We start from the raw sequence: 57671 nt of genomic DNA on the forward strand, positions 1-57671 counted from the left end.
ACAATAGTCTGTTCAGGATGTAATTCTTCAGTTAATATAGTCTCTACATAGGTTGTAAATATTTCTTTATTACAATTTCCTTCAAATATTACTGGCTCTATAATTTGATTATTACGAAGCCCCGCTATCATACTGATCCTGGATTTATGTTGATACACTTTGTTTCCATAACATCTAGTACCTTTTATACTCCATCCATATTCTCTACAAGCATTATCTTCTATTCCTGACTCATCAATGAATACTAGAGTTTCTTTAGAAATTTGCTGTATCTTTTCTATAAATTCATTCCTTAAACCAATATCCCTTTTGGGATGAAGATGACTTTTTTTATAAGTGTAGCCTAGTAGTTTTCTATAGTAATTTATTCTAGTTCTTTGTAATCTAACCGGTAATGCAAAAACAGCATTCTCTTGGTAATAAAAATCATAATTTATCGTACTAGTTTTACTGAAAAGATGATCAATGGATGATAATTAGAACAAGCATAACAATAAATATATTAAAAATAATAATTGCTCTGTTGTTAATCAATCACTGGTCTAAGCAATCATTTGCCGGTACTATAACATCAGATATAAACAATGTACATAAGATGACAGAAGTAAACTTAAATAACAATATATGGCAGCAACCACAAGGTTTTTTATGGTATAATGATCAGCAAGTGGAAGAAACTAATAAATTGCCGTCTCATGACGCATCATCATTATTACATCTGAAACAAGAATCATACAACGAACCATACGATCAAAGGATAAAGGATTTAAAGCAAAAATTTAATAGAGCTCAGCGTCAAGCTCTGGATAATCCAACACTTACAAATGTCATTATTGCTCAAAGGTTACATAAGCAAATCTTAGATAAATCACATCAATTTGCTACTATGTGGCATCTTGCAAGCTTGCTTGACTATAGGCTCACAAACATACATGAGCCGGCAAATTCTTTGCATAAAAGATTATATGAAATAAGACAAGATACGGAAAACAGCGAAAAACTAAGATTTTTAGCTAAAAATTGGGGATTAATTCTACAAGTAAATCAAGATTGTAATTATTGTCATGCATTTAGCCCTATTGTGAGAGAATTTGCTGATAAATATGGATTTCAGTTGTTACTGGTGTCAAATAATGGAGAAAATTTTACAAATCTCAGGACCATAAAAGATACTGGACTTCTTAATAAGCTCAATCCGGCACATTTTATCCCGGTTTTATATTTAGTAGCAAGTAGAGGCACGCAAATATATCCAGTTGCACGAGGTATTATTAGTGAAGATAAAATCTCTGAAAATATTTTAGCAGTAGTGCGGCTCTACAGTAGTGCGATACATGATTGATTAAAGGTTAATGATTATGAGCAATGACTATCAGTTCAGAAACACTAAGTTTTACATAAAGCAGGTTATGCATATTGTAATGATAGTTTTACTTCTGCAACCACCTATTTCTTACGCATGGGACTTACAGGATGTATTTGAAGGAATGAGCGTAAATGTCACTAAGCCTGGAGCGTATCAATCACAAGCTGCTGGTTATTATGCAGCAGGCGGATTATCTCTTTGAACTAACAAAACAGCCTTTAATCCTATTTCTATTACTCCGCCATCTTTAAATATGAGTTGTAGCGGTATTGATAGCTATCTTGGTAGTTTTTCTATAATCTCGGGAGAAGAACTAGTACAGCTAATGAAAAATATTGGCTCGCAGGCCAAAGCTTATGCATTTTCTCTAGGATTAAAGACATTTGCTCCTCAAATAGAAAATGCTTTAAAAGATTTACGTAATCTTGCCATGGAGATGAATCAATTTGCAAAATCTGATTGTGAGATGAGTAAAGCTATCTTTGCATCTATTTTACCCAAAGACTCATCAATGAGAGAATCAGTTATGTAGAGATTTACAATCAAGCTCTGGATTTGATTATTTTGCTGCTGGCAAAAGATGTAAAAACTATCTAGAACAAAAACAAGCTTTAGCTAGAGCCCAAGACAAAGATCCAGAATTAATGCTAGATAATTATAATATTTTTACTAAAGCAGCAAATAAAGTAGGCATTCCTGAAAATATGAGAAGTAGCATTATGTCAATGACTGGTACTATTATAGTTAGAGATAATAATGTGCATTTCTTTGAGTCACTTGCTCAAAATGAAAAAAGCTGGATTACGCATTTAAAAGGTGGAGAATCTGCCTCAATTTATGCTTGTGATAATAGTAGTTGTTTAAATCCCTCTTTAAGACGCAATATTGTTATTTCGCCAGATCAATCATATCAAGGCAAGGCTAAAACAAAGCTTGATGACTTAAAAAGTAAACTTGCAAGCAACAATGAATTCAGTAATGCCGATATTGCTTTTTTATCCTCTATAGGGGAATCGTTTCCAATATATGATTATATTACTTTAGAAGCGATATCTGGAGTTACTATTTTAGATAGCTCGTCAGAATTAGTGGCTAGCTACAGCTTGTTGCAGCATTTAAAGGAAGTAGTATCTGAGGTAAGAAAAGCAGTAACTATGCTACAATCTAAGCAGGTAGCACATCATCATTTAACTGCTTATTTAAAAGCCCTAAATAAAGTACAAGCTTTTGCTCAAGAGAAATGGAGTAATATGTTAACTAGTAGTGATCAGATTGATAGAAGAGCAAGATTAATAGAACAACACTTAATCGCAAAAGAGCGAACTTAAATATCGCAAGAGAGAAGTTTAAAAAAAAGTAATTATAAATTAATAATTTGATACCTAAAAAATAAATAATAATCAGCTAAAATAACAATCGACTGTTAGAAACAGTAAGCAAAAAAATATAAAAAATATGACAGATTATATAATACATACATTTGGTGGAGGAGATATATTATGGCAGGTTTTTAATGGTATAGCTAGAGTATTTAGCTCAAATAGCGAGTATTTTACTCCAGTAGGACAATTCGCTTTGACAATTGGTGGTATTTGGGCAGCAACAAGGGCTATTTTTAGAGGTAATATTGGTATTTTTGCCATGGAATGGTTCTTCCCATCTTTATTTATTTTTATCTTTTTATTTGCTCCAAAAGCAAATGTATGGCTGAAAGATGAAATATCAATCAATAGGCATTGCTTTATTTGCATCAGTATCATCTAAAATAAGTTACGCAGTATCTGAAATGCTAGAAAAACATTTACTCCCGCCTGATGACGGTTTATCAAGCAGGAAGAATGGGATTATGTTTGGAGCAAAAGCAATTGGTAAAATCAAAGACATTCAAATAGAAGATCCAGTAACCTTAAGCAATACAAAAGAATATTTAAGGCAATGCTTTATGAAGCCTTACATTATTGGCAATATTTTAGGCAAGAAAGCAGCAGCACAAAGAGCAAGTGATATAATATCGTTTATAGAACAAAATATGCCGAATAATTTTGGTATTTATTATAAAGACCCAACTAGCTCAGTTATTTCCTTTAAAACCTGCAGGCAAATCACACCTTTAATTAAAACCGCTATTAATAAAGAATTAAATGATGGATTACTTACTCAATTTGCAAGTAGTATAGGTATAAGTTCAGGCACACAAGAGATATTAGCAACTAGATTAAAATATGACTTCTGATACTTTAAAATATCTTAAAAAAGAGCAAACAGATATTCATCAGTGGATGAAACAAGCCATGCTACTTAATGCTAATCGTGAGGCTTATGATGATTTAAGAGAGAAGTTTTCGCTATCTAGAATATATCCTCAGCTAGTTACTATGAATGCTACTCTTGGGTTATTTCAGCAATCATTTTCGTATCTTATTGCAGGAGAAATGGCAGCAAATTTAATGCCTATATTACAGTCAGTATTTTTTGCCTTGGTAATTTGCCTGATTTTTGTGGTATTTCCAATGTCAATGCTGCCCGGTGGTTATACTATTTTTAAAACCTGGATCACCTTAATTATTTGGGTAACTAGCTGGCCAGTATTTTTTACTGTAATTCATTGTTTAGGGATGATGAGCCTTGCTGGTAAATCAGGCACAAATCATTTTACTGGTTTAAATATCTTATCACAAGGAAGTTTTGCAGAAAATGTTTTACATTGTTATGCAACGTTTCAGATGTTATCTGCTTCAGTTCCTATGTTATCCTGGGCGGTATTAAAGGCTTGTGCTCATGCAACAACTACTTTAGCTAATCAATTTTCTCCGGTACCAGTTGCAAGCAGTATCGGGGCAAGTATTGCTGATAATAATCTTGCTATGGATAATTATAGTATCGGTAACAGATCTATTGCTCAGCAGAATCTTGCCCCAACATTGCAAATGGCTGGAGGAATGATTGATGATGGAGGTATGAGAGTGACTAGTACTTCCAGCGGTAGGCAGGTACTTACCAAGCAGCTGACTCGCTGGTTAATAATTACCGCTCTTCTAAATTATTGCAGGATAGTTATCAATCTCAGTTTATGAGCTCACAAAGTTATCTTGACTCATTAAATGATCGATATAACGATTTAACTACTACCGGCAATTTTCTAGCAACTGAAATAGGAAAAAGATTAAGCTATGAAGAAGCAAAGTCTATAGGTATTACTGATAGCCAGTATTTAGCTCTACAGCAAATGAATTCAGATAGCACAGCTGCTACTGATCATACCGGTAGTAGTAATAGAAGTGGTACTAGTGCTGAGCTAGGGATAGGAGGAGGTGTTGGATTTATAGCTAAAACCGTAGTTGCATCAGCTAATCATCGTGAACAAGATCAAGGAAAATCAGTTAACCAACAACAATCATATAATGAAGCATTATCTAAAATTAAAAGTGCTACTAAAGATGGTAGATTAAGTAATGCAAATAGTAGCATGCAATCACTTAGCAATAATCTGAATAGTAATTTCTCTGAACAACAATCTGTGGGACAAGAAATAGCCAAAACTAAACAAAATATGGAGCAATTAAGCTATAATATGAATTATATATCACAAAACTCTGCTACTATTGATCGTAATTTAAACGAACCAGTATTAAATGCAATAGTGGCTAAAAATATCCCTGGAGTCAGCAGTAAAGAGCAAGCAGCCATGTGGGCAAGTACTCACCAACAAGAAGCTGAACAAATAGCTTTAGATGTAGCTACAATTAATAACACTATACCGCAACGCTTAAATTCTGTAAGTAGCGTGAATATTCCACCGAAAGAAGGCTTGAGAACAAGTTTTGATAAACATCAAAAACAATTAAATGATCAAGCTACTATTAGTAATATTAATAACAAAACAAATGATATTATTGATAAAAATATAGAACACATGCTGATTCAGAGGGTAGATAGTACTGAATTAGAAAAATTAAAGACTCTAGATCAGTTATCTGCTAAAGTAGACGATAAGAAAGCACAGATGCAAGATGAATTTGATAAAACTCCTGAATCCACAATTGTAAGAACTGGTAAGCAAGTAGCAGATAATATTGGCATAAGTGATGAGGCAATCAAGAAAAGAAATATTAAATTATCTGGTTATAAAAATGAAAATAAGTTAGAATAAATTGATGCAAAATATTAAAAAATTACTAGTTTTATTTATTTTGCCATTAATATTTTTTAGCAGTGCTTTTGCAGAAAATGATAGTAATCATGTTGAGATGAAAAAACAAATAGATCAACATAGTCAAATTCAAGATCCACATATTTTAGCTGAAGAATATGTCAATATCGGTAAATCTTTTTATAAATTAGGTAAATATCAAGAAGCAATCAAAAATTATGATTTATCAATTAAATATAAACCAAATTATGCAGATGCTTATAATCATAAAGGCATATCTTTAATGTATCTAGGACAATATCAAGAGGCAATAAAAAACTACGATACCGCTCTAAAATACAAACCAAATTACATAGAAGCATATATTAATAAGTCAATATCTTTAAACCTTTTGGGCAAATATCAGCAAGCGATAGAAATTTGTGATATGGCTCTTCGCTATAAAAGCGATGATATGGCATCTTACCATAATAAGGGTATTGCCTCTGAAAAACTAGGCAATTACCAAGAAGCCATTAAAAATTATAACCTAGCTATTCAGTATCAATCTGATTATGCAGAAAATTATTTAGCAAAGGGCATTGCATTATTACGCTTAGAAAATAATAAAGAAGCTAAAAAGAATTTTAATTTAGTACTTAAATATAGACCTAACATTATAGGGGAATATGAAAAAATAATTAAAAGTTTAAGAAAATTAGGTAATAGCCGTATGGCTGATTATTTGGAAGAAAAATTACAAATACTCAAAAATAATTTATAAATTTAGGTAAGTGAAGATTATTTGTGTTAGTGCCGGCAACAATTTACACTATAGTTAATTACTCATGAGTTACCAAAATCAAAATGATTTTACTCAGGGTTCTCAGATTTTTGCTCATCAGATGAGAATACTCGGGCAAGGCAGTATTAATGCTTTAATCTCTTAGGGTTTAATTCCCCGAAGCTTTGCTTCGTGATATGATGTATGGATGGAAGAGAGTAGGTACATACATAAGAGCCATAATGTTACAGTACTTATTTATCATTTAGTAACGCCTGCAAAATATCGTAGAGCAATTTTTGATAAGAAGTTAGATAATTATTTATGCAAAATATGTTTAGAAATTGAAGAAAGATACGAGATAAGATTTTTAGAAATTGGAGTAGATAAAGATCATGTGCATTTTCTAATTCAGTCTGTGCCTAGTTATAGTCCTACTAAAGTAGCTAGGATAGTGAAAAGTATAACAGCTAAGAAAATGTTTGAGAAATTTCCTGACTTAAAAAATAAATTATGGGGTACCGAATTTTGGACTAATGGATATTTTATGAGTACGGTTGGAAAACATGGAGATGAGAAAAAATTACGCAACTATGTAAAGAATCAAGAGGCGGATCGACCATCATATAAAGCTTTTCATCAGAAGCAACTAAAACTTTTTTAGATACCTCGCAGCTCTGCTGCGAGGAGTATCATTGATTGGCTTGGTATCTGTTTTAGCGTGGTTGATGTTGCGTATATTTCAGAAATTATCTTTACTGAGTTTATATTATTTTATCATAGAGCGATATGTACAATTAAAACTTGCTATAGGGCAGCATTTTTATCCATTAGAGCAAATAGGAATCAAATTTTATTATTTAGAGCAAAAAGTTTGGGTATATCGTCATGCTAAAGAATTTATTCATAAATTTTGGCATGTTACACCCTATGGGCGTCATATTAATCAATTTGGAAAATTTTTATTGTATTCAGCCTTGCAAGAAATAATTATTGTTTTTACTATAAGTACAATCATCTCTATCCTCTTTTTTGCTCGTAAAGGCAGTAAAGCTGTGATAAAAGATAAGCTTAGGGGAGCAGATTTTATAGAAGCTAAAGCTTTAGCAAAAATGCTTTATAAAAACAAACAAGCTTCTAACATTTGTTTTTCTGGGTTGCCATTAGTGCAAAATAGTGAAAGAAAACACATTCTTATTACTGGTACTACTGGTAGCGGTAAAACCAATATGCTAAATGAGCTATTACCTCAGATTAGGAAAGAGTGTGGTAGAGCGATTATTGTTGATTTAACAGGTAGCTTTCATAAGTTTTTTGATCCTAATTTTGATAAACTGCTTAATCCATTTGCAACAGGGAGTGAGCACTGGCTACCATGGAATGATTGCAACGAGATTTCTGATTTTGATGATATAGCAAGTAGTTTTAGTAGTTATAATCCTAAATTAGATGACTTCTTTGCTAAAACTGCTGAATTAGTGTTAGCTGAAGGATTGAAAATATATCAAGATAGCAAAGATATTAAAAAGTTAATTAATGCTATAACTTACTCAAGTAATAAAGAATTTGCTAGGATTTTTAAGGCGACTGCTGTATCAGGTATTATAAGCAGTAGTGCTCCTGAAACATCTGCCAGTATTCAGGCAACTATTAGCAAGAATATTGCCTCATTAAAACATTTGGAGCCTAATGGTAGTTTTAGTATTAGAAAATGGTTTAGTGAAGAAACGGGCTGGCTATTTATTACAGCTGCTCCTAATCAAAGAGTCACGCTAAGACCACTTATTGCTGTATGGATTAGTATAGCGATAAAAGCATTAATGGATAGAAATATCAATAATACCAATCAAAAAGATATCTGCACTGCCTATAGCTTTAGCTGAAAGCAGGAAATATGGTGGTTGTTTTGTTGCTGGTGTGCAGAATATTTATCAATTAGAAGAAATATATGGTTTTGCGGGAAGTAATTCAATGCTTGATCTATTTGGTAGCAAATTTATCTTCCGAGTAAGTGACCAGAAAACGGCTCAAAGATCTGCTTTAATGCTTGGTGAGCAAGAAATTATTGAAACTCAAGAAAACCTCTCATACGGAGCCCACTCCATGCGTGATGGAGTAAACATGCATCACGTCGAGCGAAGAAAATTATTAGTCATGCCATCTGAAATCATGAATTTAGAAGATCTTACTTGTTATGTAAAACTTGCTGGTAATTTTCCTATTACGAAATTACAAATGAATTTACAAACTTGATTTGAATGTAAAAACCATTTTAATAGCATTTTTAAACGATTTTAATTATTTGATATGGAAACCTAAACACAAAAAATCTTATTATAACACCCCTTAAAATCGCTAATTTACCATTATGAACTTTGTTACTAAGGCGGTATTAAAAAATTTTATCGATTTAAAATAAACTATTAATAAAGCAAACACTATCAATAATATTTTATGATAAAGAACGAATAAAATCTTCTTCAAGACCAGTAACACTAGAAATTAAAGAAAAATTACAACCTTGAGATAGCATTTTTCTTGCTATTTCTACTCTTTCCTCAGCTTTTCCTTTCATTTCACCAATTTGAATCCCCTCAGCTTTTCCTTCAGCTTTTCCTTCAGCTTTTCCTTTTTCAATACCTTTTTCAATGCCTTGAATTATACCATGCTGAATACCCTCATCTATGTATTTTTGTGCTATTGTTCTCATAATATTATCTTTTTCTTCTGTTGATAAATGCTTAACTATTATTTGTTCTAATTCTTGCTGCTTCTCTTCAGAGATCTTAGCATCAGTATACCATAAAAACGATCTTAAGTAAATATATCCTGATTCCTTATCCATTATTAAACTTGGTTTAAATCTAGTTAAAAACTCATCCCATAGTTTTAGCATATCCCTTTGGTATATATGCTTTAAAAAATACTCCATCATCCCAAGATGTTTCTTCTTCGCTATCTCATCATCAGACTGATTTTGCAAATCTACTAGTTGATAATCCTGAACCATTAGTTTCTTTGCTTGCTCTGGTTTTGTAAATAATTCCCAGAAATTTCTTGGTGCACTATATACTTCATAACCATTATATATTAACAATGGACAAATTAATGGTAACTTCTCTTTATTTGTCATATGACGTTCACATAGAAGCAGCATATATTTCCATAATCTTAATGCTATCCAATAATCACAACTAGATTGAGCCTCTATCAGTACATAAACAAATGCTTTTTCTTGATCTTTAGTTTTGACTGAATAAATTATATCACTATATTTTCTTTTTAAATCATCTTCGACAAATGACTCTTTTTCTACTGTTATTGCTTTTAAATCTATTAACTCCTTAAAATCTGAGGGCAAATAATGTGCTAAAAATTCCTGTGCTGCTATCTTCTCAGTTAGAATCTTCTTTACTAAAGCATCATGTTTTAATTTTTTTGCCATATAACTTATTTATTATTTGATTCGTATAGCCACACTGCTTGTTGTATCTCAAAGTCTGATGCCTTGATTTAGCTTGATCTCAGAACAGTTCTTTATCTCAGTTTTTATTACTTTACCTATTTCTGAAGCTTGATTTATATACTGCATGACTTGTTTATCTCTGCCTATGGCCTTTAAGTAACCTTCAGCGACAAGATGACTTTTACCTTGAAAATCATATACTACTATATCACAAAATCTTTTATCACCAAGATTATAATTAGGATCAAATTTATTCTTCATAATTTGTAAATCTTTTTGTATCTTCTGCTCTATTACCGACTCACAAATCTTATTACTAAAAATACAAGAATCTATGCCTTTTTCTCTGTAGATTTGTAAGGCAGTATTGATATTTTCTTCTGTGCCAAACTTGACTAGAGCTTTGATTTGATGTTGTTGCACATTACTTAGTTCACTATTATCGTTATTTACCATTTTTGAAAATAGTAATTCTATAGACTTAATTTGTGATTTTCTATTATCATTTGCTTTCAATGATGATTTAAGTTCAGATACATTGCTAGCTGTTGTTAATTTTGCTATTTCAGGCTCTATAAGCTTTTTAACGGATGCTGCTCCTTTGCTAATTAATTCGTCCTGAGCCTTAATTATTGTATGAACTGATACTGCTTCTTTACCATCATTATCGGCAGCAATTATTATTTTCTCTCCTTTGATGGGCTCATAGTTCCTGATGTTACTTACACCTAAACTACAAAGAATTTTGCCTTTAATACCAGCTTCCGCAATGCTTAAAGCCGTTTCTAACCCTTCGGCTATAATCGTTACATTATTTGTTGAATTGCTACCATCTTTACTAATTTGTACGTTCCTGCTTTGTACGTGCTGCTGTTCGTTATTTTTATTAATCTCGACAAAAGAACCTTTTATTCTACCAAATGAACGTTTATTAACATCAATATCAGCTTTATTATTTGTGTCTTTGTTTAAATAAATTGATTGTCCACCGGTAATATTACCATCTTTATTTCTAGCAAAAGCAATTAAGGCAGGATAATATTGTTTGCTAAGACTGTCCCACATCATATTGGTTCTAAGAGCATCACTTAGTTGATATCTTGTTAATACTGCTTTAATGCCACGATGTTCTGATAAATATCTTTTGACTACATGATTTGGCATGACATATTTTAAAGCATCTGATTTTTCATATAATATTTCTGCTTTCTTAATTTTTACTATTTCATCATCTTGCTTTGTTGGGGTTTTAATTGGTTGATTTTTATTTGCTGCTAAATTTACTGCTATATCTTTACTTTCATTGGTTGACATAGCAACCATATCTTGTAAATATTTCTTAGCTTCTACAAAATCACAATTTTTTTCTCTTTGTACTAAGGTAAATAAATCTCCTCCATCTCCTGTACTAAAATCATGCCATATGCCAGCTTTATTACCGTTGATCTTCATTGCTATTTTACCATCTTTCTCCCAGCGGAGTAACTGGCTATTTGATAAATGCTTATTTGGACTTCCTAGTAAGTTTACACCTATTTCTGCAGCTTTAAATGATAATTTTTGCTTTAATTCTAGTGCTTCTTGTTTGTTAATAGCATGATAATCTATTTTATTCTTAGCCATAACCTCCTCTTGTAATTTAACACCTATTGTTGTATCTTGCTTATTACAATTCTTGAGATTATCAGCAGAATTATCAGCAGAGCTTTTTTGCTCCTCTTGACTTTGATGGCTTGTTGCAGGATTTACACTGGTGTTTCTAACAATTGCTGCTACTGTTTCAGGCGGCTCTGACTTTGCTCTTAAGCGGTAATAGTTATCATTACTATGTAATCTATCCTGAATATCTTCTATTACCCCTTTAAACCAATTACCTACTTTATTTATAATATTATGACTCTTATTTTCTTGACCTTGAATCGCTACCAATTCTTCTAAAGTTTTAAAATTAATACTTGATAGGTTATTATCTGATTTACTTAGCTGAGATATTAAACTTCCTATATTTCTTGTATTGTCCATATTATAGTAGAGTTTTACCTCTTCTATGTGCCTTGTCATGGCTACATATGAATTTCTACTATTACCTGCTATATTATGTAACACATACACATCTTTAATTGATGATCCTTGAGCCTTATATACTGTAGATGCATATCCATGTTTAAAGTTTACCTCGTGAGGATTAAATGCTACCTCCTTGCCATTATCTGTTTTAGCGATAAATCTATCGTTACTTATTGTAGTGATTGTTGCAAATTCACCATTTTCTATTTGTAAATCTTTGTTAGTTGTCTTAAATAAAATACGATCTCCTGCCATATAATCTTCATGCTTTTTAGATTTGATATATAGCATCTATATTCTTTGCCAGTAAGAAGACCTTGAGCTTTTAATAACTCTCTAATTCCTTGATTAAGACTATCTACTTCAGCATTACGCATGGTAATTATCTAATATGCGGACTATAAGAATCATGACTATCAAATATCTTACCTCCTTTATCTAGACTTGCTAAATCAGTAACAGGGATTATTAATCTAGATGTTGTATCATCTAATCTTAATCCTGCTAAATGCTGTTCTAATATTTCCTTTAATGGTCCTTGACTATGCTTATGCGTAAATATTTGTTTTATTCCATCGTACCAATAATGGTCAAATATCTTCGGTGCTGCGTCTATAAATATATCTAAAGCTTCCTTTGCACTGTATTTAGGTATGTTTGATCCAGGCTCTTTTGGAATAGTTAGCAATGCTCCAATGAGACCACCAACACTAGTGCCGGTAATAATAGGGAACAATTCTGATATAGATTTGCCTGTACGCTCTTCTATCTCAGCAAGTACCACTAGCTCTGCTATCCCCTTCACTCCACCACCGGATAATGATAATATCCGGTTACTCTTTATAGATTCTGATGTACTATCATTCTCTGCAGCGGTATTTTTAATATTATCCTCGACTTCTTGTTTGATATGTTCAAATGTTTGTTGTGTGTGTATTTCTGTTGCCATATTTTACCTTCTTCTATCCTAAATCTAAATCATTATAATATTTTGTGATAATCTTATGGTTAGTGTTGGTGTGCTTAAAGCCGTTACCTTAATTGTCTTTATGCGGTTTGGATACTTGTCAGCTAATGTTCTAAAACCATTATGAATCTTCTTGTAATAATCTAAGTCTTTAATATCAAATCTATTATTTCTCAAATTACTGCTACTATAGTTATTACCATTACGGACTCTAACTCTCTCCATCGCTAATGCTGGCTCTACATCAATAAAAAACGTAATGTCCGGCATTATAGGTGGCATGAGCTGCTGATGCAAGCTGTATACTAAATCCATACCTCCATCAATCTCTAAACCTTGATAACATGCCGTTGAGTCAATGAATCTATCGCATATCACCGTATAGCCCGCTTCTATTGTGGGAAGAATCTTTTTTACAATATGATCATAGCGTGCTGCCATAACTTGTAATAACTCCGACATCGGCAGTAAATCTCTATGTACCAAGATACTTCGCATCTCTTCAGCAATTTCTGTGCCTCCAGGCTCCCTAGTTGACATAACAGGAATATTCCGAGATATGCAATATTCCTTTAACATGCGGCATTGTGTGGATTTACCACTGCCATCTACACCTTCTAATGTTATAAATCTGCCACGTTTAACTCTATTGGTGCTATTCATGATTATTACCGCTATTTAAATACAATCTATCTGATCTCACTTTTCTTCAAACTGCTTAAATATTCTAAAACATTTAGATAACCGCTACCTGCTGCAAGTGACAAGGCAGTATCTCCTTGATGATCCCTAAAATATATATCAGCACCACGAAGCACAAGCTTTTGTACTGCCTCTATATCTCCTGTAGCTGCAGCTCTCATTAATTCTTGATTAAGCTTCTGTCTTTCTACCTGTTTCATACTCACCACCTGTGATAAAAAACTTAAATATTTGTGTTTTAAACCTATGAAGATAGTGTGGTAGCTATATGCACTACCACACAGGCATTGGTTCTTAATACTCACCTAATAAATCTGTCTTAGTTACATCATCAGTCACAGCTTCATCATTTTCTGTATTAATCAGCAACACTGAATTATCAACACTCACAAATCCCGCCCTATCCTGTACTTTTTGCATAAACTCTTTAATCACTAATACGTGCTTGTCCATCAGTTCTTCTACTGCTTCCTTTAAACCTAACTCACCAGCGTAACGCGATATATGTCCTGATACCACTAGCTCTTTCATACGCTGGCTTAAGCTTTTGCCGCTTCCATTATCACTGATGTTTCTTTCTTCAATATTTTCAGATTGTTGAGATGAGTTATGGTTTATAATTGCACTTCTCAGATCCTTAAAATTATATCCCTGTCTCTTTAGTGCATTAAACTCGTCTGCAATATTGTAAGTAGCAACAGCATCATCTGCATACTCTTTCATCTCATGACTCCTAGTATCTACAACATTCTTTGGCTTAGCTGCTATCTCATCTGCAAATCTTGCATATATTAGTTTTCTAATCTCTGCTGAATCTAGTAATTGCGTAGACTTTAGATTTTCTAAATTCTGAAGATTTGGAGTGACAATACTGAATTTGTCTTGCATTAAAGCTGTGTTTGACTGACTCGATAATGTCTTTAAAAAGCTAAATTCTTCACTTGCATCCTCTACATATCCTTTGCTTTGTGTACTATACTTGAACACACTGTTAATACTTGCAGATGCCACCTGCTGTATATTTCTTGCCGCATTATATATTTGTTTTACTGTTCTTGCTATTTTAAACATCACGTTTCTCCTTTTTGCTGTTTGTTAATTTTTTATTTGCTGTGCCTTGCGTGTTCTTCAAACTTAATCCTTAAGTATTCTGCTCTTGAAACTAAAAGTATATGAGAGGGGCTATGCTAGCCCCCTCACACTCCCCCGCTATATCTGTAAAAGAAAAAAGAGAATGGGATGGAATAAGATGAAACATCAATAATATTGCCTCTGTCCAAATATTTGGCATGTATACTTATCTCATAAAGCCAAAGCTATAATTATCCCCTACTTTTAATCCTGCATATTGCCTATGATGACTACATAGCTTTATTGCTTTGTGAGTCACGACATTCAATTGCATCCCTTGATTCCCGCTTTCTTCCCTCTTAAAGCCCGCAAGCATATTATGTTTGTGGTATATTCCTTCTGAACTCCCGTAAGCAGATACCGCTTTCTGTAAAGCCTCAAGTCCTTCAGTCCCATTTCCAAAAGCATAATAACTACTAGCAAGGCCATAGTAATATGCTCCCTCCCATGGCTTGAACCCTATTGCTACCTTAAAACTTTCTAATGCTTCCTCGTATCTCTTAAGCTTATGAAGTGTATTTCCTTTGTAATAATGAAGACTTGCATTTTTTGACTCTCCCATCAAAAGCACCCCAAATATCTTCAAAGCTTCTTCATACTTACCTTGATCTAAATAATTAATGCCTTTCTTAAAACATGTTTTTTGCTCCTCTTCGCTCAATCTCATACTGCTTCTTTGGATATAATTCTTATTTTTCATATATTACTCTCACTTTGTTCAATAATACTTTTGCTATTAATGAAAACGGGCTTTTGTTAGCTTCATGCACTCTCGCTTCCTTAATGTTACCGCATAGTCAAAATCATCCTTCTCAAAACAATATAAAATACATTCCTTCATAGTAGGTTCTAACGCTATTGCCTCATCTATCATTGCTATAGCCTCCTCATCTCGCCCTAATTCTTTTAATATTTGAGCGGCAAAAAAATAATAAATATTGTCTTTGGGACTTAGCTCAATTGCTTTCTTATACGCTTGCAAGGCTTCCTCATCTTTTTGATTTAATTCTTGTAAGAGAACCCAACCTTTGCTTGCATACAATTCTTCACCACACTGATTTTTCTTTATACCTATGTTAAAGCATTCTACCGCTTCCTCCAATCTCAGTTAAACACCATCCTTTGTCTAAATATACGTCCTGAAAATCAGGATTAAGTTCTATGACCTTATCATAGGCTTTGATTGCTTCTTCATATTGCTGAGATATGTGTAATATTATTTTTGCTTTTAGAGCGTAAGCTGCCGCAAAATCAGGTTTTAGCTCTATTGCCTTGTCACAAGCTTCAAGTGCTTCTTCTGTTCTAAGTATCTCTTTTAATACAATCGCTTTCTCAAAATATCCTTCTGCGTCACTATATGTCGATTCCAACAAATACTCAAAAACTGGAGATGCATATTTTAGTTCTCCAGCTCTAGAATAACTCCTGTACAATGCCAATAGTTGTCGACTTGTTAAGAGTTGGTATGCTTCTTGTTCATTTCTTTTTTTCATTGTCACTCCCTCCTCTATAATTGATTTCATAATTAAACTTACTGCTTATTTAAACCTTAGGTGGTTCACTGGTAATCTTCACTATATCCACTAAATCCTTTTCTATTCCAAATGCTCTAAATATATGTTCTTTCATATTCTGATACGCTATATCTTTAGGCGATAAGGCAATAGCCTTATCTATCATCTCTATTGCTTCTTGTGATTCTTCCAAATCCGTATAAACTTGCGATGCCATATAATAATAAAACCCCTCTTCAGGTCTTAATGATATTGCTCTTTTGTATGCCTCTAAGCTCTCATGGTATCTACCCTGCTTTTGCAGTATCATTCCCACATAATAATTTGCTTGTTCATTCTTAGGGTTTAGCTGTAAACATCTTCTAAAATACATGAGTGACTTATGATCACCCTGCTCTCTTCCAAACCAATACATCCCTAGTTCAAAATATTTGCTCCAAGTCTCGTCTGCCTGCTCTTGTTCTTTAGCCATACTATTACCTACTGCTCCTTCTATTTTGCATCTTTGAAGCTTGTTGATGATTGCCATCTCTAACTTGTCTAGATTTTTATTAAATATTGAATTTCTGATTTACACCCTCACATCCTGTAGCAAGCCTAATACCTTCCGTAATGCTTAACACCTCCGATAATGTATGCAGCAAAGCAGTAATTGTTTCTGTATTCTTACGAATACTAGACAAAAACATCCTGATTGCTTCCGCGTACCTTCCAAGAAGACACAATGTTATGCCGCTAAAATAATATGCTACGTAATTATCGGGATGAGCTTTGATTGATGATTTAAAGCAACATAATGCAGATTTATAGAATTTTTGTTTGTTTGGAGATTTTTTCAGTAACAATAATTGCTTGCCTAGCTTTAGCCACGCATCATCTTTACCGAGTTTTAAAAAACTTATTAATACTGTGATTGTTCTAGAGGTAAATGATTCTGATGAGGATTGGGTATTATAGTCATGAGATATACTAATTAATCTTGCTGCTTTAGATTCAGTTTTAGTTTTAGCTTTAGTTTTATATTTTGTACTTTTTTGTGAATGAGGTTTTTGTGGTGACTCGCAAGAGCTGCTAGCGTTCCGAGAGGTAGTACGAGCTAAAGTTTTGTAGGGGCTAGCAAAAGAAGTAGGTACTACCCTACTATTATTGCCAACACAGTGATGATGTGATATATTCATAAATGACCTCATATTTATTTATGGGTTATTGCATTTACCAGTAAACACAAACCGTCCAAAGTTTTCAGTGTTTACTGGTTTTTCTTTTTATAAGGTAGTTTCTACTTTATTATCAGCTATCTCTGCTACCTCATACTTCTACTTTATTAAATATATTTTAGTGTGTCAAGAAAAATTACCTTGGGCATGGTATTTTTTAATTAAAACTGAGTCTGATTTATGAAATTGTCAATTCCTATACAAAAATTCTTAAAGAAAAATTTAATTAAACTTGGATTGAAAAGAAAAGACTTTGCACAAAAAATTAATATGACGTATCCAACAGTGACTAGGCTTATTAATGCTTCTAGAAATAATCCTGAATTTATGACAATTATTACTCTAGCTGATTTTTTTCATTGCTCTATTGATGAAGTTATAGGACGAAAACAATATATATTGTGTAATGCACAGCAACAACAATTTTTACAATTACCTTTACACAAAGTGCAAAAAAACCTTATCTCATTTATTAAGAATAAGTTAGTCTTAGAAAAGATAACCGCTTATCAACTAGCCAAAAAATTAAAACTTGGCGAAACTGTTATTCATGATTTTATAAAAGATGGTAGTAATATAAATATCCTAAGTAGTCCTGTCATTATAAAATTAGCCAATTATTACTGTATTTCTTTGGATATTATGATTAACAGAACTCTAGTATCTAATGAATCTTAACATATTATTATATAATAGTTATACATGATATATATAATAGATAAATAATCGTTATACATTACTTTGTTTTTTATCAATATATTCTGAAACTATTCTTACCATAAAACTAGATCTATTTCCTTCAGTTGGATTGCTCTTTAAGTAATTATTAAGTTTTAAGTAAAATGAATCTGACATAGAGATCATTCTTCCTTTATATGTATCTTTTTTTTCTTGATATTGTGGGATTTGTGGGTCACTACTTTGAATAAAATCAAATTCTAGTTTTGAAATAGCATTAGGATTTGGTATACTTTTTATTTTTTTCATATTTAAAATATATTATTCAATAATCATTATATAATAACATTATAATTATTATATATCTATTGTATAAAATTGTTTTAGTTTATCTTGTATTTCTTGACTAATATTCTCTATTTCTCGTACCGCTTTTTGATCTTGTGGAGTCTGTTCCACCACTCCTCTACCACTTTTTATAGAATGTTTAAATGCTACTCTTTCGCACCTCGTAATAATAGTCTTTAGAGTGATTAGCTTTGTGCTCGGAAAGTAGTTTAATTAATCCTAAAGGCTCGTCTCTAACCACTTTGTAGGTTATAATTAAATCTAAATTTAAATCAGATATGAAAGCTCTGTTTGGTTGTAACTTAAAGAAAATTGCTCCACCTCCTAAAAATGGCTCATAGTAATCTTTAAAATTAGTTGGCATGCGAACACTTATTGCCTTTCTTAAACTTCTTTTGCCTCCAACCCATTTAACAAAAGGTCTTGGTATTTCTTTATCTATTTCCTCAAGGGGTTTTAATTTTAATGATGGGTGGTATAGGTGCGGAGTGGCAATACATTCTACATTTTTCCCAACTACCTCTGTATTGCTAGCATACTCAAACAGAGTGCTTGCTTTCTTTGTAATATCACATATACCCGTACTCCACCCTCTTAACCCCACATCCTTCGCTAAGTCTGCGTATCACATGCGAGTAATTATTTCTGATCCAATCCGCCATAAACCTTGTTGGCATTGTTAGCGTTAGTGTGCCAGTTTCCCTGCATTCTTTAGTCTCTGCTTTAGAAAACCAAACCCCGTCTATCACCGCCCCTAATTCCTCAATCAGTCCTTTCCTGATTTGATGCCATGCTGTGTTTTCTTCTATTATATCTAATCCCTTACCAATATCTAAAATTCCAATATCTTGGCTATTAGAAATAATATCAGGTTCTTTGATTTTAGAATATTGCTTTTCTATCGCTTCTTTTCTTTCCCCTTTTCCCCTGCCACCTTCAGAAGATCCTTCATCTCCAATCACAGTCACATAATAACCGTTAATACCATACACTGCTTCTATTTGCTCGCTTAAAGTTGCTATTTGTCGCTCACTTAAATCTAGTCGGTTTGGGATTAACGCAGTAATAAAACTATTATCATGATTTGTTTTAAACTCAACTTGTGTCAGTATCTCATATGCCACATTAGTACTAAATCTTCCTGATATCTTCTTCCTTACCTGCATTTCTTTGCTGGTATCCAAGGAATTCTCTATTTGGCTTAGGTATTTCTCATATTCTAGTAAGTTTTGCTCTTCCGAATTAATGTTACAGCTGAACCTAAATGTTGTATGATTTACAAGCGGTCCTTGATGCTTCTCATTCTTTAGAATCTTTGCCATATAGCTTAAGAATATAAATTTGTTCTTAAATCTCTTCTCAGGATATTTGATGTAGAGCTTCAGTAATAACTGATTCACAAAATTATTGCTGAATTCTCTACCAGCTCTAAAGTTAAGCGTATCTACATCTTGTTCTGAGAGTGGATAGAAATGCCTTAATTCCTTATATTCAGATATATCTTCGATGATTCTTGCAGCAGACTCAGAGGTAGTATTAGAACAAGATGGTTTAGCCTTAATAGAACTTTCAAAAGAATTGTTATAAGATTCAGATGGAAACGAGCAAAGCTCGTTTCCCAAAAACTCTTTTTTAGCATCTATATAATCTATATTTTTAATAATACTATTCTTTAATACAAAGTCTTTATTATATAATTGACCAGAATCAGTGCAAGCAGGGTCATATTTAGTGCATTCCCATTCCTTAGAGGATTCCAAGGTTTTATTGTTATTGTATTCTTCTTCATTTTGATCGCTAATTACTGATTCTTGATTGTGATTATTAATTACTGCTTGCTGTTGACCTATATGTTCTTCTTGGTTATTCTGTTCTGCCTGGTTATTTTGTTCATGCTGATTATGGTGCTTGGTGATGAGAGAAACATTAAGCACTGATATCTTCCATAAAGATTTATCAGCTCTGCTGTTATGATCTTCTGTATCTTTTATGAAAAATCTCTGTTTAGAGATAAAATTATGATCTTCTAAGTCTTTCAATGCTTTAGCCAAGCTATTTCTATGCAATTTAAGTTCTTTCTGTAATTCTTGATAAGAAGTAACAATAGAGTATGACTTATAGGTTAAGGCACTATCAGAATCGTCATAATTGTACTTATTAGCAGAAGATTTATAAATCTTAGTAAAAAGATATAATAATATGATCTTAGATATTGCAGAAATGCTACAATTAGAATTTAATTGCTTTAAGAACTGATAAGATACTCTTATAAACATCTTAGTTTTTTCAAGATGTTGTCTTTTTCCTTCTATGGTAGGTATAAAGGTTTTATCTATAAGGTCTAAACTCTTAGAGTTATTTTGGTGTACTGCTTCATCATTTATGTCACAAAGAGCAAATCTATCAGGCTCATATTTAAGATCCTTAAAAACCTTATCAGATATTGTTGTGGTAATAATGTTACGATTATTCTGTCCTTTTTCATTCTTATCTCTATGGATAAGAAAATATCCTTTATCCTCTAAAGATTTTTGTAGAACAAATACTTCAGCTTTAGAACAAGATAGCCTAGAAGACCAGCTTTTAGCAGGTAGCGATATAGATCTATTACGTCCTTTAGAGGAGTTAATATAAGAAAGAGAATCAGCTAAGATATAGTACATCTTCTCAAGTGAAGATAACCTAGAGCATGATAATATGTGAGATAATAAACACCCAGTTATTGGGATGTATGATTGATTCTTTGTGGTATCAAGGTATTTATGTATACCTATATTCTCACTTGACCTAGCAAGTGGGTAAAATAATTGCATTTTATGCTCCTTTTATGGAGCTAAGTACCTAAAAACCTTGACTTTTTATTATTATTTATGTAATATCTTTTTATAAGAGATCCGGGCAAAGATTATCTTATCAATAAATAAGGAGCGAAGGTTGTATACTTAACTCCTTATTTATTCCTTGTTATTTTCATTAATTTCATTAAGTAATACCTTTTCTTGAGCTAGTTTTTCCTTTGCGGCTTCTAAAATCCACCTACTTCTATCTGTAAGTGCAAAATTTTGTAAATGAGCATCTAAATCTTTCAGAAAAGATTTTGGCATAGATATCATTACTCTTTTTACATCATGTTTTAATATAGCCATAAACGTCAAAATTATATTTTATATTCATAATAATATTAAACATAATGTAATGTCAAGTATCATAATACAATATATTACACTTTTAAAGTGTAATATATGTATATGTTAAATTAAACAATACATAAAAATTAAGTTGATTATATTATTACAAGGTGTTATTAATTAATTATTATATAATAGATATATAATAATTAATTAATCCAAATATAATCCATATAACATTATGTATATCATCACAATTGCCAGCACAAAGGGTGGAGTAGGAAAATCAACATTCAGTCTAAATTTAGCTACTGCTTTATTAAATCAAGGAAAAAAGGTTGCATTATTAGATGCTGATGCTCAAGGTACTGTCACAAAGTGGTCTAAGGTTCGAGATTATATGATTGAAGCTGGTGAAAAAATTAATAAGCTTTTTGTAGCTGGAGTACGAGGTGAGGCTTTATTAGAAATTGCAGAAGATAAAAAAAAACAAGGTTGTATCGTTTTGATTGATAGCCCAGGAGTTGATGACTCAAATATGAGAAGTTCATTATTGAGAAGTGATGCCGTGATTACTACTTGTTCTCCATCACCAGTAGAATTGTGGGAGGTAGAATCATTGATAACTATTATGAAAAAATTACAGTTAGTTCAAAATAGAAAAATCCCACTATTTTTATTATATAATAAGGTACCTACAATATACTCTGATACTGCGATAGCAGAAGCATCGTTGTTTTTTGAACAAAATAATATTATGCCTCATTATATTCTGCAATCTTATATTAAAGAAAGAGTAGCATTTAAACATTCTATAAAAAGTGGTAGAGGAGTGGTGGAACAGACTCCACAAGATCAAAAAGCGGTACGAGAAATAGAGAATATTAGTCAAGAAATACAAGATAAACTAAAACAATTTTATACAATAGATATATAATAATTATAATGTTATTATATAATGATTATTGAATAATATATTTTAAATATGAAAAAAATAAAAAGTATACCAAATCCTAATGCTATTTCAAAACTAGAATTTGATTTTATTCAAAGTAGTGACCCACAAATCCCACAATATCAAGAAAAAAAAGATACATATAAAGGAAGAATGATCTCTATGTCAGATTCATTTTACTTAAAACTTAATAATTACTTAAAGAGCAATCCAACTGAAGGAAATAGATCTAGTTTTATGGTAAGAATAGTTTCAGAATATATTGATAAAAAACAAAGTAATGTATAACGATTATTTATCTATTATATATATCATGTATAACTATTATATAATAATATGTTAAGATTCATTAGATACTAGAGTTCTGTTAATCATAATATCCAAAGAAATACAGTAATAATTGGCTAATTTTATAATGACAGGACTACTTAGGATATTTATATTACTACCATCTTTTATAAAATCATGAATAACAGTTTCGCCAAGTTTTAATTTTTTGGCTAGTTGATAAGCGGTTATCTTTTCTAAGACTAACTTATTCTTAATAAATGAGATAAGGTTTTTTTGCACTTTGTGTAAAGGTAATTGTAAAAATTGTTGTTGCTGTGCATTACACAATATATATTGTTTTCGTCCTATAACTTCATCAATAGAGCAATGAAAAAAATCAGCTAGAGTAATAATTGTCATAAATTCAGGATTATTTCTAGAAGCATTAATAAGCCTAGTCACTGTTGGATACGTCATATTAATTTTTTGTGCAAAGTCTTTTCTTTTCAATCCAAGTTTAATTAAATTTTTCTTTAAGAATTTTTGTATAGGAATTGACAATTTCATAAATCAGACTCAGTTTTAATTAAAAAATACCATGCCCAAGGTAATTTTTCTTGACACACTAAAATATATTTAATAAAGTAGAAGTATGAGGTAGCAGAGATAGCTGATAATAAAGTAGAAACTACCTTATAAAAAGAAAAACCAGTAAACACTGAAAACTTTGGACGGTTTGTGTTTACTGGTAAATGCAATAACCCATAAATAAATATGAGGTCATTTATGAATATATCACATCATCACTGTGTTGGCAATAGCACTAAGCTATTAGCAGATCATGGAACAAATCAATCAAAATATCTAGATCCTGACTACTTTTTACCAGCTAGTCAAAGAATAAGCTACTATAGCAAAAAGTACGGCAGATCAATAGGCAGAATATCACGAATAGTATCCGTAAGTCTTTTATCGGCAATGATGCTTACAGTAACATTAGATGCCAAAGCACAACCAGCTATAGAACCAAATCAAAGTTTTCTATTTGGTAAGGACTCTGCAGGAATTAGCACTAACGTGTCTTCACCACCAATCATGCCGCAATCTCCACCACCAGCTCCTCCAATTCCGCCTGTGCTACCTGCTATACCTAATTTAGTCAGTGACACAAGTATAGGAGGAAAATCAGAAAATAGGTCAGCATTGTTTGAATCGATAAGGAATTTTGGCAAAAACATACTAAAAAAGGTAAAGAAAGAGCCAAAGCCTAAGGTATTAACTAGCGACGGCGGGGATTTAATGAGTCAACTGTATGATACGCTTGAGAGAAGAAGAAATGGTATAGCTGGAGGGAAGAATGGTGCCAAGTCAAAGAAAGTGGTAAAGCAAACTCCTAAATTAACATCTGAGGAGCAAGCACGGAAGAAAGCGGAGAATTTAGCAAGAGCAGCAACAATTCGGGAGCAGAACAAAAAGAAATGGGAGGAAGCGGCTAAGAAGAATGAGGAGATAGCAAGAGAAAGACGCCGAGCTGAAGCTGAAGCAGTTAAAGCAAGGATAGAGCAAAAAGCAAAGGAAAGAGGCGAGAGTAGGGAAGGTGTAGTTAATGGTATAGATCCGGCACTACATCACAACATAGTATCAGATTTAAGATCTGAGATAGCAATCTTAAGAGAGAAGCTAAAAAATCAAGGTATCAATAATTTAGCAGGGACACTAGGCGGTGGAGCAGAAGAGCCTATATACAGCAAGCCTATAGATACTATTAGTATGGCAAGTAGCGTTACGGAATACTCTGAACCTTGGCAAGATCCTGATACTGAGATAGGTGAAGCATTTGAAACTGAATTTAGTACACCAAATACACAAAAGCAATTTGAGCCATCAGCACCTCCTCTATCATCATTTAGCAGTTCAGAAGACTTACATATTTCAGAAGCCGATTCATTAGGTGAGGAAGAAGCGAAAGTAATAAAAATGCTAGATGAGGCAATAGAAGATAGCGGCTATAGCGGATCTAGTTGTTCCAGCGTTGGTGATTGGAGTGAAGAGGATAGTATTTTAGATACAGACGGCTACGATACCGTATACACAAGTAGCAGCAGTAAAAATTCTAACGATGACAACTCAGAATGGGAAACGGACTTTTCTGACGATAGCAGCGACGAGGACGGGATACCATTTTCGCCACCTGCGACTGAAGAGAAGAAAGCGGAGCTTGACATCATAAGAGAGTTTCAAGTATCGGAGCTATCTTCAGCTGTTGCAAGTAACGATAGCATTAATGAAGCCAATATTGCAGCAGACAGCAACGAATCAGAGGAAGCATCGCAAGAAAAAAGTACCACAGCAAGCGTCCTTGAGATACTAGATGAGGTGGACGAAGAAGATAGTTTATCTAAAGACATATCTACTAACTTAGATAGTACTGCAAGCACTGAGCCACAAGAAGAATCGACTGCTAAAGACAAAGAAGATCTACTTAAAAAAGCAACGATGGTAGCAGCATCACATAACCAGGCACGGAAGATAAGCAAAATATCTAGTAAACAGATCAGACACCGCATCTTTGCTAAAGATATAGTAACTGCTGCTGTAGCTGCAGGTGATGAAGATGATAACGTAACTGACAAAATCTCCGGTTATAGCATATGGAGTAGTGGCACGCTTGGCAGTAACAAACAAAAATCTAAAGCAGACTCGAATGGCTATAGTAGTAAAATAGCCGGAGGCACTATTGGAGCAGACATTAATCTTGAAAAGGATCTGCTGCTCGGTGCTAGTTTAGCAAGTTTAGTAGCCGTGTTAAATATCAAGATCAAGGCGGGTCAAGTGATTTACGAAGCAGCACCGCGAGTACAAGAGCTAAATATGATACTCATATATTTAGTCTATATGGCTCACGTCCAGTAAGCCCTAATATGAGCATTTCGGTAATAGGTTCAGCAGGCTATAGCAAAGGTAAAAAAGTAAGATCAAAACTATTTAGTCTTGAGCCGCACTTGAACTACAAGATAGGACTACCGCAAGATATTACGCTAATACCTCACATTGGATTGAGGTATGAATATGAGAAAGTAAGTCGCCACAAAGAGCAAATAGCAAGTAGTCTGTCTATAGAGCGTTCTAAAAAGAGTTACCAAGCCATAAGCGGTGAGATAGGCAGCAGAGTAATATTTGCTCCTATTAAGCTAAAGGGTAGTACTCCATCAACATCAACAATATCAATAACTCCAACGGCTCATTTTTCGGTAGAGAGAAGAATAGGCAGCAGGGGCAAAAGCCATCCCTTCACTTTAACGTACCACGAGTCCCAGCAAACTATCGGAACTGGTATTGTATCAGTTAATGCTCAAAATGAAAGGACAAGCCTTAATGCTGGCATCGGATTAATAGCAAGCCGTAAGAACATTAAGCTAGAGTTATTGTATGACCAGCAGAGGCAAAAGCGATTTAAGAGCCATCAAGGGGTTTTAAAGCTGAAGGTTAGTATCTAAAGACAAAACGAATAAAAAACCCTTAAAAAAAATAACAAAAATAAAAGTCGTAAAGCAAAGAGGCGGGTAGTACCTGCCTTAACATTGCCAATAAAGACATGAAGAATTAATCTCAAATTAATACTTAGAAAATAGGTGTTGTATGAAAAATATAGAATATCAAGAGAATTTAGCCGAAGTGGGAGAAGTAAAGATACGTCATAAAAATATGAAGCGTTATGCATTAGCACTTGAACTATGTAATAAAGTCATGAAAACAGCTGGCATTGATAATATACCTAGTGAAGATCATACCAATCTCTTTAACCTCAAAGTATATAAAAATGGCATAGTGGCACTGAGCGAGTTATTAGCACGGACTATAGATGAAAAAACAAAAATTAAAGATAAGGAGTTAATAGAAGGGTACGAACCAATAATCAACTTACTTGAGAAATTCATTAGACCTAAAAATGATGCAGAACATTATTTTAGGCAAGGTCAGAGGTCGTATGGGAATGGGGAATATAAAGAAGCATTAATATCTTTCGAGGAAGCAAGTAATATTATTACCCGTTCTATTTATTACCATCATAAAGGAAAAGCACTTTTAAAGTTAGAGCGGGCAGAAGAGGCAATTAAAGCCATCAATAAGGCAATAGAGCTAAAACCTGATTATGCCAAAGCTTATAATGAAAAAGGGTATGCTTTAGCCAGTTTAGCAAAACATAACGAAGCTATTAGCTGCTACAATAAGGCGGTAGCACTAAGGCCTGATTATGCAGATGCTTATTACAACAAAGGGCTTATTATAATAAAGGATTATTATTATCTAAGGCAGGTAGGCTTTGTGAAGCTCATAACAGCTATGAGCGAGCAATAGAGTTAGAGCCAAATGACCCAAAGCTTTATTGTGAGTGGGGCAGGAGCATGAGCATGAGCTTTATGCATCAAGGCATTAAAGAAAGTATTAAGGCATATGATAAGGCGATAGGATTAGATCCTAAGCACGCCACTGCATATTGTTATAAAGGGTATGCACTAAATATATTAGAGAAATATGATGAGGCGATTGCAGCATACGACAAGGCGATAGAGCTAAAGCCTGATTATGCAGATGCCTATGCCGGAAAAGGATGTCAGTATAATTTTTTAGAACAGTACGATGAAGCAATTAAGTGTTGTAATAAAGCAATAGAATTAGATTCAAAATGCCCCTCTGCGTATAACAATAAAGGTTATGCATTGTACGAACTTAAGCAATATATTGAGGCAGTTAAAGCTTTCGATAAGGCGATAGAATTAGATCCTAAATATGACGCAGCACTAGAGAATAAACAAGCGGCACTAGACGCCATGGCATGCCAAGCTCTAGATAAAGCATTTGAAGTATTATTAACTAATACACCGTTATCACCCGGAGCACGAAAAGTAGCAATGCAAAAAATAGCAAATCTTAAAAAGATGCAAGGCAGTAATAATAACGATAGAAGCTACACAGAAAAATATCTCAACTATCTTTTCAGACTTCCATGGGGCAAGTATGACGAAGCATCTATCGATATTATAGAGGCTGAGAAGGTACTAAACGAAAATCACTATGGTCTTAGCAGTGTTAAACAGAAGATTATAGAAGCCTTAGCATTTATGGCAAACTCTCAGAATGCTAAACCCCCAATATTATGTTTAGTTGGTGCTCCTGGAGTCGGAAAAACATCAATCGCTAAAATAATATCAAAAGCACTAAACCGTAAAAGCGTAACATTATCACTTGCTGGAGCAAGAGATGAGGGCTTGATCAGGGGGTGTATGGATTTCTATATGGGTGCAAGACCTGGTAAAGTACCGTCACTCCTTTCTGAAGCAGGAAGTAGCAATCCTGTCATGATCTTAGATGAAATAGACAAAATCAGTCAAGAAAGAGGTGCTGCACTTGAAGGAGCATTACTACAGTTAATAGACCCATCACAAAATGATAGCTTTACTGATGATTACTTTGATTTTGGCTATGACATGTCAAAAGTATTTTTCATCGCCACAGCAAACTCAATTGATAATATATCATATCCACTATTACACCGTATGGAGGTCATAGATATTAGTGGTTATACCGATAATGAAAAAGTAAAGATCACGCAAGATTACATAATACCAAAGCTAATGAAAGAGGTAGATTCACCCGATAATAAGTTTCAGATCTCAGAAGAGTTAACGAGGTATATAATCGAGAACTATACTAGAGAATCAGGCGTAAGAGACGTAGAGCGAAAAATAAGAGAGTTATTACAAAAATCTCTCTTAGCAGAAGCAAGAAAGGAACAAATCGCCTTAACTAAAGAAACTATATTTCAAGCACTCTAAATACATTAAACAAAAACTTCAAGATGATGAAGTTACTATTGGTATGATCAACGGTCTTGCTCATACAGCAAGAGGAGGCGATTTAATTAAATAGAAGCTTCAAAATACAAGGGTGACGGCAAGATTAAAGCCACAGGCAAACTAGGAGAAGTATTAAAAGAATCAATAGATGCTGCAATGACCTGTTTAAAATCAAGCATAGATTCTAAAACCAAAGAAATCAGTGATGAAGTCTTAAAGACTCATGACATACATATACATTTACCAGCAGGAGCAACGCCTAAAGACGGACCATCTGCAGGGATAACTATATATACAGCTCTATATTCCTTACTTAGTAACAAAAAGATAAGACAAGATATAGCAATGACTGGTGAGATTACACTAAAGGGTAGGGTGCTTGAGATTGGAGGGCTTAAAGAAAAGCTAACTGCTGCAGTAAGAGAAGGTATTAAGGAAGTCATGATCCCTAAGGATAACGAGCGGGATTTATCTGAGATACCTGAGGAAATCAAGACAGCACTAGTAATACATCCTGTAACACATGCAAGTGAGATACTAGACATAGTATTTAAAACTCAAATATCTAATAAAAATACTAAACAAAAAACACAAAAGGGAAATATGGGTAAAGTATTGCAATTTCCTAAACGTAAGAAAGATATAAAGAATTGACAAAGTTACCCTGTACAATTAACGTTTTTGTGTAGATAAAGTTAAGTAATAAAGAAGTAATAAAGAAGTAGTAAAGCATTTTAGCAACAAAAAAATAAAATATAAAGGAGGTGCTATGAGTAAAGATGGACAAGATGATAAAAATGTAAATAACGACGAGATAAGCACACAATTATATAGTGGTGCACAAGTAAAAAATGTAATTAACAAAATAATATGTCGTATTAACGCTTTTAATCCAACAGAAATACAGCAATTAAAATCTAGTGCCGCATCTATATCAACTGAAGGGGTCGACCCCGAGATTGCAAAAGAGCTAAAAGCTTTAATTGCATCCATTGTCGAAAAAGAAAAAGAGGAAAAAAATGTCTAATAGCTAACATCTTGTCTGAAAATCAACGCATTGTTGATGAAGCTGCTCAAGTACAAGCTTGGAAAGAAGAAATGTTAAGGTTTATGGAAACGCAAGCTGTGTATAGTAGTTTTGATGCGATAAGTACAGAATATTTAAAACAACAGGAGAATCGTAATACAAATTTAGATACAGCATTAGAGGATACTAAATCGGGCAGAGAGCTTAGTCAAGAATTAAGGCAACAATTAGCTCGTACACCCAAAGATATAGAGGAAGAAAAGGAGAAATGGGCAAAAATTCATAATGCTAGAATTGTTGCCCACAATGAGCATAGACACCATTCAACTGAAATAGAAAACATAGATAAAGAGATACAAAATGTTAATCATTCAACACACGCTGAAAAAATTATATTTTTAAAGCAGAAAAAAGATTTCCACATAGCACAACAAGAAGTAGCAAACAATAAAATTAAAGAAACAGCAAAACATTATGATGAGAGAAAAAAGGAAGCGATAAAAATTGGACAGGGTTTGGAATTAGCCAAAAATCCAGATATAAAAAGTTTTTGAGTTGACCAAGCAAAAGTTTTTGAAAATATACATGAAGTGCATCCTGAAAAGGCTAAACTCTCAATTGAGGTTTCAGAGAAAGTTGATAAAATCAGATCGTGGTCTGATATAACGAAACAAGATATAGGCTCAAGCGATACAAAAAACAAAACAAAGATTACAAAAGAAGCTGCAACAAAGACACAGAACAAAGCTAAGGAAAACGGTAATAACAAAGGTTTAGGTAAAACAGATAAAAATACTAAACAATGGAGTATTTAAATTTATTAAATTATGGAAGGATAATAATATGTTTAAGAATATATTTAAGAAGAAAAATAACGCTGATACAAATACTACGGCAGAGTACTGGTACAAACTTGCAGAAAATTATTATAATGATAGACAAACATTAATTGATAATAATGAATCCCAAACAAAAATTGATGGTGCAGGAGTGCTAGCAGCTAAAGATTTTTGGATTGCTTTGTGCTTAGGACATGAAAAAGCCCCATTCTCCTTATATGCATGTTTTGGGCAAGGTATTGGTGTAAAACAAGATAATGATATAGCAAGCTTTATGTTTTCACTAGCTCAAGAATTAAAAGATGTTAGAGTTGCCAATAAAGAATGTGCGTTTTCTTTGCCTATTACTTTTAAGAATAAAGTACATGAAATCTCGGTCTTAATAAAACATGTTAAAATACCTAAATCAGGGATTGATATGCAGCATGTTAATAAACAGATGGATGATTTTAGTAAAGTAATGATATTACCAGATGGTAGGGAGATTTTTAAACTAATAACAGATGGATATAATACGTCTGATTCTAATACAGAAATATTAGGCGAACAGGCTCACCATAGCGATTTTTAATACTCAACGACTTCTACCTTCATCTTTTTGTTTATTAAAAGATTTGGTAGAGGTAGTTTTCTTAAGGTTTTGATTTTGAGGAGTGGAAGATTTAACAGAATGTTTAATATCAGAAAGCTTCTCAAAATCCTGCTTAGAAAATGAGGATAGTTGTTTTGGAATATCTTGCTTTTGTTCTTGCGTGCGTGATGGAGGCCTTCGACCGATCATATCATCTATGGAGGTGTCAAGGAAGTTTGCAAGGGCAAGAGTGGTCGCAGCACCTGGCACTGACTTTGCCCCCCTTTCTAGAAATTTTACAAGAGTGTTTGTGCTGACATAAATTCTATTTGATAATTGTGCGGCACTGATATTAAGATCAGTCATAGTATTTTGTACTACTGATAATAAGTTTTCTGCAATTATACCTGAATCTGTATGTTGGAAATTTTTAGTCTTATTTTTGTAGTACCGAGGATCTCTACCTAGTATTTCATCAATAGACGTATTACAAAAATTTGCGAGTTTTGTAAGGGTGGTAAGTTTAGGATTAGAAAATCTCCCTTGCATCATTTTATTAAAAATGGGCTGAGTAAGACCACATTTCATGATAAAATCTTTTTTCTTAATTTTCATGTTTTCGATTTGTTGTGTCAAAAATTCTTGTATTTTTTTGCCTAAAGACATGTGCCTAATAAAAATATTGAATGTTGCTTTTTTTTTTGACAGGCAAGATGAAAGATGGCTAAGCTTTAATTAGCACTAAAAAAATTGTGTGGAATTTCTTGAAAGATTTGAGAAAGGATTTTTTACTCTCAGTAAGTATACAGTCGGCAAACTTGATTACTTACTGAGATGAACTTTTAATTTAATTAAACAACCGTAAACGGCTTTTTAACTAATTAACCTATTCAAAGGTATTCTTATGTTATTACGAGATTTCAGAAATATCAAGTTTTTTCAAGACAAAAATTCCAAAAACATAACAAAAAATATAAAAAAAGTCACAAAAGAAACAAATAGTGGTTATTTAGCGACGTTATATTCAACCGGTAGTGCAGCAATAGACAACTATATCCAACTTGTTACGTATTTTGTGTAATTAATTTAACTAATCATCAGTAATCAATTAATCAAAAAGGAGCAAAGCTAATATGATGCCTAAAAAAGCAATTAATATAATTAAAAAACAATCTGACAAACTAAAATATGCAGCAATAATTGGTACTGTATTATTGATAGCCGTAGATGCGAACGCAGCATGGGACTTAAGTAAGCAAGTTGGGGATGCGATAATATCGCCCGTAGTTAAGTTATTTAAGGATTATGTTTCATTGATTATTGGTGTAGCCGCAGGAGGAGGTTTAGCACTCGGCACGCAAGGTGATTTAAGAGAGAGATCAAAAGTAGCTGGTGTTGGATTTTTAGGAGGATACGGAGTGATTGAGGTTATTAAAGTTATGACTGGTATTTAAAGATTAAGAATAAGTATTAAGAGTAAAAAACTATGACCAAAGTAAGATTCAATGAATGTTTAAACAAAGAGACGCGATTTTTTAATATATCGATTGGAGTAATTCTTGGTAGTTGCGTGACTGGCGTAACTGTTTGGGCTTTAAAGAACTTACTTTTTGGCGTAGCAGCAAGCGTTGTTGGTGCAGTACTCGGAAGTTATTTGATGAAGGAGTATAGGCTTGGCAATATTCAAAAGAATTTTTACTGGCGATGGCTTGGTTCAAATGTTTTGCTTGGCAAGCATATACCTTCATCATACCAGCGGAGAATATTTTAAAAAAACTTAAGAGCTAAAAGCTAAGAGTAAATAACAAGAATATTAGCAGTAAAATTAATAAGCATAATAAAAAAACAAATAAAAACCATGCAGGAAAAAATATTAAGTGATCAAGCAAAGATGCTAGCAAAGAGGTTTATTTTTAATTTTAACCTTGATGCTTAGTTTTATCTGCTGCGGCTTAACATTAAAGTTAATCACTACGCGGGATAAAACGATATTAGTACCTGGTCTTGCTCAAGAAGTATGGCTAGGTCAAGGTAAGGTATCAGAAGGGTACATAGAAGAGGTAAGCTTAATGTATTTATCGATGCTTCTTGATTTGAACAAAGACGTAGTAGGTTATAAGGAAGCATTAATCAGCAAATATATAAGCCATAGTAGCACCAAATATATGAAAGAGATCAGGCAATACTTCTCTCATGTTAAAGAGCAGTATAAGCAGTTTGGCTTATCTACATATTTTGCTGTTAAATCTTTGGAGGTCAATTCATCAGATAATAGCGTGATTGCCAAAGGAGTGCTAACTACGAAATTTGGGGATCACGGGATTGACGTTAAAGAGACTTCATATTTCTTAAGCTATGATTACGCTGGAAGTACCCTTAGATTAAAGGAGTTTCATCATATTGAAAGCGAAGAAGAGCTGAAGAAAAAAGAGGCACTACTAAAAGAGGAAGAGGAAAATATGCAGAAGATAGAAAAAGCAGTGGATAAGAGAGGTATGCATCATGATCAGTAGAGTTAGATCGTTAATACTTAGCATTGCCTTTATCATTTTAACAACAGGAACTGCATTAGCACAGCAAACATATTGTTATAAGCAAGGCAGCAGAATTAAGGCGGTAATCAGCAAAGATCATTTAAATAGAATATGGTTTTCGGGCAAACATATTATTGAAGTAATAGGCGATGGCACAAAATACAAGATATTGCAAGATGCCGTCGGTAAGAACTTATTTATAACGCCTCATGCAGCAATTGGTGAAGATATAGAGATGTCAGCAATTGAGGCAGGAGGTCGCACAATTGATCTTAGTTTAAGAGTGGCAGGCAGCAAAGGACAGGTAATTTTTATAGAAGAGAAGCAAAACTGTCATTCATCAAAAGATACAGATAATCAGGAAATAGCAAGATTAATGCGATATATGCATTCAAATAAACCTGATCAATACATTGTAGATACAAGTAAGAGACATATTCATAAATTAGAGTCGCAAGGACTTAAAATAAGACAAGATATGTCATATAGATATGGTCCTTATGTAGGTGCAAAGCTCACTATTACTAACATTTCATCGGGTGTTTTTAAAAAAGGTAAAGATATAGAACTTACTGATTGTCTGTTAAAGCAGATATTTGAAGGTGAGTATGCAATGATTGGGAAGAGCTGTAGCATATTACGTCCTGGGCGTAATTGCGTTGTGCTGATAGCCTTGAAGGAGGTGGAGAGTGATTAATTTAAAAGAAATATTTAAAAATATCAGAAATAAAAGATCAAATTTAACATCATCTGAAAGTGAGTCCATAGAAAATACAAGCGTTAGCACGTTTCGTAAAGCACAGGAGCGAAGATGGTTGTATGTATGTTTGCTAATTTTAGGTGTTGAAGTTACAAGTCGGCAGTAGCAGTAAGATTAAGCATGAGGAAAAAAGAGCGGATGAAGGACGTAATATTGACACCTCGTACGAGGCGATGGACGGCAACAAAATATGGCAAAACCACTTTGAGGATAAACTAAGAAGTAGTCAGCATGAGCTACAAGAGAAAGTAGAAAGCTTAATGCGTGATATGCGTGCTAAAGAAGAAGAGGAGCGTAAGCATCGGGAGCAGGAGCTGCAAAAAATGGCTGAGCAGCTAAAATTTGCTCAAGATGAATTAAAAAGTGCAGCACTTGAGCTAAAAAGAGTCAGTGATATTGCTGAGAGTAACAAATATGAACAAGAAGCGGTAATTAGAGGCGGGGAGGTCAGCTCAATTAAGTTTGGTAGTAACGTGCAATGGGACAAGCCAAAAGACATACGTGATTACATACCTGAGACTAGTTTTGTAAGTGGTTATACTTTAGGCGGGATTGTAACTTCTACTGGGATTAATACGGCAAGCGAGAATGCAACTCCGGTGGTAATAAGACTCAGTAACAGAGGCAATTTACCAAAAAACATTAATGTAGATATTAGTAAATGCAGAATTCAAGGCAGCAGCTACGGGGATCTCTCTAGTGAGAGAGTGATTATTAGAGCTGAGAAATTAATCTGCATCGATCCTAAAACGGAGCTAGTAACTACAAGTGACGTGATAGGTGTAGTACATGGTGATGATGGTATGAATGGTATTAAGGGCAAGGTAATTGCCACAAGTAACAGACATATTAAAAATGCTTTCATTGGCTCAATGTTAAGCGGTCTTGCCTCAAGCAGTAAAGGAGTAGAAGGTTTAACTCTAACATCACTTGGAGCGGTCAATACAAAACGCCAAGGATTTAAAGATTTAGCTGGTCAAGGACTTTTAAACGGCGGAAGTAACGCGGGTGAGAAGATAGCTGATTATTATTTAAGGCTTGCTGAGCAGATGTCACCGGTACTTACCGTGCCGGGCGGCGTTAAGGTGGATGTTATATTTACCAAAGGTTTTTTCTTAGGAGAAGTTGGTATGCAGCAAAAAATTGCCAAAGCCCGCAAGATTAATAAGCAAGTACAAGCGGAGGAGTATGATGAATATTAAGAAACTAGTGCAGAACATCAAGCTAGGATCAATGTTATTGGTCGCTGTAAGTATAAGCGGCTGCTCTACATATAGTAGTCATTTTGGTTGTCCAGACGCAAGGGGGCTGAATTGCGCGCCAGTAAGCATAGTGAACGCACAAATAGATAGTGGCAGGATTGAAAGCGTCACAAATCAAAAGAAGAGATGCAAGGGCGGTAAATGCTATACGCAGAATCAAAATGATATAAAGCCGGAATTAAAATTAGAGGATTTAAGATAAGATGGTACTTGGAAGGTTAATAGAGAAAGTAGAAGATTATTGCGGTTTTGCTTCAAATGAGATGCAGGAAACTTCCAATAAGTGCTTAAATGCTCATCTTGAGCGTAATTTTTTAGGAGCAGTACCACTAAAAAGTTACCTGCCCTATAAAAGCTATGTACCTGGCATTGGTATATTTTTTAATGATGACGGTATTGCTGGTTTTTTGACAGAAATCTCAATGAGAGTAGGTAGTAATGAGGCACTTGAAAAGAACCTAAATCTTTTTTTCAATAATGAGATTCCCGAAGGGATTTACATGCAGTTTTTAGTAGTAGGAAGCAATAATATTGAAGATAAGTTAAGTTTATGGAGAAGCGAAAGAACAGCTCATAATGATCCTATGTTAGATAGAATTACAAAATATCGCGAGGCTTTTTTAAGAGAAAAGGCAAGAGATATCGGTAATAGTGACGGCCGTATAGGGCGAGATTGGAAAACTTATGTTAGTTGTAGCATGAGAGGTGTTGATGGCAATAACAATAAATTAGAGTTACTCGTTAAGTTTAAAGAAAAGCTACTGAGGAAATTTGCGTCAATTAAGCTAAATACTCGTAGCTGCGATGTTGTTGATTTAAAATATCTTGTTAATGATTTGGTTAATATGCAGCTTACGCCTTTATCTTCGCAAGGACAAGTGGGTACAAAAAGCTTTGATAGTAGCAGTCATACAAAAAGTAATTCTAATAAGCATAATTTACTTGAGCGTATATCGGATCAGATATTTGAAGGGCTTCATGAGGCAAGTATTACTGAAGAAGAGATTAAGCATTTAAACACTGATTTAGTGACAAGAGGATATACACTCAAGAAATTACCCGAGAGTTTTGGGATTAATGATATGGTGTCACTTCTTGGACCTGATCTTGAAGGGGGTTTCCCTGCAAGATTAATAATAAGTTACACCATATCAAATAATATCAATAAGGCAGATGAGGGAAAAATAATTGCAGAAGGGCTGCGTAGCATTCATGCATCCGAGAAATGGTACACAAGACATGACATTAGTTTACAGAATGAAGCGAAGTGGTGGAAAGTATTAATTGATCGCAATAAGAATGGTGAGAGATTTTTAACTGAGAATTTGCAAATATTTATCACAACTACAAAAAATGGGGTGGAAATAGCAGAAGAGAAACTGCTTAGCCATTATAATAGTTTAGATTTTCAACTAGCTAGAAACGATAAATTACATCTTATTGGTTTGTTATCAATACTGCCAATGCAGCAAGCAGTTTTTTGGAAATCTTTAAAATTCTTTCAATTAGTAAAAAACGTTCCTGCAAGTGAGGTAGTTGCTAAATTACCTATTCATGGGGAATGGAAAGGTATTAATAGAAGCGGTGTCTTACTACTTGGTCGCAAAGGTGAGATGTTTAACTGGAATCCATTTTATAGGGTGGGAGGTGCCGGTAACTATAATGTATGCGTGATGGCACCATCAGGTAGCGGTAAGTCATTTTTTTCTGCAAGAGCTCGCTACTAGTTTAGTGTCTCAAAATGTACAAGTATTTGTGCTAGATATTGGCTCGTCTTACCAAAATATTGCTGAGGCTATGGATAATAGTGAGTTTCTAAGATTTAATGCACTTAATGATCTATCACTTAATCCGTTTCATGGGATTATAGGTAGCGGAGCTGTTTATTTAGAAGCTCAGAAGCTAAAGCGAGAAGGTAGAAGCAAAGAAGAAATCATTCAGCGTACCGGTCTTACCGCTGAAGGATTAGAAATATTATTTTCAGAAAATAATAATACAAAAGAGGTAGCCGAGAATGAGACTATTGAGGTTTTAAAGATTGGAGAGCATTTTGTAACCAAGGATGCGATTATTTACGCGAAGACGACAATTAGTACTATGTGCGGTGTGAGTGGGGATAACACAAAAGAAGCTATAATTGAAAAGGGATTAAATGAAGGAATAAAGCAATACGGAGACACATTAAACTTAGATAAATATGCCAAAGTTTTAGAAGAGATGGAAAATGGTATGGGAAGAGATCTTGCAATATCTCTATATCCATATACATCGAGTGGAGTGCATGGCAGGTATTTTAGACAAGGCAAGAATGCTAAATTCAATTCGCCTTTAACTGTATTTGAATTTGAAGAAGTTAAAGGCGATGAGGTGTTCTTGTTGGTCATTTTGGGCATAATATTAATGCAAATAACAATGCAATTTTTATGTGGGGATAGAAGTAAGAGATTTGTATTAATTGTTGATGAGGCATGGAGAATTATAGATCATAGCGTAGGTTTTTTAGAAGCGTTTGCAAGAACTGTCAGAAAATACGGTGGGAGTTTAATCACCTGCGTACAAGAGTACAAAGATTTAGATAATGGTCCGAAGCATCAGGCCATTTTAAATAATAGCAGCTGGACGGCAGTACTGCGTCAAGAGCCAGCTGGGATTGGTCAGATGAGGCATTCTGAGAAGTTCAAGAATTGCGCGCCATTAATCGAGACTATTACCAAAGATCCGGAGAATAAATATTCTGAGATTATGATTATGGGCAGTAATTTACGTGTTGTAGGGCGGTTAGTAGTAGATCCGTATAGTGAGTGCTTGTATTCGACGGAGAGTGAGGATTATGGCTTTTTGCATCAATGCAAGAATAATGGAATAGATAAGGATACGGCAATTAGGGAGCTTATCAAAAGAAAGGGCAAGAAACTACCGGTATTTAAGGTGGATCATAAAAGTATAGAGCCAAAAAGCGGCAGAGAGGAGATAATTCTAACATGAGTCAGCATCAGATATCAAACAACGAGTCTAAGACATCACTTCAGGTGGAGGCGTTAAATAATATTGCAGTAAATAAGCATCAAGTGAATGTGATAATGATATCTATAGTATTGTTAATATTTCTAATAGGGTGTTGCTGTGGACATCTTGGATCTCAAATGCTCTCTAATTACCAAGATAAAATGCAAATATTATATGTATCACGCAGTGAGATAATGGATTTAGAAAAAGCAAGACTTGAGCAGAGCCAAGACCCTGCGGGCAGGATGTTTTTTGGAGAGATTAATAAGGCAATCAGTTTAATTAGGGAAGAAGCTATGAAGCACGAGGATAATTATAACCGTGTGATATTTGTAGGAGATAATTATGTAGAAGGCAGAAACACTAAATCTATTAGTAAAATAGTATATGAAAAAGTAATTAATCAATTAGGCGTTCAATTAAGAGGAAAAACAAATGCTAGAGAACAAAAAGTGTCAAATAATGAATAAGATCTTAAATACCCCATATAATTATAGTTTAGTGCTACTTACTGTAGTCATATGGTACATATTTTGTTATGTGCCATTTGCAAATACAGGGTATGACAGAGCAAGTAGTATGTTTTCTTATATTATGTTTTTTAGTGGCGGTAGTGTGATCGCAAGTTATGTGAAGCACAAACAAGAAGAATTAGATCAAGTAGGCATATGTGGTGCTGCGAGCATGTTATTGTCCATGATGACCCTATTATTATGTAAATCTTTAGGTTTATGGACGGTTATTCACTACGGTGTAATGTGGTTGTTAGTACCAAGCAGTATCTTTGTATTTCTGCTGCTAGTAAAAACAATAGTTATCAGTAGTAAAAACTAATAATCCATTTAATTACTGAAGACAGAAGTGAAAATAATATTTGGATTTGTTGTGTTGTTTTGGGTTAGTGGCTCGGTGTTAGGAGTAGAGCTAGGAAAGCAAGGTACAACATACGAGGTAGTAGAGGAAGGGTTTGTAAGTATGATTAAGAATCGTTTATCGATGCTTGATTTGCAGCAACATCAAGAAGAGATGCTACGAACAGCAAGACGTCAGGTATTAGAGCCAGCACCTGTTGTTGGCATAAGAGCTACAAGTAAGCCAAGGAAGTTTTGGTATGATCCAAGTTTTACATTAACGGAGGATATTAAACTACCTGACGGCAAGATATTACATAAGGAAAGAACAAAAGTGAATCCGCTAGATCACATGGTGTTTGATCGTGAGTTAATATTTATTGATGGAAGAAGTCAGGAGCAAATGGAGTGGCTTAAGAAGAGATTAGAGGATACGAAAGCAAAAAATAAAGAGAAGAATAACAACGAAAACAATAACTTAGAAATTCGGATAATTCTTGTAGGTGGAAAAATACTGGAGTTACAAGAGGAGATAGGTAGAACATTATATTTTGATCAAGCAGGGGAGTTAACGAATAAGTTTGGTATAGAGCAAGTACCGGCAATAGTGGTACAAGACGGCAAGAGGCTTAAGATATCTGAGATCAAGATTTAGATTAGACGTAAAATAACTGCTAGGAACGAATAGGAAATGCAGCGCCGCTAGCAGCCAAGAGTCATAAAGAATAACGTTAGTAGGCGACAAGAAGAAGAGCAGGAAACCTACTAACATAAATAAGTTAAAAGTAATAATCAGCAAGAGTCAAGAAGAATTTAAAAAATAGGTAATAAGGTAATCATGGTAATAAAGCAATATAGTGGGAGTGATGGTACTAGCATTAATATTCAAGGATACGCAGAGTTTTTAGAGAAATTAAAGAATCGAGTTGCTACAAGTAGATTGAGAGCGGCTAGAGCAGTTAACACGGAGCTCATAACACTTTACCATTATATTGGTACTGAGATTTTAGATCGTCAAAAGAGATATGGCTGGGGTTCTAAAGTAATAGATAAGTTAAGTAAAGATTTAAGAGCAGAGTTTCAAAATTTAAAAGGTTTTAGTCCTCAGAACTTAAAATATATGAAGCGTTTTGCAGAAATATATACATTTGATGAAATTGGTCAACAGCTTGTTAACCGATTACCCTGGGGTCACAATATCATTTTGATGTATATGGTAGGTGATAAACAAAAGCGACAATGGTATATACAAAAAAGTTTAGAGTATAATTGGTCTCGTAATATTTTATCTATGCAGATAGAAACAGATTTATATGAAAGAGAAGGTAAGGCTATTACAAATTTCAATGACAGACTTCCATCTCCTCAATCTGATCTAGCACAACAAACATTACGTAATCCATATATATTTGATTTTTTAAGTTTAGGTAATGAAGCTCATGAACGTGAAATTGAAAATGCATTGATGAGCCATATAGAAAAATTTTTACTTCAATTAGGTGAGGGATTTGCTTTTTTAGGTCGTCAATATCCTGTTCAAATTGGTACAGAAGATTTTTATATAGATCTACTTTTTTATCATATAAAGTTACGCTCATTTATTGTTGTGGAACTAAAAGCCGGTAAATTTAAAGCAGAATATATTGGCAAGATGAATTTTTATTTATCAGCAGTAGATGATATTTTAAAACACCCAACGGACAATCCAACTATAGGATTAATTTTATGTCGGGATAAAGGAGAAAGAATAAAAGTCGAATATGCTTTACGTGATATGAGTAAGCCTATAGGTCTAGCGGAATATCGTTTTACAGAAACATTACCTGAAAATATAAGAACAATACTACCGACCATTGAAGAATTAGAGGAAGAATTATCTAAAGACTTAAATATAAAAGGAAGTAAGGATAAAGGGTAAATATAGGTTATAGAATAAGATGGGAATAAAGGGATTTCCAATCTTGAAGAGAAAGCTTGGCGGCAGACTTCAAGATTGGATGATTAAGCAAATAATCATACTGATAATGGCAATTTTCATGCCTTTTTCAGTATCTGCAAATATTACATGTCAGGGAAGATTTGTCAATCCCATAACGGATATATGCTGGTCTTGCATATTACCTATTTCTATCGGAAGCATAAATATTGGTAAGGGGATAGCTCCTAAAAAGAGAGATACTAAGAATCCAAGTAGTCCTATTTGTATGTGCACCAAGGCAAATATTCCAACGCCTGGAATATCGATAGGTTTTTGGGAGCCGGTGCGTTTAGTAGATGTGACAAGGACGCCATATTGTATGACTAATTTAGGCGGTGTATCTCTTGGTAGCGATAATAAAAAAATAAGTAGTTTTAATAGGAGTTATGAAAGTAGCAGCTATAGACATGATAGTTTCTATCATGTGCATTACTACGCTTATCCATTAATTTACTGGTTAGAGTTAATAACCGATTTCATGTGCTTAGAAAAAGGTAGCTTTGATGTTGCTTATATGTCGGAGTTTGATGTGACTTGGAACGATCCAAAACTACAAAGTTTATTAAATCCTGAGGCTATTTTATTCGGTAATCCCGTAGCACAAGCGGCATGCAGTATGGACTGCTCTGCTGCAACTCTTAAATTACCGATAGATAGCATGTTTTGGTGCGGAGGTTGTCTTGGCAATATGTATCCTTTTAGCGGAGCAAATGCGGATCATGAGGGCGGAGTGCAATCTAGTAGTTTACTGACTTTAAGAGTTCTTGCAAAGCAGCATAGATTAGGTTTAGCAGATGTAACTTCAACAAGTAGCTCTAAGGTAAACGGAGCGCTATGCCGCAAGTCTAAAAATTTAAAGATTAAAAAGAGCCAGTACAAGCTACAGATGGTGAATCCGAAAGCAACAACTGGTGGTAAGGATATTGGTTGCTGGCCCGTTGGTCTTACTGATACTGCCTATAGTAGCTTTCGTGAATATCCGTATAAAGGGCAAGATTTTGGTTATTTAATTTGGAGGAAAAAGAATTGCTGCGCACTCTAATTTTAATGATTTTATCCGTTTATTGCACGTCCAGTCTCGGGAGTGTTTGGGAGGTATCTAAAGAAGATATAGAGTTTGCTGAAAAACTCCAAACGCAATTACAAAACACGATAAATAAGGGACTAAAGGACAAATATCAAGAATTTGAGCAAGTATCTAAAAAGCTAGGATCTACAAAGCATGAAACTTTAGGTGCTGCAGATGTAGTAGATACACTAGGCGAGGCAGAAGAGGGCGACACAAAACTTAGAATCTTTGTAAGTAGCTCTATGAGCTTAAATTTACTACGTAGCTATTACAAGGAAGCACAAAGATATGGGGGGTATTTAGTATTTAACGGTCTACCTAAGGGGAGCTTTCAGGAATTATTAAGGCTTGCCCAAGAAATAGTTGAAGGTAACGACATCGGCGGTCTTGAGCTTGATGATGAAGCATTTAAATCTTTTAAAGCTCAGCAAGTGCCGGTGATAGTACTAAGCAGAGAAGCGGAGAATTTGTTTGACGCAGAAGATGCTGCTACTAGGTACGACTCTATACAATGCTGTATTAATGCTGTTATGGGTAGCTATGCAAATTATGACCAATATTGCTTTTGCTCAATATTTAGATGAGCAGTTAGAGACCAACATCAATAAAGTTGATCCATTATTTGAGCGAAGCGTACCAAACCTAGAAGAGTTTAAAGCAACGGTAGAGCAAGATCAAAAGGCAATAGCAGAGCAAATTGGTCAGAATAAGATGCCTCCTATTTCAGGCAAGATCGCACATGAGAGAGCAAGATTGGAAAGTTTGGATGTATTAGAATTAGATAGCATTGCAAGAAGGGAAATGGCAAAAGACCCATTTCACAATGAAATGTTCGTGGATTTAAGTAGACCGGGCATGCAGGCACATTTAGAGGATGCGAAGAAAATAGCAAAAGGCAGCTCTAAGATGATAGGGAACATCATAGCAAATCTTAGGGATATAGGAGTGGATTGTAAGACGGTTAAAGGAAATATTGAGAGAGATCCTGAATATTTCATGGAACTTAAGCAAGAAGTATATAGTACAAGACAAGATACTATCTATGACCAACATTTCTGCGAAAGACTTAGAAACATTTACAATTGCAGTGATGTACTGCACTTAAAATGCTTAAAGGAGGAGAGGCAATGGCAACCTTGGCAGGAGAGAGCAATTGATATATCAGGTGAGGAAATATGCAGAAATCACCATCACTTTCTGAGTCAAGGGGCTTTGTACAAGAAGGACAGAAGGGGACGAAAAACAAAGAAATATTTCTATATGAATATGAGGCAGGATCATTCTGTGCAGCATCAATTAAGGTCGATCATAGCATCAAAAATAGGATCGGAGCTTGAGCAAATTAATGAAAATATAGGCATTAATCCTATAGGTAGTGGTGGTGTTAGTGAGTGCCAAAGATATGAAGTTAAGTGGGATGTATATCATTTCAAATACCAGTACCGAGATTGGAAGAATATTTGTACCGCGTGGAGTGAAGTATGGTATGAGCATTGCAGGTTAAAGAATTAGGTAATGATGAAATATAGCATAATTTTTGCTGGATATTTAATTACATCTACGGCATGTGTGGCTAATGACAGCTTTAAATCAAATTACCCATGTCGAGACATCCAAAAAGAATGCATATCAAGTGGTACAAGGACAATTGATGGATATGAAGTATATAGGGATTGCTGGGAGTATTCAGTTGAGAAAGTGTGTGATTATCCAAGCAAGGATGATTGCAGTAAATATTCGCATTGCTATTTCGTCTCTACTTTGGAGTGTTTACTTACTGATTCTCTAGGTAATTGCGTTAATAGGAAAGAGGAATATTCCTGTAAAAGATGGACCCCGATAGTTAAAGAAAGCACAAAAGCAAGAGTAAGACTGCAGGAGAAAGAAGGGCAGGAAGGGATAATTTGCGAAGGGATTCCGTGTATTGACGGTAACTGCGTAGATCATATAACCAATGGCGAGATGATGGATTCTATATCTAAATTATATGCGGTAAGTCAGATGAAAGCAGGGGATGGTGTAAATATTAGTCTTTTTAAAGGAAGTAGTGATCATTGCAGTAAAAAAGCGACAAGTTACACCAATTGCTGCTCGGCTAGTTTAAAAGGTTGGGGCAGTAATGTCGGGGCAAAATGCAGTAAAAACGAGCAGCTACTTATAGAGAAGCGAAAAAAGAATTTATGTGTTTATGTAGGCAAGGAAAGCAATAAAAAGGTCGGCGTCACAACTCTTGTAAAACACCATTATTGTTGCTTTGGCAATCTGCTTGACAAGGTGGTGCAAGTGCAAGCAAGAAAGCAGTTAGGTCTTAGTTTTGGTAGCGGGAAAAATCCGGATTGTCGGGGGTTAACGCTTGAAGAGATAGAAAGAATTAACTGGGATGAGATTGATTTTACGGAATTCATTGAGGATTTAAAGGTTAAATTCTTTAGCAAATATAAAATGCCAGGAGGCGATGATTTAAAAGAGAGAATTAATAATAGTTTACCTGATATCAGGGAATTTGATGGCAACACACAAAATCAAGATAACAATGCAAGCGGGTGGAGAGTAGGAGAAGAGTAATGAAATGCAGCATAATTAAGAATTTAGTAGTTGTTTTTCTCATTTGCACGCAGGCGAGCGTTGCTGCAGCTAATGGATTTTTTCATCAAAGATATAGAGGCTGGTTATGGTTCGAAGAACGTGAACAACAAAGAATAAATGAGGAACAACAGCAAGAATTAGAGAAAATACAAAAACAAGAACAAGAAAGAGCTAAAGCAAGGTCGGAGGTAGAGGCGTTTAGCAAAGAGTTAGATGACCTAAAATATATGATGATTAGATATCCTGAAAATCTTGATCATGTATATGCCTATAAAAAGAAAGAAGCTGAGATGTTAGATAGTGCATTAAAATTAGATCATTCATATAGGCTTGTGAATTTACTACATCCAAACGACGTAAATCACAAAGAAAATCCAGTAAATTTATACGGTCGCAAAATCCATCAGCAAGAAGAGCAAAAGGCAAAAGAAGAGAAAATAGCTGCGCTTGCACACAATATAGAATTGTTTTTTGTCTTTAGTAGCGATTGTCCTTATAGCACGCAGGCAGCACCTGTTGTTCACGGGTTTGCACAAAAATACAAAATAGAGACAGAGGCACTTAGTACTAATGGTGAGAAATCACAATATTTTAAAACACATTTTAATCAGGAGCTAATAAATATGCTTGGAATAGAGTCAGTACCTAGTTTGATTTTGGTCACCAAAGACGGCAAGACTAGATTTGAGATCGCAAGAGGAGCGGTATCTTTCAGTGAGCTTGAAGAAAAAATGCTTCTTGCTCATGAAATATTAAAAGATCAAGAGCTAAAGTCGCAGCGTGCAGTAGAGCAAGAAGAAAATAGCAGAGTGAGGTTTAAGAATGATTAGCAATAGTTCATACAAAATGAATCTAATACGTAAAACAGTAAGGAAAGCAAATATCTTACTACATGCTTTACTGATTCTTGCACTGCTGCAGTCAGCTTCAGCATATGCCGGCATTGAAACCTTAATGAAAAGCGTAATGCCATCAGGGACATTATCAAATAATAGTAGAGCTGCTCTAATTAAGGATCAGTTGGGAGGGCATCTAGTAGGCGGCTCTATGATTGTAAAAACGCCCGGTATTGATGATATATCACTAGGGCACTTTACTCCGCCAACTTGCAAATTAGGAGGTCTTCCTTGTAATGCTCATTTTGACTTAAGAATGGGAGCATTCTCATATATCAGTAGCAAGGAGATGATGGAGAGTATGAAGCAAATGGCACAGAATGCTTCAGTATATGGCGGTATTATGCTCGTTAAAACTATGTGTCCGCAATGTGAGAATTTAATGACATGGATGGAAGGGGTAGGACGCAATGTTAGTGACATATTAAATGTAAATTGCGAGCGTATGATGGCACCAATCACCGGTACTATGGATAAGCTTGCTAAATCTGCTGAGGCAAAGCGTCAGGCAGATTTATACTTAAGCGGCAACTCTAAAGATTCTGCAGAAATAGTACAAAGAGCCAAAAAAGATAGCGATACTGACCCAGCAGAAAATAATCCGGAGCTTAGAACTCAGTTAGGCGAGAATTTCAATTTAGTTTGGAAGGCTTTGAGCAAAACGACATCTCAAACTGGCACTACTGAGCTTAAAGAGTTGCTGATGAGTATATCCGGCACAATCGTCATCCAAAAAGGCTTGCCGCCCAAAGTATATAGCTCTCTTGCCGAGCAAGAACTGATAGAGCAATATATGGGAGTAAGTGGCAAGAGCTCAGGTCAGATTACTTTATACGCCTGCGATGAGACAAAATACTGCTTAAATCCAACTAAGCAGCAAAAAACCTTTGCAAGTAGTGATACGCTGCATTCCAAATTATCCAAACTAATCGAATCAATCACGATAAAAATCGAGCAAGATAAAGAAAATCCAGGTCTCACTGAAGAAGAAATGGATTTAATCGATCTCTCGAGTTTGCCGCTGATCTCTAAAATAGAGATGGATCTAGCGATCTATAAGTCTAGTCAGAATATCAGTGTTAAGAGTCATGATTTCATAACGCATTTATGCTACGACGTTGTGACCTCACATCTTGCTAAATTACTAAAAAAAAACCTCGGACGCAGTAGAGGAATTATCATATGTACAAATCTCTGATACGGGGATATTTGAGCAATTTGCAAATAATACAAGGGAGATTATGCGAAGTATTTCGCGTGCCAAATCAGACGCTTATAAGCGATATGATTTAATTGGTCAAATGAAAGCACGACTTCGTCAAGATGAGAGTTATTTTCAAACTCAGTTTGAAGAATATGACCAAGATAGCAAATTAGCGGAATAATAAAATAAATAAAGATTAATTATTGAGATAAGAGGCAGTCATGAATTTAACTATCCATACATACGGCTATATTGATGCGATGTATAACACATTACAAGCTATCGCAATGTTTCATCAAAGTGATGCTTACCTATATTTGGTGCAAGGAGTGTGGTTTTGCATGGGATGTTTTTACGCTGTGCAGCTTGCAGGAAGTACGCATCTTGGGCAATTCAAGTCTCATATTTATAGAGTGCTTGGTATTTGCATCATTGTTAACGGATTGTTACTGCCATCAACGCATATGGTTATTAAAGATCATATTTCCAAAGATACCGCAAAAGTAGATCATATACCTCTTGCTTTTGCTGTCCCTGTTGGAATTCTAGAAGAGTTTGGCTACATCATAACAAGAGGCTTTGAGCAAGCTTTTAGACCATTTAGTAATCAAAAATTTGATTATTTTAATTATGGTCTGCTTTTTGGGCAGAGATTAAAGCAGGAAGTTAAAAACGTACGGATTAAAGATCCAGTAAACGTCAATAACATGCGTGAATTTGTTAAAAGATGCGTAGTGCTACCTGCAATGATTGGCTACAGCTTCACGAAAGAAGAATTATTTGCAACAGATAATATTTGGAAGTTATTGAAAGAAAAAGCAGGTGGCTTAAGAAGAGTCAAGTTATTCGAGCCAAAAACGCGTCAATATGAATCGATGACCTGCAAAGAGGCGGTAGCATATCTCGAGCGACATTTATTCCCGCAAGAGGAGGAAAGAATATTAGTAAAATTCGCAAGTAGAAGCTTTAATCAAGCAAATGACAGTGGAACGTATTTCAATTATGACGGGAAAGGACATTTAAAAAAACCTAATTTAGAAGCAAGTTTATACTTGAAACATTATTTTAAAAATAACATTAAGAAAGCTTATGGGGTCGGTAGTGCCGAAGATTTGTTAAAGCAGCAAATGAATGATTAATGCAATATCAAACTTCAGAAGTGGCTCATATGCAGTTGCAAGAGCTCGCATGCAGCATGAGAGCAGCAGCTTAATCGGGAGTGATATGGCAAGTATTTATCTGCCATTAATGCTTGTGGTATTTAAATGCATTGTCTATGGGGCGTTCATCTTTGTTGTCCCGATGATTTTAATGAGCGGCGGATTTACTAAATATATGACATATCTGGTAATTATTGTATCGCTGCAGCTATGGCCGGCGTTAAATGCAATCCTTAATATGATTATGGAAACTTATAGTGACTTTTCTGAAGGATCAAGGCAGGTAATGAGTTACGCAGCTGTTTCTACAATGTACAAAAAAATAGATACGATAGTTACTATTGCCGCGTCACTGCAGATGTTAGTACCATTTTTATCGTTTTGGTTAACAAAGCTTGGAGGTGACGGCATCATGCATTTAGCAGGTAATATAGTTGGAGGCGTGCAATCTGTATCAGGAGGCGTTGGATCAGAAGTCGCAACTAACAACAAAAACTTTGATAATTACAGTAGTGGTAATCAGCAATACGGCAACACAAGTGCCAATAAAGTAGATACCAGCATGCAGTACTTTGATGGTACTAATAGAGCTCAATATGCAGATGGCACAGGTGAGTTTATTACGCAATCAGGTGAGCAAGTATTCTCAGGTGGTAGTGGTCAAACTTCTTCTACTGGTGAAGCACGTTATATCGCGGGTGAAGGTATAATTGCAAGTCATGAGGCAGGCATCAGAAATGAGCAGCAATTAATGTCAGGAGAGCAAGCAAGCTTGTCGACAGTACAAGAACAATTGGTTGCTCAAGAAGCTTCGGCATTGCACTCTATTATGCAAAATACAAAAACTGATACTGGTTATAACATCGATACTTCTACTGACTACGGTAAGGAATTACAGAAAACATTACAAGAGATCGATAAGTTAGACAGCTCTAATAATTATGGTTGGGAGCAGAATGCTAAAGCCTACACACAAGCACAAGCAAGTGCTGGAATACCAAGTGCGTTAACAGCAGGGATACTTTCTGCTCAAGTAACAGCTGGTGGGGAACTATCAGCTAGCAACACCAGTTCTCAATCCGATATGCAATCTAGAAGTCTTTCGGAAGAAAATGCAACTCATGCAAAGCAAGGTATTTCCGAGCGTACTAATAATGCTGAGAGTTTCTTAGAAAGTTTAGGGGTTGATAAAAATACGCAAGATTCAATAAGAGAATCTTATCAACAAGCAGAAAGACTAGAAAATTCAATTAGCACTCATAAGAACAATATAGATAGTCATAATCAAGGTATTAATCATACACGCAGTAACTCTGCGAATTTTGATAAAGATATGTATCAAGATGTATTAAATGCTTATCAAAATAGGTATGGGGGAACAGCAATAGAAGCACAAAGAGAGGTAGCAGCAGGAACGTATAGGGCAAGAGCAGTCTTTAGAGATATAAGCGGTTCTGCAGCACAAAGAAATTTACAAGAGATACAAGGAGTAGGCAGTAATATAGCAAGTTCTAATAATGTAGATAATTTTGTTCAAAATCACCAGCTAGATAATAATATTGGCAGCAAAAGAGATGAATTTGCAAGAGATCATGGTATTAGAACAGATGCAGAAGTGATAAGCGGAGAAATCACAACTAAAGGAGATAATCTTAAAGCCCAACATGATACAAGATACAATGATAACCTTAGTCAATATGACGATTCTCATCAACACATAAGTGATCAACAATATGCAAAACAGCTACAAATTAATCAATATGAAGAGGATAGAATTGGTAAAGGAAAATTTGGAACTGTTTTTGGTGCTACGGATGGAGTAGGTAGACCATCAAGTCATAATCCAGACAGTCATAATAAAAAGCAGCATGAACCTAAGAAACAACAAGTAGTCGCTCAATATACGGATCCACATAAACCATTTGATAAAGATGAAGCACAAGCTTTGATGGATTCCGTTAGTAAGAACAAGGATCAAGGGTGAGGACGTCGAGTGAGTGCAACATTAACGATCGCGATAATAAATATTACCGGGACGGTAAGAATATAATGTGCTGTTACGCCAACCAATATCAGTGTTGTTCAGCGTAGAACTATGTAAATGGTTAAAGTTATTAGCACTTTCTTTAACATTTGCCATGACAGACCAAACTTTACGGTTAAATAAAATAGAAATAGGACAGTTTTTAAATATGAAGAATAAAGTAGGAATAGCAAACAATGATGGAATAGCAATAAGAGCTGAAATAGGATCAGACACCTTATATTTATCTAACAGAAGACATATTAAAGCAAATGATCCGATGGTACTAACAATAACAAAAAAAGCCATAGGTAGATCTTTTGGTACCTTTAACTCCCGATCTTCACTATTTACAAAAATATTTTCCTTAACAAAGGTAACCTTGGAACGGGACCATACTACTAGTGGAACTCCAATTAATGTAATTAAGAACACTGCAAGTGCCAAGTATGAGAAACCTTGTTCTGAGTTAGCTTTAGGAGCAAGTAAGAAAGATACTAAAGTGCCAGCAGACATACCAAACCAAAAGATAAGATTCCAAAAATTATCCTTGCTGATAGGTTTTTTAAAAATACTATATTGTTTTTTACTACTGCTCATATCATACCTAAAAGTTAAACATCATACATATATCTTACCTTGTTTAGTGCGACCGTGCAAATTAATACGGTACTTTTTAGCATATTTTTTAATTACTTTAGGCACTCATGCTTGTTTTGCATCTGATATGCCACAGCTAATACAGAAAATAGAAAAGGAGCATGAAATTCCAAGTGGTTTACTTGCTGCTATTGCAAGCGTTGAGTCAGGTTTAAAACCTTATGCAATCGGTGTGTCCGGTAAATCTGTTAAAGCGAGTTCTAAAGAAGAAGCAAAACAAATCATCAAGCAGTATTTAGCCAAAGGCATCACTAATATTGATATAGGCATCATGCAGATTAACTGGCGATGGCATGCTAAAGAGTTTGATCAAGATTTAGATGATATGCTCAATCCCTTGCAAAATATCATGTACGCAGCACAACTACTTAAATCATTACACGAAAAGCATCAAAGTTGGCAGAAGGCAGTAAGATACTATCATTCTGCAAAGGATGAACATCACCGTAAATACTCAAAAGCGGTATTAGTATCATGGTTAAAACAAAATTAAAAATAAATTAGTAACATATAAATTGCTTTTTTCATAAAAAAGTGTAATAAATAAATTACACTTAAAGTAAGGTTAATATGAAATGGAAATGGTCATTTAGAAAATTAATGTGTGAGCAACTAAAACAACAACTAAAACCTTTTGATAATATCACCATACCGGCGGAAGGGTGGATTAAAACAATAAGGCAAGCAATGGGGATGACAGCGTTACAATTAGCAAAAAGAAGTAATCTTAGCAGACCAAGAATTTTACGTATAGAAAAAGATGAAACGTTAAAACATGTGACATTAAGCACTTTAGAGAAGGTAGCAGAAGGGCTCGGTTGTAGAGTAGTATATGCTTTAGTCCCGCAAAAAGACTTATTAACTGCAATAGATCAGCAAGCAGAACAATATATTACAAATCAATTGCACTCTATATCTCATTCTATGTTACTCGAAGATCAGAAAGTACTTGATAATATGCAGAAAAAGCAAAAAGAAATTCTTAAAGAAGAAGTACTAAAAAATAATATAAAAGACATTTGGCAATGAAATTTGATTACCCAGAGGGGGCGACTCCTTTAAATGCTGATGAGGTTCATAACCTAATACCTAGACATTTAACAACTCAACATGAATTAAATGAATGGGAACAATTTAATATTGTACAGGCAGAACAGTGGCTTTTTAGACGAAAAAGGAAGGATATATATTCATTAGAATTTGCCCAAAAGCTTCATCACAAGATGTTTGATCAAACTTGGAAATGGGCAGGTGAATTCAGGAAAACACAGACAAATATAGGTGTACATAGTGTATATATCGCACAGGAATTAAAAAAGCTGTTTGGAGATGTTTGTTATTGGAAAGATCACAATGTGTATTCCATACGCGAGATCGCTGTAAGATTACATCATAGGTTAGTGTTCATTCATCCTTTTCCCAATGGTAACGGAAGGTTCTCGAGGTTATTTGCAGATTTTGTAGCAATTAGCAATAATCAACCGCGATTTGGTTGGGGTAAGGGTTCACTAACGCAAGATGGTGTAGTTAGAAAACTATATATAGAAGCACTAAAAGAAGCTGATAATTTTGATTATAAAAAACTTATAGAATTTGCAGATAGTTAGGAAAATAGGTACTAAAATGTTAGATGATTACACCAGAGGCGGACAAATATTCATCCATAAAGTAAGGATGTTTAGGCAGGTTATTGGAGTGTCAACATTTTGGTCTTTTGTCATTGCAGCTTTGTTAGTCGTTTTCTTAACTCTGCCACAATATAAAGCAATTAATATATTTGCTGCTAAAACATATATGCGAGCATCTTTTGTAGATTTTATTTGGGATATTACACCTAAAATATCTGAAGATTCAAAGAGACGTAAGCCAAGGATCGATATATATGATCTATCTATAGATAAGGCATCAAGGAGTGTTAAAGTCACAACTATCTTAAATACGCCAAAATACAAGCAAGCCTATATGATGCTTAAAGATTATATAGCAAGTATCCTTTTCCTTGCTGCAGGTAGTACAGTCTTTTTAGTGTTTCTAGTGTTTATGATATGGAGCAAGTTTGGTAAGACTGCAAGGGCAACAAAGCATATCAGCGGCAGCACAATTAAAACCGCCTCAGAAGTAAGAAAATATCTCAAAAAACATAATTTAATAGGTAAGTTTCACATCGGTGACATGCCTTTAATCAAGAACACAGAAACTAGACATTTCTTAGTTACAGGTAGTACTGGTAGCGGTAAAACGAATCTCATTAATACATTACTGCCCCAAGTAAGAGATGCAAAACATCCAGCTATCGTAGTAGATCAGACCGGCGAGATGATAGAGCAATATTATGATCCAAATAGAGGCGATATCATATTTAATCCATTAGATGCTCGTTCTCATTCATGGGACTTTTGGCAAGATGCAACATCTAATAACGTAGCAATAGGCGAGGTAGATCCAAGACTTGAGAAATTTGCTAAAGTTCTTTTTTCTTTCGATAAACGGAGTACTGGAGGTGGCAATGATCAGTTTTGGCAAAATAGTAGTGAGATACTATTTACCTCATGTGTTGAGAGTTTAATCAAGAAAGATTGCCGTACTATTACTGCTCTTAAAAAGATACTTACTAAAGTAAATAGGCAGGATTTAGCAAATTTACTACAAGGGACAAGAGCAGCTAGATATTTTTCCAAAAATAATACTACTACTGCAGAATCTATTTTGTCTGTCATGACTACCTCGGTAAGACCAATTTGTCTGCTGCAAGATAGCAAGCAGCAATTTTCTTTAAAGCAGTATTTTCAAAATATTGAAAAAGGTAGTAATAGCTGGCTTTTCTTATCGAGTAGTCCGTCGCAACGGGAAGTGACTTTACCGCTGCTTGCCTGCATCTTAGAACTTGCAGTCTCTTATTTAATCGAGTCAGGCATTAACGAGCAAAGACGTATATGGTTTGTAATAGATGAGCTGGCAAGTCTTGGTCGGCTTAATTCTCTTTCAACATTACTTGCAGAATCACGTAAATATGGTGGTTGCGTGATGGCAGCCACCCAGTCTTTAAACCAACTCTTTGACAAATATGGTCATTATGCAGGCAGTACTTTGTTTGATCAGTTTGCTACTAAATTCATGTTTAGAAGTACCGATCCAAGTACTGCTCGTTTAATTACTGATATATTTGGCAATTAGAGTATGCATCGCAGCAAAAAAATACCTCATATGGAGCTCACGAACATAGAGACGGCGTCTCATATACAGAGCAAGAAAAAAGAAAATCCTTAATCACAACAAATGATATAGCAAGCCTTAAGGATCTAGAATGTTTTGTAGGTCTTCCTGAACCCCAAATACGGATAACAAAGCTACAACTTACACCAGCACAAGTAGAACGCAAAAACAAAGGCTATATTCCTTTGTCGTTGTCTGAAGAAGCGGCATTAGAGCAAGCATTAAAAGAAAAAGTACCAAGCCATGATAGCGATACTGAAAATACCCCACTAGGTTCTATGGCAAGTACAGATCACGATATTAATGATGATATTAATGAAATATCTGATGCAGAGTCAGAAGCAGAACTAGAGGATACACGCCCAAGAAAAATCGTTTTCAAATTAACCTGAAACTTCAATATTAACACTAAAAATGAGGAATCAATATGAAAAAAGAATCAAATAATCAAAACCAAGATTTAGAAGAAAAACAAAATATATTAGAGATATCGGAAAATACTAGCAATGCAACCAATAGTGCAGAATCATCACAATTAGCCACTCCTCTCAATGTAGAACCGAGTATTGATGACGACGCAGTGAACAAATTAAAGAATCAATTGAGTTTTTCTACTAAAGCACTGGAAAAGCAGCAGCAAGAATTGAGCAAAGTGTTATCTAGTAGCGCAGAACAACTTAATGATGCAGTCAAAACGTTTGACAAAACTATTACTGCCCAAAAAAATCAGTATGAGATACTACAAAATGAAGTTGGAGTTTTAATTGTATTACCGGAAAAAACAAAAGAAGCAGTAACAAATATCATACCGGATGTTGCAAAAGAACTGGATAAAATCCAAAAAGAATATACAAAATCATTGCATGACTCATATAGTACTATCATCAGTGGCTACGCAGAGGAAATACAGAAATACAAAACAGAAATAGATCAAGTAAGTCACGGTTTAACATCTCATATCACAAAACATATAAGTTCAGTAGATCAAAAACTAGATGAATATAGTAAAAAACTATCTGCTAGTGCTGCTTATGTTGTCGAGTGCAGTAATTATTCTTTTTTAAAGAATATGTGCCTAGTGGTGTTATTTTCGGCAATAGTAGCAGGAGGTACTGCATATTTAGTAACTACTAAATTTCCAAGATATTTGACTGTCACAGGAGCAAATAACGTTACAATACAAGATTGTGATGTCAGTGTTTTGGGAAAAGCTAAAGATCCTGACAATCTGATGGATAAAATGACAAAAAAGAAATAGATTTAAAAGACTCGCAAAACTGATATAATGGTTATTAATTTAGGATTAAAATATATTATGAAACATAAATTATATAAAACTTTTCTTACGGTAGCATTTGTATTATTTTCATTCCAAACAATTGCTGGTAAGAATCAAGCTGCTCTAGAAAAGCAGGGTGATTCCTCATACATTAATATATCTGTTACTGAACAAATGGATGTACAGGAAGATTTACTAATATCCAGTATACGTATAGAAGAGGAGGGCGTAGATCCAAAATCTGTACAAAATGCGGTTAATCTTTCAATGGCGGCAGCAATAAAAATAGCCAAACAACCGGATATTAACGTCTCTACAGGACAATATAATATATATCAATATGATGAAGAACAAAATACCAGTAATAAAGAGAAACGGTTAAAGAAAAAGAAGTGGCGTGGCAGTCAAGTATTATCATTACAAAGTAGAACACCTGAAGCATTATTATCAGTAATCGGACAATTACAAAATGAAGGCTTATTAATACAAAATCTGAATTATACATTATCTAATGATAAGAGAGATGCTATAAGAAACTCTATGATTGAATCTGCTATTGCAAAACTAAAGCAACAAGCTACGAGAGTTGCAAAAGCTCTTGGTCAAGAATATAGTAGATTTACTATGATAAATATTGATACTGGATTAGGTGCGCGACCTCCAATAGCGATGTACAGAAATGCAGCACCTGCTTTAGGTATGATGTCTGACGCCGCTGTGATACCATCTGCAGAGCCGGGTACAAGCACAGTATCGATCACTGTATCCGCAACTGCATTGCTTAAATAGAGTAATGCAATTTATCTAATACTAAATTAGAATACATTGTAGAATATTAAATAAATCAAGAAGAACATGCGTCAAATTAGTTTCATTTTGCTCACAAGCATTTTATGCATATCATGCAATACCACAAGAATTGTTAAAATCCTTGAAATTAATAAATCTGCATTTCAATATGAATCTATAGATTATCAATGTGAAAATGGCAGAAATTTAAATGTACAGTATTTGAATAATGATATTAATAATATTGCATTAATAAACTTAGATAATAATGTCATTATATTCAGCAATGTTGTTGCAGGTAGTGGCGTACGTTATGCTGCACAACAATATATATGGCATACAAAAATTGATTATGGTATTCTAAGTGATGAGATATCTAATACTAATTTAGTATGTCATCAACAGAAGTTAAAAACTAATAAGTAGATATAACCATTAGTGAAACAGCGATAATAGTGCATTAATACACCATTGCATATATCTTGCAATAATATTATCTCCTGTTAAAGGTAAAAACACTATAATATACAATAATATACCAGAACAAAACCAAGTGAGTTTCTGTGCAAACTCTTGATTCTTATGAATAATACTGCTCATATAGAGGATGCTACCATCTAATGGAGGTATAGGGATTAAGTTAAAGAAACACAGTACTAAGTTCACTACTAATATATATCCCAGTATATTATTGAAATAAGTTATAGAGTAAACCTGAAATATTCTAAGAATCAAAAAGATTAATGCAGCTAATAAGAAATTAGATAAAGGTCCAGCAAGACCTACAAGTATCATATCGCGTTTAGGTTTTTTGAAATATACAGGATTGTAAAGGACTGGTTTTGCAAATCCGAACATCGGCATACCAGTCAGGTATAGTCCTATTGGTAGTAATATACCGATTAATGAGATGTGTTTTAATGGGTTAGGAGAGAATCTACCCATATTTTTAGCTGTTGGATCACCAAGGTAATAAGCAGTGCGTGCATGAGCTATTTCATGTATTACCAACGAAAACACAAAAATAGCAACATAAACAAAAAAATTTAAGATATTCATAGTTATATAGTAGTTCAGACTTGCTTAAGTTAGTTGTTTGCCATAAAACAAACAACTCTGATTTTATTCTTTGTGGTAATCATATATGAAATCTCAATCATCTCAAGCCATACAGCATTCTGAAGTCTCGAATGTAAAAGCAAGTAGTAATATTAGTTACAAGAAAAGACGTGAGGAATTAAATGAGCTAGTAAAGCGTCATATAGAAGTGAAGAAGCAAGCTCACAAGAACAAAGGATAACGTTTATAGGATCTAAACGGATTATTGAGAGCCTGAAAGCTTATTAATTTCCTGAATCGATATCCCTGTAACTTTAGAGATAAA

At 34.3% G+C, this 57671-nt stretch carries 64 protein-coding genes and 7 pseudogenes (1 of these 71 running past the window's edge); 50 read left to right on the forward strand and 21 right to left on the reverse strand.

Features of this window, described 5'->3' with window-relative positions; genetic code table 11:
- Positions 1-386: pseudogene (locus tag MB29_RS10865) on the reverse strand (transposase); the annotation flags it as partial.
- Between the two features lie 83 nt (positions 387-469).
- Here MB29_RS10865 and MB29_RS07225 point away from each other — a divergent pair.
- The 6 genes and pseudogenes from MB29_RS07225 to MB29_RS10870 form a co-directional block, all read left to right on the forward strand.
- A complete protein-coding gene (locus tag MB29_RS07225) occupies positions 470-1342 on the forward strand; it encodes a conjugal transfer protein TraF (protein WP_051965340.1) in 873 nt (290 codons plus the stop codon).
- A 10-nt stretch (positions 1343-1352) separates the two neighbouring features.
- A pseudogene (locus MB29_RS08875) lies at positions 1353-2694 on the forward strand (conjugal transfer protein TraH).
- A 127-nt stretch (positions 2695-2821) separates the two neighbouring features.
- Positions 2822-5516: pseudogene (locus tag MB29_RS14395) on the forward strand (conjugal transfer protein TraG N-terminal domain-containing protein).
- Between the two features lie 4 nt (positions 5517-5520).
- A complete protein-coding gene (locus MB29_RS07240; protein ID WP_032139670.1) occupies positions 5521-6279 on the forward strand; it encodes a tetratricopeptide repeat protein in 759 nt (252 codons plus the stop codon).
- Between the two features lie 208 nt (positions 6280-6487).
- Complete coding sequence (gene tnpA, locus MB29_RS07245) at positions 6488-6943, forward strand: IS200/IS605 family transposase (protein WP_032139671.1); 456 nt, start codon at positions 6488-6490, stop codon at positions 6941-6943.
- A 55-nt stretch (positions 6944-6998) separates the two neighbouring features.
- Positions 6999-8532 (forward strand): annotated as a pseudogene (locus MB29_RS10870) (type IV secretion system DNA-binding domain-containing protein); the annotation flags it as partial.
- A 199-nt stretch (positions 8533-8731) separates the two neighbouring features.
- Here the strand turns inward: MB29_RS10870 and MB29_RS07255 are convergent.
- The 11 genes and pseudogenes from MB29_RS07255 to MB29_RS13210 all read right to left on the reverse strand — a co-directional run bounded on the left by MB29_RS07255 (position 8732) and on the right by MB29_RS13210 (position 17304).
- The gene (locus MB29_RS07255) at positions 8732-9724 is read right to left on the reverse strand and encodes an Rpn family recombination-promoting nuclease/putative transposase (protein ID WP_032139672.1); all 993 of its coding nucleotides are present in this window, start codon (positions 9722-9724) and stop codon (positions 8732-8734) included.
- Between the two features lie 48 nt (positions 9725-9772).
- A complete protein-coding gene (locus MB29_RS08890) occupies positions 9773-12103 on the reverse strand; it encodes a DUF7146 domain-containing protein (protein ID WP_407690072.1) in 2331 nt (776 codons plus the stop codon).
- Between the two features lie 94 nt (positions 12104-12197).
- Positions 12198-12761: pseudogene (locus MB29_RS07265) on the reverse strand (patatin-like phospholipase family protein); the annotation flags it as partial.
- 24 nt (positions 12762-12785) lie between these two features.
- A complete protein-coding gene (gene tmk, locus MB29_RS07270) occupies positions 12786-13442 on the reverse strand; it encodes a dTMP kinase (RefSeq protein ID WP_032139673.1) in 657 nt (218 codons plus the stop codon).
- Between the two features lie 26 nt (positions 13443-13468).
- Positions 13469-13681: an ankyrin repeat domain-containing protein gene (locus tag MB29_RS07275; RefSeq protein WP_032139674.1), complete on the reverse strand. Its 213-nt coding sequence runs from the start codon at positions 13679-13681 to the stop codon at positions 13469-13471.
- 94 nt (positions 13682-13775) lie between these two features.
- Positions 13776-14552 carry a hypothetical protein gene (locus MB29_RS07280; RefSeq protein ID WP_032139675.1) on the reverse strand — a complete coding sequence of 259 codons (777 nt, stop codon included), beginning with the start codon at positions 14550-14552 and terminating at the stop codon, positions 13776-13778.
- Between the two features lie 226 nt (positions 14553-14778).
- Positions 14779-15312: a tetratricopeptide repeat protein gene (locus MB29_RS07285; protein ID WP_032139676.1), complete on the reverse strand. Its 534-nt coding sequence runs from the start codon at positions 15310-15312 to the stop codon at positions 14779-14781.
- Positions 15313-15348: 36 nt separating this feature from the next.
- Positions 15349-15714, reverse strand: a complete 366-nt coding sequence (locus MB29_RS08895; RefSeq protein ID WP_037203323.1) for a tetratricopeptide repeat protein — start codon at positions 15712-15714, stop codon at positions 15349-15351.
- On the reverse strand, positions 15689-16105 hold the full coding sequence (locus MB29_RS09255) for a tetratricopeptide repeat protein (protein ID WP_215426290.1): 417 nt from the start codon (positions 16103-16105) through the stop codon (positions 15689-15691). Before MB29_RS09255 ends, MB29_RS08895 begins: the two co-directional genes overlap by 26 nt.
- 49 nt (positions 16106-16154) lie before the next feature.
- A complete protein-coding gene (locus MB29_RS07300) occupies positions 16155-16655 on the reverse strand; it encodes a tetratricopeptide repeat protein (protein WP_032139677.1) in 501 nt (166 codons plus the stop codon).
- Positions 16656-16677: 22 nt separating this feature from the next.
- Positions 16678-17304 (reverse strand): tetratricopeptide repeat protein, encoded by a 627-nt coding sequence (locus tag MB29_RS13210; protein ID WP_233419028.1) that lies wholly within the window; start codon positions 17302-17304, stop codon positions 16678-16680.
- A 219-nt stretch (positions 17305-17523) separates the two neighbouring features.
- Here MB29_RS13210 and MB29_RS07310 point away from each other — a divergent pair, with 219 nt between their 5' ends.
- On the forward strand, positions 17524-18021 hold the full coding sequence (locus tag MB29_RS07310) for a helix-turn-helix domain-containing protein (protein ID WP_032139678.1): 498 nt from the start codon (positions 17524-17526) through the stop codon (positions 18019-18021).
- Between the two features lie 51 nt (positions 18022-18072).
- Here the strand turns inward: MB29_RS07310 and MB29_RS07315 are convergent, their stop codons facing one another.
- From MB29_RS07315 to MB29_RS07330, 4 genes are all read right to left on the reverse strand, one after another.
- Positions 18073-18330 (reverse strand): hypothetical protein, encoded by a 258-nt coding sequence (locus tag MB29_RS07315; RefSeq protein WP_010424102.1) that lies wholly within the window; start codon positions 18328-18330, stop codon positions 18073-18075.
- 178 nt (positions 18331-18508) lie between these two features.
- A complete protein-coding gene (locus MB29_RS09260) occupies positions 18509-18973 on the reverse strand; it encodes a DNA adenine methylase (RefSeq protein ID WP_010424096.1) in 465 nt (154 codons plus the stop codon).
- Positions 18939-21182: a DnaA N-terminal domain-containing protein gene (locus MB29_RS07325; protein ID WP_032139679.1), complete on the reverse strand. Its 2244-nt coding sequence runs from the start codon at positions 21180-21182 to the stop codon at positions 18939-18941. Before MB29_RS07325 ends, MB29_RS09260 begins: the two co-directional genes overlap by 35 nt.
- Before the next feature lie 141 nt (positions 21183-21323).
- Entirely contained in the window at positions 21324-21515 is a 192-nt protein-coding gene (locus MB29_RS07330; protein ID WP_010424181.1) for a CopG family ribbon-helix-helix protein, read from the reverse strand.
- A gap of 223 nt (positions 21516-21738) precedes the next feature.
- Here MB29_RS07330 and MB29_RS07335 point away from each other — a divergent pair, with 223 nt between their 5' ends.
- Entirely contained in the window at positions 21739-22434 is a 696-nt protein-coding gene (locus MB29_RS07335) for a ParA family protein (protein WP_032139680.1), read from the forward strand.
- Between the two features lie 48 nt (positions 22435-22482).
- Positions 22483-22740 (forward strand): hypothetical protein, encoded by a 258-nt coding sequence (locus tag MB29_RS07340; RefSeq protein ID WP_010424102.1) that lies wholly within the window; start codon positions 22483-22485, stop codon positions 22738-22740.
- A gap of 51 nt (positions 22741-22791) precedes the next feature.
- Here the strand turns inward: MB29_RS07340 and MB29_RS07345 are convergent, their stop codons facing one another.
- Positions 22792-23289, reverse strand: coding sequence for a helix-turn-helix domain-containing protein (locus MB29_RS07345; RefSeq protein WP_032139678.1), 498 nt, complete (start codon positions 23287-23289; stop codon positions 22792-22794).
- A 219-nt stretch (positions 23290-23508) separates the two neighbouring features.
- On the opposite strand from MB29_RS07345, the gene MB29_RS13215 reads away from it, so the two are divergent.
- The 9 genes and pseudogenes from MB29_RS13215 (at position 23509) to MB29_RS07385 (ending at position 31017) form a co-directional block, all read left to right on the forward strand.
- Entirely contained in the window at positions 23509-25635 is a 2127-nt protein-coding gene (locus tag MB29_RS13215) for an autotransporter outer membrane beta-barrel domain-containing protein (protein WP_051965342.1), read from the forward strand.
- On the forward strand, positions 25605-26219 hold the full coding sequence (locus tag MB29_RS13220) for an autotransporter outer membrane beta-barrel domain-containing protein (RefSeq protein WP_233419033.1): 615 nt from the start codon (positions 25605-25607) through the stop codon (positions 26217-26219). Before MB29_RS13215 ends, MB29_RS13220 begins: the two co-directional genes overlap by 31 nt.
- A 250-nt stretch (positions 26220-26469) precedes the next feature.
- Positions 26470-26997 (forward strand): annotated as a pseudogene (locus MB29_RS09270) (tetratricopeptide repeat protein); the annotation flags it as partial.
- A gap of 137 nt (positions 26998-27134) precedes the next feature.
- Positions 27135-28559: an AAA family ATPase gene (locus MB29_RS09275; protein WP_051965344.1), complete on the forward strand. Its 1425-nt coding sequence runs from the start codon at positions 27135-27137 to the stop codon at positions 28557-28559.
- 90 nt (positions 28560-28649) lie between these two features.
- Positions 28650-29234, forward strand: a complete 585-nt coding sequence (locus MB29_RS09280) for a S16 family serine protease (protein ID WP_084687015.1) — start codon at positions 28650-28652, stop codon at positions 29232-29234.
- A gap of 115 nt (positions 29235-29349) precedes the next feature.
- A complete protein-coding gene (locus MB29_RS07370) occupies positions 29350-29607 on the forward strand; it encodes a hypothetical protein (RefSeq protein WP_032139682.1) in 258 nt (85 codons plus the stop codon).
- An 11-nt stretch (positions 29608-29618) separates the two neighbouring features.
- Positions 29619-30161 (forward strand): hypothetical protein, encoded by a 543-nt coding sequence (locus MB29_RS07375; RefSeq protein WP_032139683.1) that lies wholly within the window; start codon positions 29619-29621, stop codon positions 30159-30161.
- A gap of 36 nt (positions 30162-30197) precedes the next feature.
- Entirely contained in the window at positions 30198-30422 is a 225-nt protein-coding gene (locus tag MB29_RS07380; protein ID WP_032139684.1) for a hypothetical protein, read from the forward strand.
- Positions 30423-30450: 28 nt separating this feature from the next.
- Positions 30451-31017: a hypothetical protein gene (locus MB29_RS07385; RefSeq protein WP_032139685.1), complete on the forward strand. Its 567-nt coding sequence runs from the start codon at positions 30451-30453 to the stop codon at positions 31015-31017.
- Between the two features lie 3 nt (positions 31018-31020).
- Here MB29_RS07385 and MB29_RS07390 read toward each other — a convergent pair whose 3' ends face one another.
- Positions 31021-31683, reverse strand: coding sequence for a helix-turn-helix domain-containing protein (locus tag MB29_RS07390; protein ID WP_032139686.1), 663 nt, complete (start codon positions 31681-31683; stop codon positions 31021-31023).
- Positions 31684-32150: 467 nt separating this feature from the next.
- On the opposite strand from MB29_RS07390, the gene MB29_RS07395 reads away from it, so the two are divergent.
- The 22 genes from MB29_RS07395 (at position 32151) to MB29_RS07495 (ending at position 50307) form a co-directional block, all read left to right on the forward strand.
- Positions 32151-32471 carry a hypothetical protein gene (locus tag MB29_RS07395; protein ID WP_032139687.1) on the forward strand — a complete coding sequence of 107 codons (321 nt, stop codon included), beginning with the start codon at positions 32151-32153 and terminating at the stop codon, positions 32469-32471.
- Between the two features lie 32 nt (positions 32472-32503).
- The gene (locus MB29_RS07400; protein WP_032139688.1) at positions 32504-32788 is read left to right on the forward strand and encodes a type IV conjugative transfer system protein TraL; all 285 of its coding nucleotides are present in this window, start codon (positions 32504-32506) and stop codon (positions 32786-32788) included.
- 157 nt (positions 32789-32945) lie between these two features.
- On the forward strand, positions 32946-33530 hold the full coding sequence (locus MB29_RS07405) for a TraE/TraK family type IV conjugative transfer system protein (RefSeq protein WP_032139689.1): 585 nt from the start codon (positions 32946-32948) through the stop codon (positions 33528-33530).
- The gene (locus tag MB29_RS07410) at positions 33520-34248 is read left to right on the forward strand and encodes a TraK domain-containing protein (RefSeq protein WP_032139690.1); all 729 of its coding nucleotides are present in this window, start codon (positions 33520-33522) and stop codon (positions 34246-34248) included. Before MB29_RS07405 ends, MB29_RS07410 begins: the two co-directional genes overlap by 11 nt.
- Complete coding sequence (locus tag MB29_RS12015) at positions 34241-34417, forward strand: hypothetical protein (RefSeq protein WP_215426291.1); 177 nt, start codon at positions 34241-34243, stop codon at positions 34415-34417. Before MB29_RS07410 ends, MB29_RS12015 begins: the two co-directional genes overlap by 8 nt.
- Positions 34395-35513: a TraB/VirB10 family protein gene (locus tag MB29_RS07415; RefSeq protein ID WP_215426292.1), complete on the forward strand. Its 1119-nt coding sequence runs from the start codon at positions 34395-34397 to the stop codon at positions 35511-35513. The genes MB29_RS12015 and MB29_RS07415 overlap by 23 nt, the downstream gene beginning before the upstream one ends.
- On the forward strand, positions 35503-35775 hold the full coding sequence (locus MB29_RS07420) for a hypothetical protein (protein WP_232049392.1): 273 nt from the start codon (positions 35503-35505) through the stop codon (positions 35773-35775). Before MB29_RS07415 ends, MB29_RS07420 begins: the two co-directional genes overlap by 11 nt.
- A 1-nt stretch (position 35776) precedes the next feature.
- Entirely contained in the window at positions 35777-37300 is a 1524-nt protein-coding gene (locus MB29_RS07425; RefSeq protein WP_032139693.1) for a TraC family protein, read from the forward strand.
- Between the two features lie 28 nt (positions 37301-37328).
- Complete coding sequence (locus tag MB29_RS07430) at positions 37329-38558, forward strand: TraG/VirB4 family ATPase (RefSeq protein WP_215426293.1); 1230 nt, start codon at positions 37329-37331, stop codon at positions 38556-38558.
- Positions 38555-39049: a hypothetical protein gene (locus MB29_RS07435; protein WP_032139695.1), complete on the forward strand. Its 495-nt coding sequence runs from the start codon at positions 38555-38557 to the stop codon at positions 39047-39049. The genes MB29_RS07430 and MB29_RS07435 overlap by 4 nt, the downstream gene beginning before the upstream one ends.
- Complete coding sequence (locus tag MB29_RS07440) at positions 39042-39413, forward strand: hypothetical protein (protein ID WP_032139696.1); 372 nt, start codon at positions 39042-39044, stop codon at positions 39411-39413. The genes MB29_RS07435 and MB29_RS07440 overlap by 8 nt, the downstream gene beginning before the upstream one ends.
- Positions 39414-39464: 51 nt before the next feature.
- Complete coding sequence (locus tag MB29_RS07445) at positions 39465-40085, forward strand: conjugal transfer protein TraW (RefSeq protein WP_233419029.1); 621 nt, start codon at positions 39465-39467, stop codon at positions 40083-40085.
- 183 nt (positions 40086-40268) lie between these two features.
- Positions 40269-41348, forward strand: coding sequence for a PDDEXK nuclease domain-containing protein (locus tag MB29_RS07450; RefSeq protein WP_032139698.1), 1080 nt, complete (start codon positions 40269-40271; stop codon positions 41346-41348).
- Between the two features lie 79 nt (positions 41349-41427).
- Positions 41428-42450: a conjugal transfer pilus assembly protein TraU gene (traU, locus tag MB29_RS07455; protein WP_215426299.1), complete on the forward strand. Its 1023-nt coding sequence runs from the start codon at positions 41428-41430 to the stop codon at positions 42448-42450.
- The gene (locus MB29_RS07460) at positions 42435-43061 is read left to right on the forward strand and encodes a TrbC family F-type conjugative pilus assembly protein (protein ID WP_233419030.1); all 627 of its coding nucleotides are present in this window, start codon (positions 42435-42437) and stop codon (positions 43059-43061) included. The genes traU and MB29_RS07460 overlap by 16 nt, the downstream gene beginning before the upstream one ends.
- A complete protein-coding gene (locus MB29_RS07465; protein ID WP_233419031.1) occupies positions 43000-43989 on the forward strand; it encodes a hypothetical protein in 990 nt (329 codons plus the stop codon). The genes MB29_RS07460 and MB29_RS07465 overlap by 62 nt, the downstream gene beginning before the upstream one ends.
- Before the next feature lie 6 nt (positions 43990-43995).
- On the forward strand, positions 43996-45042 hold the full coding sequence (gene traN, locus MB29_RS07475) for a conjugal transfer protein TraN (protein ID WP_233419032.1): 1047 nt from the start codon (positions 43996-43998) through the stop codon (positions 45040-45042).
- Positions 45042-45893: a conjugal transfer protein TraF gene (gene traF, locus MB29_RS07480; RefSeq protein ID WP_032139703.1), complete on the forward strand. Its 852-nt coding sequence runs from the start codon at positions 45042-45044 to the stop codon at positions 45891-45893. Before traN ends, traF begins: the two co-directional genes overlap by 1 nt.
- Positions 45886-47157 carry a conjugal transfer protein TraH gene (locus tag MB29_RS07485; protein WP_032139704.1) on the forward strand — a complete coding sequence of 424 codons (1272 nt, stop codon included), beginning with the start codon at positions 45886-45888 and terminating at the stop codon, positions 47155-47157. The genes traF and MB29_RS07485 overlap by 8 nt, the downstream gene beginning before the upstream one ends.
- Before the next feature lie 43 nt (positions 47158-47200).
- A complete protein-coding gene (locus MB29_RS12020) occupies positions 47201-47344 on the forward strand; it encodes a hypothetical protein (protein ID WP_158460531.1) in 144 nt (47 codons plus the stop codon).
- Positions 47345-47384: 40 nt separating this feature from the next.
- Positions 47385-48302, forward strand: coding sequence for a conjugal transfer protein TraG N-terminal domain-containing protein (locus tag MB29_RS13535; RefSeq protein WP_084687023.1), 918 nt, complete (start codon positions 47385-47387; stop codon positions 48300-48302).
- The gene (locus MB29_RS07495) at positions 48295-50307 is read left to right on the forward strand and encodes a conjugal transfer protein TraG N-terminal domain-containing protein (protein ID WP_032139706.1); all 2013 of its coding nucleotides are present in this window, start codon (positions 48295-48297) and stop codon (positions 50305-50307) included. The genes MB29_RS13535 and MB29_RS07495 overlap by 8 nt, the downstream gene beginning before the upstream one ends.
- 21 nt (positions 50308-50328) lie before the next feature.
- Here the strand turns inward: MB29_RS07495 and MB29_RS07500 are convergent, their stop codons facing one another.
- Complete coding sequence (locus MB29_RS07500) at positions 50329-50946, reverse strand: hypothetical protein (protein ID WP_032139707.1); 618 nt, start codon at positions 50944-50946, stop codon at positions 50329-50331.
- Between the two features lie 127 nt (positions 50947-51073).
- Between MB29_RS07500 and MB29_RS09285 the strand changes: the two genes are divergently transcribed.
- The 9 genes and pseudogenes from MB29_RS09285 to MB29_RS07540 all read left to right on the forward strand — a co-directional run bounded on the left by MB29_RS09285 (position 51074) and on the right by MB29_RS07540 (position 56713).
- The gene (locus tag MB29_RS09285; RefSeq protein ID WP_084687042.1) at positions 51074-51499 is read left to right on the forward strand and encodes a transglycosylase SLT domain-containing protein; all 426 of its coding nucleotides are present in this window, start codon (positions 51074-51076) and stop codon (positions 51497-51499) included.
- 77 nt (positions 51500-51576) lie between these two features.
- Entirely contained in the window at positions 51577-52035 is a 459-nt protein-coding gene (locus tag MB29_RS07510) for a mobile mystery protein A (RefSeq protein WP_051965348.1), read from the forward strand.
- Entirely contained in the window at positions 52032-52613 is a 582-nt protein-coding gene (locus MB29_RS07515; RefSeq protein ID WP_032139708.1) for a mobile mystery protein B, read from the forward strand. The genes MB29_RS07510 and MB29_RS07515 overlap by 4 nt, the downstream gene beginning before the upstream one ends.
- 16 nt (positions 52614-52629) lie before the next feature.
- On the forward strand, positions 52630-54180 hold the full coding sequence (locus MB29_RS13540; protein ID WP_032139709.1) for a type IV secretion system DNA-binding domain-containing protein: 1551 nt from the start codon (positions 52630-52632) through the stop codon (positions 54178-54180).
- Positions 54168-54290: pseudogene (locus MB29_RS13545) on the forward strand (hypothetical protein); the annotation flags it as partial. The gene MB29_RS13540 and the pseudogene MB29_RS13545, both read left to right, overlap by 13 nt.
- A 114-nt stretch (positions 54291-54404) precedes the next feature.
- Positions 54405-54611, forward strand: a complete 207-nt coding sequence (locus MB29_RS13230) for a hypothetical protein (RefSeq protein ID WP_233419035.1) — start codon at positions 54405-54407, stop codon at positions 54609-54611.
- A 35-nt stretch (positions 54612-54646) separates the two neighbouring features.
- Complete coding sequence (locus MB29_RS13235) at positions 54647-55477, forward strand: hypothetical protein (RefSeq protein ID WP_032139711.1); 831 nt, start codon at positions 54647-54649, stop codon at positions 55475-55477.
- Between the two features lie 57 nt (positions 55478-55534).
- Positions 55535-56287, forward strand: a complete 753-nt coding sequence (locus tag MB29_RS07535) for an SIMPL domain-containing protein (protein WP_215426294.1) — start codon at positions 55535-55537, stop codon at positions 56285-56287.
- A gap of 87 nt (positions 56288-56374) precedes the next feature.
- Positions 56375-56713 (forward strand): MliC family protein, encoded by a 339-nt coding sequence (locus MB29_RS07540; protein WP_198005292.1) that lies wholly within the window; start codon positions 56375-56377, stop codon positions 56711-56713.
- A gap of 9 nt (positions 56714-56722) precedes the next feature.
- On the opposite strand, the gene MB29_RS07545 is transcribed toward MB29_RS07540, so the two are convergent.
- Positions 56723-57346 carry a site-2 protease family protein gene (locus MB29_RS07545; RefSeq protein WP_032139712.1) on the reverse strand — a complete coding sequence of 208 codons (624 nt, stop codon included), beginning with the start codon at positions 57344-57346 and terminating at the stop codon, positions 56723-56725.
- 85 nt (positions 57347-57431) lie between these two features.
- On the opposite strand from MB29_RS07545, the gene MB29_RS12035 reads away from it, so the two are divergent.
- Entirely contained in the window at positions 57432-57587 is a 156-nt protein-coding gene (locus MB29_RS12035) for a hypothetical protein (protein WP_172616186.1), read from the forward strand.
- Positions 57588-57608: 21 nt separating this feature from the next.
- Here the strand turns inward: MB29_RS12035 and MB29_RS07550 are convergent, their stop codons facing one another.
- Positions 57609-57671, reverse strand: the end of a protein-coding gene (locus MB29_RS07550) for an Rpn family recombination-promoting nuclease/putative transposase (protein ID WP_032139713.1). The gene runs 1074 nt beyond the window's last position; only the last 63 of its 1137 coding nucleotides appear in the window; the start codon falls outside the window, past its right edge; the stop codon is at positions 57609-57611.

This window comes from Rickettsia tamurae, assembly GCF_000751075.1.
Classification (GTDB): domain Bacteria; phylum Pseudomonadota; class Alphaproteobacteria; order Rickettsiales; family Rickettsiaceae; genus Rickettsia; species Rickettsia tamurae.

Coding starts and splice junctions, on each gene's coding strand:
- MB29_RS07440 (WP_032139696.1), top strand. CDS start 39,042: ATGAATAAGATCTTAAATACCCCATATAATTATAGTTTAGTGCTACTT.
- MB29_RS07405 (WP_032139689.1), top strand. CDS start 32,946: ATGCTTAGTTTTATCTGCTGCGGCTTAACATTAAAGTTAATCACTACG.
- MB29_RS07285 (WP_032139676.1), bottom strand. CDS start 15,312: ATGAAAAATAAGAATTATATCCAAAGAAGCAGTATGAGATTGAGCGAA.
- MB29_RS09275 (WP_051965344.1), top strand. CDS start 27,135: ATGAGCTTTATGCATCAAGGCATTAAAGAAAGTATTAAGGCATATGAT.
- MB29_RS07410 (WP_032139690.1), top strand. CDS start 33,520: ATGATCAGTAGAGTTAGATCGTTAATACTTAGCATTGCCTTTATCATT.
- MB29_RS13210 (WP_233419028.1), bottom strand. CDS start 17,304: ATGAATATATCACATCATCACTGTGTTGGCAATAATAGTAGGGTAGTA.
- MB29_RS07545 (WP_032139712.1), bottom strand. CDS start 57,346: ATGAATATCTTAAATTTTTTTGTTTATGTTGCTATTTTTGTGTTTTCG.
- MB29_RS07500 (WP_032139707.1), bottom strand. CDS start 50,946: ATGAGCAGTAGTAAAAAACAATATAGTATTTTTAAAAAACCTATCAGC.
- MB29_RS07395 (WP_032139687.1), top strand. CDS start 32,151: ATGATGCCTAAAAAAGCAATTAATATAATTAAAAAACAATCTGACAAA.
- MB29_RS07240 (WP_032139670.1), top strand. CDS start 5,521: ATGCAAAATATTAAAAAATTACTAGTTTTATTTATTTTGCCATTAATA.
- MB29_RS07485 (WP_032139704.1), top strand. CDS start 45,886: ATGATTAGCAATAGTTCATACAAAATGAATCTAATACGTAAAACAGTA.
- tmk (WP_032139673.1), bottom strand. CDS start 13,442: ATGAATAGCACCAATAGAGTTAAACGTGGCAGATTTATAACATTAGAA.
- MB29_RS07465 (WP_233419031.1), top strand. CDS start 43,000: ATGCTGTTATGGGTAGCTATGCAAATTATGACCAATATTGCTTTTGCT.
- tnpA (WP_032139671.1), top strand. CDS start 6,488: ATGGAAGAGAGTAGGTACATACATAAGAGCCATAATGTTACAGTACTT.
- MB29_RS07310 (WP_032139678.1), top strand. CDS start 17,524: ATGAAATTGTCAATTCCTATACAAAAATTCTTAAAGAAAAATTTAATT.
- MB29_RS07255 (WP_032139672.1), bottom strand. CDS start 9,724: ATGGCAAAAAAATTAAAACATGATGCTTTAGTAAAGAAGATTCTAACT.
- MB29_RS07345 (WP_032139678.1), bottom strand. CDS start 23,289: ATGAAATTGTCAATTCCTATACAAAAATTCTTAAAGAAAAATTTAATT.
- MB29_RS07300 (WP_032139677.1), bottom strand. CDS start 16,655: ATGGCAATCATCAACAAGCTTCAAAGATGCAAAATAGAAGGAGCAGTA.
- MB29_RS09255 (WP_215426290.1), bottom strand. CDS start 16,105: ATGAAAAAAAGAAATGAACAAGAAGCATACCAACTCTTAACAAGTCGA.
- MB29_RS07315 (WP_010424102.1), bottom strand. CDS start 18,330: ATGAAAAAAATAAAAAGTATACCAAATCCTAATGCTATTTCAAAACTA.
- traN (WP_233419032.1), top strand. CDS start 43,996: ATGAAATATAGCATAATTTTTGCTGGATATTTAATTACATCTACGGCA.
- MB29_RS13215 (WP_051965342.1), top strand. CDS start 23,509: ATGAATATATCACATCATCACTGTGTTGGCAATAGCACTAAGCTATTA.
- MB29_RS13235 (WP_032139711.1), top strand. CDS start 54,647: ATGAAAAAAGAATCAAATAATCAAAACCAAGATTTAGAAGAAAAACAA.
- MB29_RS12020 (WP_158460531.1), top strand. CDS start 47,201: ATGCGAAGTATTTCGCGTGCCAAATCAGACGCTTATAAGCGATATGAT.
- MB29_RS13535 (WP_084687023.1), top strand. CDS start 47,385: ATGAATTTAACTATCCATACATACGGCTATATTGATGCGATGTATAAC.
- MB29_RS07325 (WP_032139679.1), bottom strand. CDS start 21,182: ATGCAATTATTTTACCCACTTGCTAGGTCAAGTGAGAATATAGGTATA.
- MB29_RS13540 (WP_032139709.1), top strand. CDS start 52,630: ATGTTAGATGATTACACCAGAGGCGGACAAATATTCATCCATAAAGTA.
- MB29_RS07450 (WP_032139698.1), top strand. CDS start 40,269: ATGGTAATAAAGCAATATAGTGGGAGTGATGGTACTAGCATTAATATT.
- MB29_RS07370 (WP_032139682.1), top strand. CDS start 29,350: ATGAGTAAAGATGGACAAGATGATAAAAATGTAAATAACGACGAGATA.
- MB29_RS07400 (WP_032139688.1), top strand. CDS start 32,504: ATGACCAAAGTAAGATTCAATGAATGTTTAAACAAAGAGACGCGATTT.
- MB29_RS07225 (WP_051965340.1), top strand. CDS start 470: ATGATAATTAGAACAAGCATAACAATAAATATATTAAAAATAATAATT.
- MB29_RS07330 (WP_010424181.1), bottom strand. CDS start 21,515: ATGGCTATATTAAAACATGATGTAAAAAGAGTAATGATATCTATGCCA.
- MB29_RS07275 (WP_032139674.1), bottom strand. CDS start 13,681: ATGAAACAGGTAGAAAGACAGAAGCTTAATCAAGAATTAATGAGAGCT.
- MB29_RS07420 (WP_232049392.1), top strand. CDS start 35,503: ATGAATATTAAGAAACTAGTGCAGAACATCAAGCTAGGATCAATGTTA.
- MB29_RS07390 (WP_032139686.1), bottom strand. CDS start 31,683: ATGTCTTTAGGCAAAAAAATACAAGAATTTTTGACACAACAAATCGAA.
- traU (WP_215426299.1), top strand. CDS start 41,428: ATGATTAAGCAAATAATCATACTGATAATGGCAATTTTCATGCCTTTT.
- MB29_RS07385 (WP_032139685.1), top strand. CDS start 30,451: ATGTTTAAGAATATATTTAAGAAGAAAAATAACGCTGATACAAATACT.
- MB29_RS07280 (WP_032139675.1), bottom strand. CDS start 14,552: ATGTTTAAAATAGCAAGAACAGTAAAACAAATATATAATGCGGCAAGA.
- MB29_RS07535 (WP_215426294.1), top strand. CDS start 55,535: ATGAAACATAAATTATATAAAACTTTTCTTACGGTAGCATTTGTATTA.
- MB29_RS08890 (WP_407690072.1), bottom strand. CDS start 12,103: ATGCTATATATCAAATCTAAAAAGCATGAAGATTATATGGCAGGAGAT.
- MB29_RS07425 (WP_032139693.1), top strand. CDS start 35,777: ATGGTACTTGGAAGGTTAATAGAGAAAGTAGAAGATTATTGCGGTTTT.
- MB29_RS12035 (WP_172616186.1), top strand. CDS start 57,432: ATGAAATCTCAATCATCTCAAGCCATACAGCATTCTGAAGTCTCGAAT.
- MB29_RS09285 (WP_084687042.1), top strand. CDS start 51,074: ATGCCACAGCTAATACAGAAAATAGAAAAGGAGCATGAAATTCCAAGT.
- MB29_RS07340 (WP_010424102.1), top strand. CDS start 22,483: ATGAAAAAAATAAAAAGTATACCAAATCCTAATGCTATTTCAAAACTA.
- MB29_RS07515 (WP_032139708.1), top strand. CDS start 52,032: ATGAAATTTGATTACCCAGAGGGGGCGACTCCTTTAAATGCTGATGAG.
- MB29_RS07510 (WP_051965348.1), top strand. CDS start 51,577: ATGAAATGGAAATGGTCATTTAGAAAATTAATGTGTGAGCAACTAAAA.
- traF (WP_032139703.1), top strand. CDS start 45,042: ATGAAATGCAGCATAATTAAGAATTTAGTAGTTGTTTTTCTCATTTGC.
- MB29_RS07495 (WP_032139706.1), top strand. CDS start 48,295: ATGATTAATGCAATATCAAACTTCAGAAGTGGCTCATATGCAGTTGCA.
- MB29_RS07335 (WP_032139680.1), top strand. CDS start 21,739: ATGTATATCATCACAATTGCCAGCACAAAGGGTGGAGTAGGAAAATCA.
- MB29_RS07435 (WP_032139695.1), top strand. CDS start 38,555: ATGAGTCAGCATCAGATATCAAACAACGAGTCTAAGACATCACTTCAG.